At 37.2% G+C, this 57671-nt stretch carries 53 protein-coding genes (1 of these 53 running past the window's edge); 16 read left to right on the top strand and 37 right to left on the bottom strand.

Annotation, left to right across the window (positions count from 1 at the left end):
- From ADIARSV_RS13280 to ADIARSV_RS13260, 4 genes are all read right to left on the bottom strand, one after another.
- Nucleotides 1–532: the start of a Wzz/FepE/Etk N-terminal domain-containing protein gene (locus ADIARSV_RS13280; RefSeq protein WP_016196073.1), read on the bottom strand. Its footprint begins 536 nt before the window's first position; the window shows 532 of its 1068 coding nt (coding positions 1–532); the start codon lies at nt 530–532; the stop codon falls past the left edge of the window.
- 50 nt (nt 533–582) lie between these two features.
- Complete coding sequence (locus ADIARSV_RS13275) at nt 583–3087, bottom strand: SLBB domain-containing protein (RefSeq protein WP_016196072.1); 2505 nt, start codon at nt 3085–3087, stop codon at nt 583–585.
- Nucleotides 3088–3312: 225 nt separating this feature from the next.
- On the bottom strand, nt 3313–3633 hold the full coding sequence (locus ADIARSV_RS21550; protein ID WP_152439882.1) for a MerR family transcriptional regulator: 321 nt from the start codon (nt 3631–3633) through the stop codon (nt 3313–3315).
- Between the two features lie 215 nt (nt 3634–3848).
- Nucleotides 3849–5102, bottom strand: coding sequence for an aminotransferase-like domain-containing protein (locus tag ADIARSV_RS13260; protein WP_016196069.1), 1254 nt, complete (start codon nt 5100–5102; stop codon nt 3849–3851).
- Between the two features lie 270 nt (nt 5103–5372).
- Between ADIARSV_RS13260 and ADIARSV_RS13255 the strand changes: the two genes are divergently transcribed.
- Nucleotides 5373–5591 carry a hypothetical protein gene (locus ADIARSV_RS13255; protein ID WP_152439881.1) on the top strand — a complete coding sequence of 73 codons (219 nt, stop codon included), beginning with the start codon at nt 5373–5375 and terminating at the stop codon, nt 5589–5591.
- Nucleotides 5592–5610: 19 nt separating this feature from the next.
- Here the strand turns inward: ADIARSV_RS13255 and ADIARSV_RS13250 are convergent, their stop codons facing one another.
- The 11 genes from ADIARSV_RS13250 to ADIARSV_RS13205 form a co-directional block, all read right to left on the bottom strand.
- Nucleotides 5611–7359: an ABC transporter ATP-binding protein gene (locus ADIARSV_RS13250; RefSeq protein ID WP_040300061.1), complete on the bottom strand. Its 1749-nt coding sequence runs from the start codon at nt 7357–7359 to the stop codon at nt 5611–5613.
- A 95-nt stretch (nt 7360–7454) separates the two neighbouring features.
- Nucleotides 7455–8018, bottom strand: a complete 564-nt coding sequence (frr, locus tag ADIARSV_RS13245) for a ribosome recycling factor (RefSeq protein ID WP_016196066.1) — start codon at nt 8016–8018, stop codon at nt 7455–7457.
- A gap of 31 nt (nt 8019–8049) precedes the next feature.
- The gene (pyrH, locus tag ADIARSV_RS13240) at nt 8050–8757 is read right to left on the bottom strand and encodes a UMP kinase (RefSeq protein ID WP_016196065.1); all 708 of its coding nucleotides are present in this window, start codon (nt 8755–8757) and stop codon (nt 8050–8052) included.
- Between the two features lie 137 nt (nt 8758–8894).
- On the bottom strand, nt 8895–9734 hold the full coding sequence (gene tsf, locus ADIARSV_RS13235; RefSeq protein WP_016196064.1) for a translation elongation factor Ts: 840 nt from the start codon (nt 9732–9734) through the stop codon (nt 8895–8897).
- Between the two features lie 103 nt (nt 9735–9837).
- A complete protein-coding gene (gene rpsB / locus ADIARSV_RS13230) occupies nt 9838–10641 on the bottom strand; it encodes a 30S ribosomal protein S2 (protein ID WP_016196063.1) in 804 nt (267 codons plus the stop codon).
- 18 nt (nt 10642–10659) lie between these two features.
- On the bottom strand, nt 10660–11046 hold the full coding sequence (rpsI, locus tag ADIARSV_RS13225) for a 30S ribosomal protein S9 (RefSeq protein ID WP_016196062.1): 387 nt from the start codon (nt 11044–11046) through the stop codon (nt 10660–10662).
- Nucleotides 11047–11062: 16 nt separating this feature from the next.
- Nucleotides 11063–11506, bottom strand: a complete 444-nt coding sequence (gene rplM, locus ADIARSV_RS13220; protein ID WP_016196061.1) for a 50S ribosomal protein L13 — start codon at nt 11504–11506, stop codon at nt 11063–11065.
- A gap of 104 nt (nt 11507–11610) precedes the next feature.
- Nucleotides 11611–13719: an ATP-dependent DNA helicase RecG gene (gene recG / locus ADIARSV_RS13215; protein WP_016196060.1), complete on the bottom strand. Its 2109-nt coding sequence runs from the start codon at nt 13717–13719 to the stop codon at nt 11611–11613.
- 62 nt (nt 13720–13781) lie between these two features.
- Nucleotides 13782–14159, bottom strand: a complete 378-nt coding sequence (locus ADIARSV_RS13210; protein ID WP_016196059.1) for a RidA family protein — start codon at nt 14157–14159, stop codon at nt 13782–13784.
- Between the two features lie 2 nt (nt 14160–14161).
- A complete protein-coding gene (locus ADIARSV_RS23065; protein WP_016196058.1) occupies nt 14162–14299 on the bottom strand; it encodes a DUF6728 family protein in 138 nt (45 codons plus the stop codon).
- Between the two features lie 364 nt (nt 14300–14663).
- Nucleotides 14664–15947 (bottom strand): OmpA family protein, encoded by a 1284-nt coding sequence (locus ADIARSV_RS13205; RefSeq protein ID WP_016196056.1) that lies wholly within the window; start codon nt 15945–15947, stop codon nt 14664–14666.
- A gap of 672 nt (nt 15948–16619) precedes the next feature.
- On the opposite strand from ADIARSV_RS13205, the gene ADIARSV_RS13200 reads away from it, so the two are divergent.
- The 3 genes from ADIARSV_RS13200 to ADIARSV_RS13190 are packed head-to-tail and all read left to right on the top strand — an operon-like array spanning nt 16620 to nt 18931.
- Nucleotides 16620–17408: a glycosyltransferase family 2 protein gene (locus ADIARSV_RS13200; protein WP_040300057.1), complete on the top strand. Its 789-nt coding sequence runs from the start codon at nt 16620–16622 to the stop codon at nt 17406–17408.
- A 4-nt stretch (nt 17409–17412) separates the two neighbouring features.
- Complete coding sequence (locus tag ADIARSV_RS13195) at nt 17413–18246, top strand: glycosyltransferase family 2 protein (protein ID WP_016196054.1); 834 nt, start codon at nt 17413–17415, stop codon at nt 18244–18246.
- A 1-nt stretch (nt 18247) separates the two neighbouring features.
- Nucleotides 18248–18931, top strand: a complete 684-nt coding sequence (locus tag ADIARSV_RS13190; protein ID WP_040300053.1) for a glycosyltransferase family 2 protein — start codon at nt 18248–18250, stop codon at nt 18929–18931.
- Between the two features lie 8 nt (nt 18932–18939).
- Here the strand turns inward: ADIARSV_RS13190 and ADIARSV_RS13185 are convergent, their stop codons facing one another.
- Nucleotides 18940–19815, bottom strand: coding sequence for a glycosyltransferase family 2 protein (locus ADIARSV_RS13185; RefSeq protein WP_016196052.1), 876 nt, complete (start codon nt 19813–19815; stop codon nt 18940–18942).
- Nucleotides 19816–19935: 120 nt separating this feature from the next.
- On the opposite strand from ADIARSV_RS13185, the gene ADIARSV_RS13180 reads away from it, so the two are divergent.
- Both ADIARSV_RS13180 and ADIARSV_RS13175 read left to right on the top strand, forming a co-directional pair.
- Nucleotides 19936–21756 (top strand): ABC transporter ATP-binding protein, encoded by a 1821-nt coding sequence (locus ADIARSV_RS13180; protein ID WP_040300051.1) that lies wholly within the window; start codon nt 19936–19938, stop codon nt 21754–21756.
- Between the two features lie 15 nt (nt 21757–21771).
- Nucleotides 21772–22656, top strand: coding sequence for a glycosyltransferase (locus ADIARSV_RS13175; protein ID WP_016196050.1), 885 nt, complete (start codon nt 21772–21774; stop codon nt 22654–22656).
- On the opposite strand, the gene ADIARSV_RS13170 is transcribed toward ADIARSV_RS13175, so the two are convergent.
- Nucleotides 22653–23438: a DUF5672 family protein gene (locus ADIARSV_RS13170; protein ID WP_052017020.1), complete on the bottom strand. Its 786-nt coding sequence runs from the start codon at nt 23436–23438 to the stop codon at nt 22653–22655. The genes ADIARSV_RS13175 and ADIARSV_RS13170 overlap by 4 nt on opposite strands.
- Before the next feature lie 55 nt (nt 23439–23493).
- Entirely contained in the window at nt 23494–24282 is a 789-nt protein-coding gene (locus ADIARSV_RS13165) for a glycosyltransferase family 2 protein (RefSeq protein ID WP_083936587.1), read from the bottom strand.
- Nucleotides 24283–24491: 209 nt separating this feature from the next.
- Between ADIARSV_RS13165 and ADIARSV_RS23215 the strand changes: the two genes are divergently transcribed.
- Nucleotides 24492–24815, top strand: coding sequence for a glycosyltransferase family 2 protein (locus ADIARSV_RS23215; protein WP_083936586.1), 324 nt, complete (start codon nt 24492–24494; stop codon nt 24813–24815).
- Here the strand turns inward: ADIARSV_RS23215 and ADIARSV_RS13160 are convergent.
- A complete protein-coding gene (locus ADIARSV_RS13160) occupies nt 24711–25547 on the bottom strand; it encodes an FkbM family methyltransferase (protein WP_016196047.1) in 837 nt (278 codons plus the stop codon). The two genes, ADIARSV_RS23215 and ADIARSV_RS13160, sit on opposite strands and share 105 nt — an antisense overlap.
- A 44-nt stretch (nt 25548–25591) precedes the next feature.
- Nucleotides 25592–26584: a glycosyltransferase family 61 protein gene (locus ADIARSV_RS13155; protein ID WP_160166668.1), complete on the bottom strand. Its 993-nt coding sequence runs from the start codon at nt 26582–26584 to the stop codon at nt 25592–25594.
- Nucleotides 26585–26705: 121 nt separating this feature from the next.
- Here ADIARSV_RS13155 and ADIARSV_RS13150 point away from each other — a divergent pair, with 121 nt between their 5' ends.
- Together ADIARSV_RS13150 and ADIARSV_RS13145 are read left to right on the top strand one after the other, a co-directional pair.
- Nucleotides 26706–27440 (top strand): glycosyltransferase family 2 protein, encoded by a 735-nt coding sequence (locus tag ADIARSV_RS13150; RefSeq protein ID WP_016196045.1) that lies wholly within the window; start codon nt 26706–26708, stop codon nt 27438–27440.
- Nucleotides 27440–28381 (top strand): hypothetical protein, encoded by a 942-nt coding sequence (locus ADIARSV_RS13145; protein WP_016196044.1) that lies wholly within the window; start codon nt 27440–27442, stop codon nt 28379–28381. Before ADIARSV_RS13150 ends, ADIARSV_RS13145 begins: the two co-directional genes overlap by 1 nt.
- An 11-nt stretch (nt 28382–28392) precedes the next feature.
- On the opposite strand, the gene ADIARSV_RS13140 is transcribed toward ADIARSV_RS13145, so the two are convergent.
- The 5 genes from ADIARSV_RS13140 to ADIARSV_RS13120 form a co-directional block, all read right to left on the bottom strand.
- A complete protein-coding gene (locus ADIARSV_RS13140; RefSeq protein WP_016196043.1) occupies nt 28393–29196 on the bottom strand; it encodes a TIGR04325 family methyltransferase in 804 nt (267 codons plus the stop codon).
- Nucleotides 29197–29351: 155 nt separating this feature from the next.
- Nucleotides 29352–30437: a DegT/DnrJ/EryC1/StrS family aminotransferase gene (locus ADIARSV_RS13135; protein WP_040300049.1), complete on the bottom strand. Its 1086-nt coding sequence runs from the start codon at nt 30435–30437 to the stop codon at nt 29352–29354.
- On the bottom strand, nt 30430–30798 hold the full coding sequence (locus tag ADIARSV_RS13130) for a sugar 3,4-ketoisomerase (RefSeq protein WP_040300047.1): 369 nt from the start codon (nt 30796–30798) through the stop codon (nt 30430–30432). The genes ADIARSV_RS13135 and ADIARSV_RS13130 overlap by 8 nt, the downstream gene beginning before the upstream one ends.
- Nucleotides 30799–30837: 39 nt before the next feature.
- Complete coding sequence (locus ADIARSV_RS13125) at nt 30838–31830, bottom strand: hypothetical protein (RefSeq protein WP_040300046.1); 993 nt, start codon at nt 31828–31830, stop codon at nt 30838–30840.
- A 4-nt stretch (nt 31831–31834) separates the two neighbouring features.
- A complete protein-coding gene (locus ADIARSV_RS13120) occupies nt 31835–32686 on the bottom strand; it encodes a hypothetical protein (RefSeq protein ID WP_016196038.1) in 852 nt (283 codons plus the stop codon).
- Between the two features lie 121 nt (nt 32687–32807).
- On the opposite strand from ADIARSV_RS13120, the gene ADIARSV_RS13115 reads away from it, so the two are divergent.
- The gene (locus ADIARSV_RS13115) at nt 32808–33782 is read left to right on the top strand and encodes a glycosyl transferase family 90 (protein WP_016196037.1); all 975 of its coding nucleotides are present in this window, start codon (nt 32808–32810) and stop codon (nt 33780–33782) included.
- A gap of 47 nt (nt 33783–33829) precedes the next feature.
- Here the strand turns inward: ADIARSV_RS13115 and ADIARSV_RS13110 are convergent, their stop codons facing one another.
- From ADIARSV_RS13110 to ADIARSV_RS13085, 6 genes are all read right to left on the bottom strand, one after another.
- Nucleotides 33830–34651: a glycosyltransferase family 2 protein gene (locus ADIARSV_RS13110; RefSeq protein WP_083936584.1), complete on the bottom strand. Its 822-nt coding sequence runs from the start codon at nt 34649–34651 to the stop codon at nt 33830–33832.
- Nucleotides 34652–34724: 73 nt separating this feature from the next.
- Complete coding sequence (infB, locus tag ADIARSV_RS13105; protein ID WP_016196035.1) at nt 34725–37967, bottom strand: translation initiation factor IF-2; 3243 nt, start codon at nt 37965–37967, stop codon at nt 34725–34727.
- An 83-nt stretch (nt 37968–38050) separates the two neighbouring features.
- Nucleotides 38051–39286, bottom strand: a complete 1236-nt coding sequence (nusA, locus tag ADIARSV_RS13100; RefSeq protein WP_016196034.1) for a transcription termination factor NusA — start codon at nt 39284–39286, stop codon at nt 38051–38053.
- A 2-nt stretch (nt 39287–39288) separates the two neighbouring features.
- On the bottom strand, nt 39289–39759 hold the full coding sequence (locus ADIARSV_RS13095; protein WP_016196033.1) for a ribosome maturation factor RimP: 471 nt from the start codon (nt 39757–39759) through the stop codon (nt 39289–39291).
- 206 nt (nt 39760–39965) lie between these two features.
- Nucleotides 39966–41387 carry an IS4 family transposase gene (locus ADIARSV_RS13090; RefSeq protein WP_016196032.1) on the bottom strand — a complete coding sequence of 474 codons (1422 nt, stop codon included), beginning with the start codon at nt 41385–41387 and terminating at the stop codon, nt 39966–39968.
- Between the two features lie 238 nt (nt 41388–41625).
- Nucleotides 41626–41955 carry an RNA polymerase sigma factor gene (locus ADIARSV_RS13085; protein WP_016196031.1) on the bottom strand — a complete coding sequence of 110 codons (330 nt, stop codon included), beginning with the start codon at nt 41953–41955 and terminating at the stop codon, nt 41626–41628.
- A 72-nt stretch (nt 41956–42027) separates the two neighbouring features.
- Between ADIARSV_RS13085 and ADIARSV_RS13080 the strand changes: the two genes are divergently transcribed.
- The 5 genes from ADIARSV_RS13080 to ADIARSV_RS13060 all read left to right on the top strand — a co-directional run bounded on the left by ADIARSV_RS13080 (nt 42028) and on the right by ADIARSV_RS13060 (nt 47853).
- On the top strand, nt 42028–42603 hold the full coding sequence (locus ADIARSV_RS13080) for a hypothetical protein (RefSeq protein WP_016196030.1): 576 nt from the start codon (nt 42028–42030) through the stop codon (nt 42601–42603).
- Between the two features lie 152 nt (nt 42604–42755).
- Nucleotides 42756–45008 carry a DEAD/DEAH box helicase family protein gene (locus ADIARSV_RS13075; protein WP_016196029.1) on the top strand — a complete coding sequence of 751 codons (2253 nt, stop codon included), beginning with the start codon at nt 42756–42758 and terminating at the stop codon, nt 45006–45008.
- Nucleotides 45005–45250 carry a hypothetical protein gene (locus ADIARSV_RS13070; RefSeq protein WP_016196028.1) on the top strand — a complete coding sequence of 82 codons (246 nt, stop codon included), beginning with the start codon at nt 45005–45007 and terminating at the stop codon, nt 45248–45250. The genes ADIARSV_RS13075 and ADIARSV_RS13070 overlap by 4 nt, the downstream gene beginning before the upstream one ends.
- Nucleotides 45240–47366, top strand: a complete 2127-nt coding sequence (locus ADIARSV_RS13065) for an ATP-binding protein (RefSeq protein ID WP_016196027.1) — start codon at nt 45240–45242, stop codon at nt 47364–47366. The genes ADIARSV_RS13070 and ADIARSV_RS13065 overlap by 11 nt, the downstream gene beginning before the upstream one ends.
- 1 nt (nt 47367) lies before the next feature.
- Nucleotides 47368–47853: a hypothetical protein gene (locus ADIARSV_RS13060; RefSeq protein ID WP_016196026.1), complete on the top strand. Its 486-nt coding sequence runs from the start codon at nt 47368–47370 to the stop codon at nt 47851–47853.
- Nucleotides 47854–48079: 226 nt separating this feature from the next.
- Here the strand turns inward: ADIARSV_RS13060 and ADIARSV_RS13055 are convergent, their stop codons facing one another.
- The 5 genes from ADIARSV_RS13055 to ADIARSV_RS13035 are packed head-to-tail and all read right to left on the bottom strand — an operon-like array spanning nt 48080 to nt 55309.
- Nucleotides 48080–48991 (bottom strand): protein kinase domain-containing protein, encoded by a 912-nt coding sequence (locus tag ADIARSV_RS13055; protein ID WP_016196025.1) that lies wholly within the window; start codon nt 48989–48991, stop codon nt 48080–48082.
- A 5-nt stretch (nt 48992–48996) separates the two neighbouring features.
- Nucleotides 48997–50103: a DUF262 domain-containing protein gene (locus tag ADIARSV_RS13050; protein WP_016196024.1), complete on the bottom strand. Its 1107-nt coding sequence runs from the start codon at nt 50101–50103 to the stop codon at nt 48997–48999.
- 2 nt (nt 50104–50105) lie between these two features.
- Nucleotides 50106–51221, bottom strand: coding sequence for a phosphoadenosine phosphosulfate reductase family protein (locus ADIARSV_RS13045; RefSeq protein WP_016196023.1), 1116 nt, complete (start codon nt 51219–51221; stop codon nt 50106–50108).
- Nucleotides 51205–54441 carry a hypothetical protein gene (locus ADIARSV_RS13040; RefSeq protein WP_016196022.1) on the bottom strand — a complete coding sequence of 1079 codons (3237 nt, stop codon included), beginning with the start codon at nt 54439–54441 and terminating at the stop codon, nt 51205–51207. Before ADIARSV_RS13040 ends, ADIARSV_RS13045 begins: the two co-directional genes overlap by 17 nt.
- The gene (locus ADIARSV_RS13035; protein ID WP_016196021.1) at nt 54434–55309 is read right to left on the bottom strand and encodes a DUF4007 family protein; all 876 of its coding nucleotides are present in this window, start codon (nt 55307–55309) and stop codon (nt 54434–54436) included. Before ADIARSV_RS13035 ends, ADIARSV_RS13040 begins: the two co-directional genes overlap by 8 nt.
- Nucleotides 55310–56146: 837 nt before the next feature.
- Here ADIARSV_RS13035 and ADIARSV_RS13030 point away from each other — a divergent pair.
- Complete coding sequence (locus ADIARSV_RS13030) at nt 56147–57112, top strand: hypothetical protein (RefSeq protein ID WP_016196019.1); 966 nt, start codon at nt 56147–56149, stop codon at nt 57110–57112.
- 78 nt (nt 57113–57190) lie between these two features.
- Here the strand turns inward: ADIARSV_RS13030 and ruvX are convergent, their stop codons facing one another.
- On the bottom strand, nt 57191–57616 hold the full coding sequence (gene ruvX, locus ADIARSV_RS13025; RefSeq protein WP_016196018.1) for a Holliday junction resolvase RuvX: 426 nt from the start codon (nt 57614–57616) through the stop codon (nt 57191–57193).
- Between the last annotated feature and the right edge of the window lie 55 nt (nt 57617–57671).

The following is a 57671-nucleotide window of genomic DNA, read 5'->3' as shown; positions in this document are numbered from 1 at the left end:
CTTTCACAACGACACCTAACACACTATCTTGTAATCTGGTAAAATTCCCCCATTTATTAGAATTAAAATTTATATTTAATAATTCCTTCTTTTTCGTCCATTTGTCCTTCATTTTATTGAAGGATATGTAATGTTCAATCAATGATTCTTCCTTGCCTTGAAAAATTATTTTAGTCAAAAGTGTCTTTTGAATCATATTTCTTGATTTGTATAATTCAAGTATATTGTCGCCTTGAAATATACCACCTCCTCCTCCCAAATCTACGCCAGCAAGGGATGCCAAGCTAGAAAGAGAACCCATTCCTCCTGATTTTTCTTCTTCCAGAACAAAAGTAGTACTGGCTGTATATAATGGCTTTTTAAAATATGCATAAGTCAAACCTAGAATACCACCGACTATTCCAAAAGTCATTATTAATACCCATTTTGAAAACAAGTAATTAATCCATTTCCTTAATTTTAAAAATAGCTCTCCAAGGGAAATTTCATCCTTTTGTGCATTAGTACTATTTTCTAGACTATCCGTATTCATGTATTTAATAATTTGTCATAAATTATAAGAGGTTTATATAAATGAAATCCCTATTTATATAAACTTATAATTATCAATGCCAATGAAGACAAGGCTGTCCCAATACTTATCCATCCCTGAACTCCAACTTTTTCTCTGGGAGCCCGTTTAGGCACAAAGATCTCAGCACCAGGCTTAACATTTGGATAGAAATTAAAAAACAACACATGACCTACTGCATCAACAGAACCATTCGCATATTGAATATAAGCTCCTTTTTTATTAGCATTATAAGTATAACCCCCAGCTCCTTTGATATACCCTTTCATTCCCCTACCATGTCGATAAACAACATTTATGGGTCTGAGTACCTCTCCTGTAACCTTTACCGTTTGCAATTGCTTCGGCACCCTGATTATATCTCCACCCTCCAACAGTAAATCAAATCTAGATAGAGGTTTATTCAGAATTTTCTTCAAATCAATTCCTACTAAATCACTTTCTAATAATAGGATTTCCTGACTAGATGTATCCTTTACTCCTTCTCCTTTTAGCCTGGATAAATTAACCATCTTTTGTTTATCTTCTTCCTGAGTATCAATGGCATTACCACTTCTGCTATCTTTGGCCTCATCTGCCCCAGGTCGTTTTAATGAAGCTCCTTCAACAAATGAAAGAGCTGTTAAACCACCGGCCCTTTTAATCACATCAGAGATCCGCTCATCTTTATGACTAATGGTATAGATTCCAGGATATAATACCTCTCCCTCTACTTTAACCTGTTGCTGTATCTGGTAACCTTCTGAACTCCGGATCGAAACTACATCAAAGGGTTGTAATATGATTACGGAATCCCGTAATTTCAAATCAACCGGAATATTTACATTAATAATATCTGCAGTTTTTGCTGACAACGAAGTAGCATCACTGTTCTTAACTCTTCGTGCAATTTCAATCCGATTAGGTGTAGCACCCTCTTTGAAACCGCCAGCCATCTGAATCAATGCCTCAAGTGTCATTCCCTCGGCATACTCGAAAGTACCAGGTGCTCTGACTTCCCCTTTAATATCAACTTTAAACTCTTCTCTCAGATCAAAAATGGAAGAAATAGTTACTTTATCCTCTCTCCTTAAAAGAATATCTTCCTGAGTTCCCTTTAACACTTTATCTACATCAAAAGACAATAGCGCCAATGTATTGTCTGTATTTAACCTTGATATATAACCTCGGTTTAAAAAGGCATCTTCTTTTAAGCCATCTGCTTTTTCGATCAATTGTTTCAAAGTCAAACCACTTTCTAATGCATATTGTCCGGGTCGAAATACTGCTCCCTCAATTTCTACACGATTAGCAAAACGGTCTAATATCGTTTCTACAATATATTTATCACCATTCTTTGGTCTGTAACCGCCAAAATCATCTGCATTAACATCTGTAATTTGTCTTTCCTTATTGGTATTCTGCAAAACTTTGATCTTGGCCGAATAGGCTTTATTAGAGAATCCTCCGGCAAATTTAACCACGTCAGCCAGTGACTCAGTACTAAGCACCTCATATAAGGCTGGCCTTTTCACTTCACCCGACATCTCAACTCTTGCCTGATATACCGGAATATTAATCACATCCTGGTCCTGCAAACGAATATTACCAGTTTGCATCCCTTTTAAAAGGAAATTATAAACATCTATAGTGGAAACAATTCGATTATTACGGATTACCTGGATCTTTCTAAATGACCCGTTTTCATTAGGCCCACCTGAAGCATTTAAAGCGTTAAACACAGTAGATAAAGAAGAAAGGGTATAAGAACCTGGCTTCACTACTTCGCCTAATAGCGTAATTTTAATACTCCTAATATTACCCAGGTTAATGGCAACGTTGGTACGACCACTTCTTAAACTTGGATAAGTGCTGCCCATTGCAGAGCGAATCTTTGAAGTTGCTTGCTCTATAGATAACCCTCCTACTGATATTAAACCTACATATTGAAGACGGATCGTTCCATCAGGACTCACCTGTAATTTATAATTAGCCTCATTATCACCAGTCAAATCAATTAACAATTGATCATCAGGTCCAATGATATATCCTTTAGGAGTAGCCATTCTTAGGTTTGGCTCAAACTTAATATCGTTGTTTTTGAATAACTCAGCACCGAAGATCTTAGGAATCAGGTTACCAAAAGCATCCTTTACTTGTGCTGTATTTTGATTTGCTAAATTTTTACTATTAATGGAGGCATCTGGTTGATCATACGATCTAACGGCCCCATCATCATTCTGTTCTTTCTCTGAATTAGTAGTAACACTTGACGCAGGACTTGATTTTCGTATTTTTTCAACTCGTGTTCTTAACTTTGAAACCTCTTCCGCTTTCATTCCCTGAGCAGTCGCCATTTGCTCCAATTGAGCATCATTATACCCAACAGACTCGGCTTTCTGGATCAACTGCCGCACTTGTGCATCGGTTAATTCATCAACTTTTACATCGGAATAATTGGTTTGCGCAAAGATATATGGGGAAATTAGTATACTACATATAAAGAGTAATGTAGCGGCAATTCGTCTAAAATTCATGAATATGGAGAGGTATTATTATAGTTGTAATAGACAAAAGTACCACATTCTAAACAATATTAAGTGATCTTTATCACAGAATTGAAATCCTAGTGATCAATTGTTGCACATTTGTCAAAGCTGATACGCGTGCAATACGAATTACGCTACTTCACAACTGGGAAATAATTTCCCATCCTAAGCTAAAAAAGGGCCAGCCCCCCAACTGGCCCTAAAAAAACTAATTTACCCCCTCACACACTCACTAAACCTATAATACGGCTTGTTCCCAACCCGGTATTCATCCAATTTTCCACCCTTTGTCCAAATGTCAATGGTCCTCCGGCTTACCCGAAGCTTGCTTGCCATCTCATCCATACTCAACAGCGCCTCTCCCTCTGTCTGTCCTATTTGATCCAGCAGCAGCTGCCGTACCTCCCGCATCACGGTTATAATAACAAACGTTTGCTGAAATAGCTTATCCAGCAGGTCTATTGCCTTAAACAGGCTTCGACTGATTTCTAACATGTAATTCCTCATTTTCTTTCTTTTTGTTACGTGTATCACGTTTTATAGATTTAATAAATTCGGATGTTTCTTTCCTTGAAACAAAATGCCGCAAAATTTCCAGTAGCTTATCCCATACTGGTTCATTATAACGCGAGAACTCGATATGAAGGCCTGAGACGCCTTTAGGTAGATCGAGGTGTTCATTCCTGTTGAATGGGTAAATGCAGAGCTCTCGTAGCTTCTTAGTGAGTTCGGTTACATCCCGGTTTTCTTTAAAAAAAAATGTTAATGTAACGACCACAAACAGGACGGCGCACATACGCATAAAGCGACAATGCGTCAAAAGACTTCTTCTTGATCTGCACCAACTGCTTTTTAAACCCCTTGTGCTCTTTCCTGAGGTAGATTTCCATCTGTCCGCTCTCTAGCAAAAGCGCAGCAGCATGTTCGAACTCATAGGTATGATGTTCGGGAAGTACCGCAATATGCGTTTTAAGTACTTCTATGAATGGCGCTTCGGCCACTACGTAATTGATGTTCTCCCAAAGCCGGTTTAATTTGCTCAATACAGATATAAAAATTACCCGGGCATGATGTACCCGCACTGCCAACCTATCGGGCAATGTGAATTGCGCAAATTCCGACTCCACTTCATACTCCACAATCTGGAAGTTAAATTCATGAGCCAGCGCGATCAGTGAATCCCGATCCTGGTCACTGGTCACCCATTCATCCAGCCAGGAAGAATCCGCACGAATAAATACAACCCGCACGTCACGGGCAGCACAGATCTTTCGCAAAGCACGCATATCCATTCCACAGCCCTTCTTATGCCCGGTAAATTGCACCTCACAATGCAGGCGCAGGAAAGTCTGCAAGGCATGATGATCCCGCGGAGTTTCCATAACCACCAGGTCACCCGTCGTCAGCAATGCATCGGCCACAACCTCCAATCCCTTGCCCTGTGACACCGGCAACAAATGTCCCATCTTGACCCGCAGCTCCTCTAGCAGCAGCTTCCTCACGATTGCCGCCTTGATGACCTGCATACTCGCATCGGATGATAAAGGGTGATCCCGCATCAGCTTCCTCTGCATAGTAGCCAATTGACGACCTTCCACTGTGGAAATCGGACAGACATCCATTTCGAGCATCAGCATCTGCCGCTCAAATGCAGCTGCAGGCATTTTACTGGCAAGCGTGTGATACGACCGCTGTCCCGTGTCCGCAAAATCAAAGGGATAAACGATCAGTCTCTCCTCCAATGGTTTTGCAGTAAAATAGGTTCCGCTCGTACCCCTTGATGTCAGGATTCCGTCCTCCCTCAGCTTTTTGTAAGCCTTTTGCACCTCGCAAGTACAGATATCGTACTCTGCAACCATTTCCCGCTGTGTGGGTACTTTGATCTGGAACTTTCCATGATTGCTTTTATTGTAAAAAGCAGTAAACTGATTGATAACGTTTTGCGCTTTCCATTTGCGGCCATCATTCATTGGCGCATAACTGCGAAGAAAATAAAGGTTCATAAAAGGTTTAAGGTTTATAATTGTTAACTAAAAACCCAAATCAACCGATTATAAATCACATTGGATTTACATTAATTTTTAACATTTAACGTTTGCAAGGCGTTGCGCTTAAATGAGGTATTATGTTGGTTCTTGTGGGTATTACATAGCACGCATTCTTTTAGAAAATACGAGACATGTCTCGTATTTTCTACAGGCACAACATTTTATAAGAAACTGGGTTATAAGTTTTTGGAATTACCTAAATTTACTAAAACAAAGGAGGAGTTTATGTCATACAGAACAAGTTTAGAGCAAAAGTGGGATTACGAAAACGTAATGAATTATGCTGTTCAAGAGGAGGGCAAAAAGAAGTATGGTGAAGGAGAGAAAAAAGGAAAAAAAGAAAATAAAATAGATACCGCTCGTAAAATGAAAGCCAAAGGTTACTCATTTGCTGAAATTGCTGAAATAACAGACCTATCCATAGAGGAAATTGAAAACTTATAAAGCAAATTTAATCAGATCCCTATACCATTACCCGCTCACCAATCTGCTGTCTCCACATCGCATAATAAAGCCCCTTTTCTTCTAAAAGCTCGGCGTGTTTACCCGACTCAATGATATGCCCTTTCTCCAAAACAAAGATCTTGTCGGCATGCATAATAGTGGAAAGGCGATGTGCAATCAATATGGTGATTCTTTTATCCATATTGGAAACATCCCGTATGGTCTTGGTGATTTCTTCTTCTGTAATGGAATCCAAAGCTGAGGTCGCTTCATCAAATACAAGGATATCGGGTCTGCGAAGCAAGGAACGGGCAATAGACAATCGTTGTTTCTCTCCACCGGATACTTTAACGCCACCTTCTCCAATAACGGAATCCAGCCCCTTATCTGCACGAGCGAGTAAACTCTGACATGCTGCTTTGCGCATCACATCCAGACACTCTTCATCTGTTGCATCTGGCCGCACAAACAATAAATTCTCCCTGATCGTTCCCGAAAACAACTGCGTATCCTGTGTCACAAAACCAATCCGCTCTCTAAGCTGATCGAGGTCTATTTCGGCTGTAGGAATATTATTATACATGATACCTCCCTCTTTGGGGCTATACAGACCAACCAAAAGCTTCACTAAGGTCGTTTTCCCTGAGCCTGAAGGCCCTACAAAGGCAATGGTTTGTCCGGTAAGTGAGGTAAAGCTAATGTGATTCAGTGCGTTGGTACTGGCGGTCTGATGTTTGAAACTAACATTTTTGAAACTCAACTCCCTGATGTGATCCAGCTTAACCGGATTAAGCGGTTTCTCCTCGATTGGAGAGCTCATGATCGCTTTAAAGTTGGCCAGCGATACTTCCGTTTCCCGATAGGTATTGATGATATTTCCTAGTTCCTGGAGCGGACCGAAAATAAAGAAGGAGTATAGGAACAGGGAGAAAAACTCACCAACGGAAATCTGATTATCGTAGATCAGGTACATCATCAGGAACAGGATCCCATTTCGCAAGAGGTTAACCAGGGTGCCTTGTATAAAACTCAGACTGCGGACGTACTTTACTTTTTTAAGCTCCAGCACCAGGATCCGATCCGTAGTGCTATTCAAACGCTTTATTTCTTGTGCGGCCAGACCTAAACTCTTAACCAGCTCAATGTTTCTTAACGATTCTGTAGTGGATCCGGCAAGAGCTGTCGTCTCGGATACAATACTCTTTTGCACCACCTTGATGCGTTTACTCAGAATAGAACTTATCGTTCCCAATACAGGGATCACCGCAATATAGAATACCGCAATCAGCCAATGGATATTGATCGCATAGAAAAACACAAAGGTAATCCCGATGACACTGGTGAAAACAATATTAATGGTGGCAATGATGAGCTTCTCAGTATCCAGTCGCACCTTCTGAAGGATGCCTAAGGTTTCCCCACTCCGCTGATCTTCAAACACCTGGTAAGGAAGCTCCAGCGAATGCGCCAATCCATCGGAATAAAGCTTTGCCCCCAGACGCTGGGTGATCACGTTCACATAGTAATCCTGGAAATTCTTGGCTATCCGCGATACCATGGCCACTCCCATTGCTGCCAGAACCAAGAGTCCCGCACCTTGAAAAAACTCCTGCGTGGTGTAATCGTGGTAATGCGTCACATACTTATCAATGATCTTCCTGAAAATCCAGGGATCAAGAAAAGAAAAGATCTGATTAATTGCAGCAAGGAGTAAGGCTAATGCAATTAGACTTTTGTATTTCTTTAAATAATCAATCAGAATCTTCATTAAAAAATGGGTTTTGTAGCGGTACAAAAATAATAAAGGGAACAGTGATCGACACCATTCCCTTCTTAACTTTACTTAAATAAGATATACCGTGTTTAAACAGTCATTATATCCTTCTCTTTTATCTCAGCTAAACGGTCTATTTGTACAATGAAACCATCTGTTACTTTTTGTACATCAATCTCACCTGTTTTGATTTCATCTTCTGAAACACCATCAGCCTTCAATTTCTGAATTTTATTATTCACATCCTTACGGATATTACGAATAGCGATCCGTCCACGTTCTGCTTCTTCCTTCACTTTTTTTACCAGGTCGCGGCGACGCTCTTCGGTAAGTGGAGGTACATTCATCCGGATCACCATGCCATCATTCTGTGGATTTAAGCCCACATTGGAATCAATGATCGCTTTTTCAATCTTAACCAACAGGGGTTTTTCCCATGGTTGTACTACAATGGTACGTGCATCGGGCGTATTGATACTCGATACCTGGCTAATTGGAGTAAGCGTACCGTAGTATTCCACCATCACCGAATCAAGCATCGAAGGCATTGCTTTACCGGCACGTATTTTTAACATCTCTGACTCGGCATGATCAATGGCTTTTTCCATCGAAGTCTTTGCGTCAGTCAGTTGCTTTTTTATAAGGTCGTTCATAAACCAGAATTATTATATCAATTATTAATTTTTATCCTCTAACCAATGTCCCGATTGCTTCTCCCTGCGAAATACGCATAAAGTTACCCGGTTTGTTCATATCAAAAACAATAATGGGAAGATTATTTTCCTGGCATAACGTAAATGCGGTTTTATCCATCACGTTCAGCCCTTTCTCATAAACTTCCTGGAATGTAATTTCATCAAATTTAGTTGCAGTAGGGTCCTTTTCGGGATCTGCGGTATAAATGCCATCCACACGAGTACCTTTCAGTACCACATCGGCATTCACTTCAATTGCACGTAACGAGGCACAGGTATCTGTTGTAAAATATGGATTCCCTGTTCCGGCACCAAAAATAACGATCCGCCTTTTTTCAAGGTGACGTACTGCTCTTCTACGGATAAATGGTTCGCAAATCTGCTCCATTTTGATCGCAGTCATCAGCCTGGTCTTAATGTCCAGTTTTTCAAGAGCATCCTGTAAAGCCATACTGTTAATTACGGTAGCAAGCATCCCCATATAATCTGCTTGTACACGATCCATTCCAGCTTTTTCTGCACTCAACCCACGGAAAATGTTTCCACCGCCAATTACGACCGCTATTTCAATACCAGTATCAAAAACCGCTTTGATGTCTTTTGCATATTGAAGCACCCGATCGCTGTCAATTCCGTATTGTTTATCGCCCATTAAGGCCTCACCGCTTAGTTTCAGAAGGATACGCTTATATTTCATTTTGAGAAGATGTTTTTATGATAATAGCCTGTTGAAGCCGGCCAAAGGTAAGTATTTATGTAGTAAATAAAAAAGGGGTTCTTTCACTTGCGCAAAAGAACCCCTTTAATAAGTTCATGATATTTCCTGAATACAGGTTATGCTCCTAATTGAACACGTTTGAATGCAGTAACGGTTAATCCTTTTGATACTGAATCTAAGAATTGAGCGACAGTTTTTGAAGAATCCTTTACAAACTCCTGGTTTAATAAAGTAGAATCTTTGTAAAACTTGTTTAACTTACCCTGAGCAATCTTTTCGATCATCGCTTCTGGTTTTCCTTCAGCACGGATCTGTTCCACAGCAATAGCCATTTCACGTTCGATAGTATGGGTATCCACACCATCTTTATCAATTGCAACTGGATTCATTGCAGCGATTTGCATCGATACATCTTTTCCGGCAGCTTCAATACCTTCCACATTAGCACTTAAAGCAACTAATACACCTAAACGGTAGTTCCCGTGGATGTAGGCAATTACTCTTTCTCCTGTTAAGATTTCGAATTTGTTTACTCCAATCTTTTCACCAATCTTTCCAGTCTGATCAATAACCTGATCAGCAATAGAAGTTCCATTCAGGTCCAAAGCAGTAAGTTCTGCTAAAGTAGATGGGTTCTTAGCGATAGCTAAATCAGCGATACTGTTCGCAAATGCAACGAAATCGGCATTTTTAGCTACGAAGTCTGTTTCGCAATTTACTTCAACAATAATTCCGTGTTTACCATCGGCAGTTGTTTTAGCAATTACTACACCTTCATTAGATTCACGGTCCTGACGACTTGCAGCAACTTTAGCCCCTTTTTTACGAAGGTAGTCGATAGCAGCTTCAAAATCACCATTTGATTCTGTTAATGCTTTCTTGCAATCCATCATCCCTGCACCTGTTTGCTGGCGCAGTTTGTTTACGTCTGAAGCGGATATTTGTACGGTTGACATTTTTTAAAGTTTATTTTAGAAATAGGTTATAAATAAAGAAGGCCGGCTTCTTAACCGAATTCCGACCTTCAAATATGTTATGCTCTTTTAATAGAGCGAAGAATTACTCTCCTTTAGCTGCAGCAGCTTCATTGGCAGCAGCAACTTCAGCAACATGACCGCTATCGATCTTTGCTTTGGCAGCAGCAGCTTCTTTTTCTGCTTCATCTTCTTTTTCACGTTTACGTTCATCTAATCCTTCATGAATCGCCTTGATAATGATATCAGTGATCAAAAGGATAGACTTAGTAGCATCATCATTCGATGGAATAGCAAAATCGATGTTTGAAGGATCTGAGTTTGTATCCACCATTGCGAAAGTAGGGATATTCAACTTTAATGCTTCAGTTACAGCAATGTGCTCTTTCTTTACGTCGATTAAGAATAATGCTGCAGGTAAACGGTTCAAATCAGCAATACCTCCAAGAAGTACTTCTAATTTAATACGCTCACGCTGGATCATCAATTTCTCTTTCTTAGATAATACATCATAAGTACCGTCTTTAGTCATCTTATCGATGTTAGACATCTTTTTGATTGACTTGCGCACAGTAGAGAAGTTGGTTAACATACCACCCAACCAACGTTCGGTAATAAAAGGCATATTAACTGATTTTGCTTGTTCAGCAACGATGTCCTTCGCTTGTTTTTTAGTCGCTACAAATAAAACCTTACGGCCTGATTTTACAATCTGTTTGATTGCTGCTGCAGCTTCTTCAACTTTTATTAAAGTCTTATTTAAATCTATAATGTGGATGCCATTACGCTCCATGAAAATGTACTGTGACATTTTCGGATCCCATTTACGGGTAAGGTGGCCAAAGTGTACACCTGCATCCAGTAAATCCTGATATGTTGTTCTTGCCATTGTGTGATCTCCCTGAAATTAACGTTTACTAAATTGGAATTTTTTACGAGCTTTCTTACGTCCTGGTTTTTTACGTTCAACCATTCTGTCATCGCGTGTTACGAGACCTTTTGCTCTTAAACCTGGTTTAGCTTCCGGATCTAACTCAACAATAGCTTTTGCAATTGCCAAACGAACTGCTTCCGCTTGTCCTTTTACTCCGCCACCAGCAACGTTTACAGTGATATCGAATTTTCCGGCATTGCCTGAAACTTCTAATGACTGATTCACAATGTACTGTAACGGTAAGGTTGGGAAGTATTCTTTGTACTCCTTTTTATTAACAATGATGTTGCCAGTTCCATCGTTTAAATAAATTCGGGCAACTGCAGTTTTTCTTCTTCCTGAAGTGTTTGTAGTCGACATTTCTTTTCTCCTTTAATTAAAGTTTGATTTCTTTTGGACTTTGTGCGGCATGAGGATGCTCACCACCTGCATATACATGCAGATTTCCGAATAATGCTCGGCCCAAACGATTTTTAGGTAACATTCCGCGAACAGCCTTTTCAATGATGCGTTCTGGATGCTTAGCCATTAACTCCTTAGGAGAAATGAAGCGCTGACCTCCTGGATATCCGGTGTAACGAACATAAGTTTTATCACTTAGTTTGTTTCCGGTCAGTTTTACCTTGTCTGCATTGATAACAATGACGTTATCACCGCAGTCTACGTTCGGGGTGAAAGTAGGCTTGTGCTTACCACGGATCATCACTGCGATCTTAGTAGACAAGCGCCCCAAAATCTCGCCTTGTGCGTCAACAACTACCCATTCTTTATTAACGGTTTTTTTGTTGGCTGAGACAGTTTTGTAACTTAACGTATTCACTTGCTTGATATTAAATTAATTAAACAATTTACTTACCCTTAAAAAGGGTTTGCAAAGATAGGCTAAATTGTTTAATTACCAAACTGTTATTCAGTTTATTATATCTAGGAGATTTTATTGTAATGAATGCCGGGATTGGCGTCTTGAAAGAATTCTTTCAGGATCTTGTTTTGCTCTGCTGCTAGTTCGGGATCCCGATCGAACAGGTCTATTACTTCATTGCGGACGGTTTGCAACAGCTCCTGGTCATGCACTAAATCGGCCAGCTTCAAGTCCAGCACCCCACTTTGTTGTGTGCCCTCCAGGTTACCCGGTCCCCGTAACTTCAGGTCTGTTTCCGAAATTTCAAAGCCGTCATTGGTGCGCACCATGGTATTGAGACGAATTCGTCCGTCGGCACTCAATTTATTGGTACTCATCAGGATACAATAGGATTGCTCGGCACCTCTGCCTACCCTGCCCCTCAACTGGTGTAGCTGGGAAAGTCCGAAACGCTCTGCATTTTCAATCACCATCACACTGGCGTTGGGCACATTAACGCCTACCTCAATCACGGTTGTGGCCACCATGATCTGCGTTTCGCCTTTAACAAAACGTTGCATTTCGAATTCCTTATCTGCTGCGTTTAATTTACCGTGCACTATACTGATCCGATAATCGGGCAAGGGGAATGCGGTTGAAATATCTTCAATGCCCGCTTCGAGGTAAAGCAGATCTAATTTCTCGCTTTCCTTTATTAAGGGATAAACGAGGTACACCTGTCTGCCTTTTGCTATTTCCTGCCGCATGAAACCCAGCATCCGTAGTCGCTGATTTTCGTACAGGTGGATGGTTTTGATGGGTTTCCTGCCTGCCGGCAACTCATCGATGACGGAAATATCGAGGTCGCCGTACAGGGTCATGGCTAAAGTTCGTGGAATTGGGGTAGCCGTCATGACTAACATGTGTGGAGGTATTTTATTCTTTCTCCACAATTTGGCTCTTTGTTCCACACCAAAGCGGTGCTGCTCGTCAATAACCGCCAGGCCCAGGTTATGAAACTGAACAGGATCTTCAATCAGCGCATGGGTGCCAATTAAAATATTCAGACTTCCATCAAGCAGTGCTTCATGTAATTTACGCCGCTCTTTTTTAGGTGTCGCTCCTGTTAATAAAGCGATCCTGATGAAATCATCGCCAATCAGGTGCTGAATAGATTTCAAATGCTGGTTAGCCAGGATGCTTGTAGGCGCCATGATGCAGGCCTGGTAACCATTATCGACCGCCAAAAGCATGGTCATGAGTGCCACAACGGTCTTGCCACTGCCCACATCACCCTGCAGCAAACGGTTCATTTGCACGCCACGCTGTGTATCCATCCTGATTTCCTTGAGCACACGCTTTTGCGCATTCGTGAGGTCGAAAGGTAACTTAGTGGCATAAAATTCATTGAATTTATCGCCTACTGTGGCAAATACGGCGCCTTTAAACTTATCAGTCCTGAGCCGTTTATTATGCAAGAGGCGGAGCTGAATGAGGAAAAGCTCCTCAAACTTCAATCGTTTAATGGCCTGATCCAGCGACTGCATCGTAGCCGGAAAGTGGATTTCCCTGATGGCCTGAACTTTACCAACGAGTGCATACTTTTGGCGGATATAATCGGGAATGGTTTCGCTGAGTTGTGCGGCCACGGTGTCGACCAGGATTTCCTGCAGCTTCTGGATGCCTTTACTATCGAGGTGACTCTGTTTTAGTTTCTCCGTAGAATTGTAAACAGGCTGCAGGGTTGGGTTGCCGGACTTTTTCAGGGTCGGATTATAAATCTCCAGTTCCGGATGCGAAATGGAGATCTTGCCATTAAACTCGTTGGGTTTACCAAAGACGATGACCACAAGTCCGGCGTGCACAATGCGGTCGATCCAGGAAAGCGACCTGAACCAGACCAGTTCCATCACACCGGTTTCATCCTTCAATTGCACCACCAATCGCCGGGCTTGCTTCTCTCCTATAATTTCCTTCGCTATCACACGACCAATCACCTGGATAATAGGCAAATCGCCATTGAGCTCCTGGATCTTGTAGAAACGCGTTCTGTCGATATAACGGAAAGGGTAAAACAGTAAAAGATCCTCGAAATTATGAATGCCCAATTCCTTTTTAAGCAGATCGGCTTTATGCAGACCTACGCCTTTTAGGTACTCTATAGGAGTTTGTAAGTTGAGTTCGGCCCCCATATCTTATAAAAGGCGATTAAACGGTTTCAGGTACGGAATGATCTGATTATTTGGGAATGTGATTATTTAGTGGCAAGAACAGAAATTTCTACACGAACCCCTTTTGGCAATCCAGCTACCCCAACGGTTTCACGTGCTGGAAAGTCGGTTGTAAAATAGGCGCCATAAATGGTATTCACCACTGAGAATAGACTCATATCGGTTAAAAAGATAGTCGTTTTTACCACATCGGAAAAGCTATATCCTGCTTCATTCAGAATCGCATCTAAATTGGACATCACCTGTTGCGTTTCCAGTTCCACTGAAGAGGTAACGAGTTCGTTGGTGTCGGGGTTTATGGCAATCTGACCGGATACATATAATACCCCATTGGCTAAAATAGCCTGGTTGTAGGGACCGATAGGAGCTGGTGCGCGTTCTGTTTTAATTATTTGCTTCATGATTATAGAAAATACCAATCAATTATTTTGTAAATGATCCCGAAAAGGAACATAAGAATAGCTATTGTATTGATGATATGCATCACCTTCAGGTTAATGCTTTGCGGGCGGTCTGAATCTTTTTTTCTAAAGAAATACATAAAACAAACTTACTAAAATTTAACAAAGGTTGGTATGAAAAGCGCTTACAGATCCAATTTACGAAATGGTTTACAAACAACAAAAATAAGTTAGAATCAGGCAGGAAGAAAGTTCTGGAAAGAAGGTAACTGAAAGGGATTTAATTTTGACCTGAGACGCAGCTTACTCGCTTGGCGAGCGGACAAGGTGCGGAGAAGGTGCGGAGGAGGTGGGCAGAAGCTGCGGAAAAATTAAGAGCAAAATCAGGAGTAGCTCGTCCTGATATAGCTAGTATCTCGTCCTAAAATAGCTAGTTTTTAGACAAAAAAAAGGGCCCTTTTGGGGCCCTTTTCAGATAATATGCTTATATACTATATTATCAAATTACTTGATCTCAACACGACGGTTTTGCATACGACCTTCTTCTGTAGTATTAGAAGCGATAGGTTTGCTTTCTCCGAATGCTTCAACAGTTACACGGTTAGCGTCAACTCCTGAGTTTACTAAGTAAGTTTTAACTGAGTTAGCCCTATCTCTAGAAAGACTCATGTTGTACTCTTCAGTTCCTTCAGCAGATGCATGACCTTGTAAGTCTAATACAGTAGTTGAATTAGCTCTTAAGTCTGAAGACACCTTATCCAATGTAGGGTAAGAAGAAGTCTTTAATACTGAGCTATCGAATTCGAATTGGATTGTTCCGTATTGACCAGCAGCAGAAGAATCAGCAGCAGGGAATACAATTGGACAACCTGAACCATCAACTACAGTACCTGCAGGAGTTCCTGGGCATTTGTCAAAACGATCAGATACACCATCACCATCAGCATCAGCAGCAAGTTGATTAACAGTATTCTCTAAAGTGCTTACGCGAGTCTTTAAAGCTTCAACTTCCTGACGTAATGTAGGATCTTTTAATTCATCATACATTAAAGCTACTGGGTTAGACCATTGTAGACTTGGTTTTGATTTGCTACCTAAAGTAAATTCAAGACCAGCATATCCGTAAGACCATTTGTCTTTGTTGGATGCACCGTTAGCCCAAGTTCTGTCTAAGTTATCAGCATCTAAGAAGTTAGCATCGTAACCTAAGTTGAAAGCTACAACTTCACCTAATCTGAAGTTCATACCAACACCAACCGGAATAAATAATTCAGTTCTGTCGCCATCATCATCAGGAGTGTAACCAGTTAAACCAGCACCAGCCTGTACGAAAAAGTCAACATTTTTTTGTCTGCTTAAGAAAGAAACAGTTCCAACATTAACAACACCTTTTAAAGATACTGCATAGTTGATATCAGTTTCGAAGTCTTGACGTAAACCAGTAGCTGTTCCTGATCTTCCATCATTAGCATCAAATGCTCCTGATACTTTACCTGCATGTCCGTCTAATTTCAAAGCGAAAGAAGGAGCAAGTTGTTTCTTAATGAATAGACCGTAACCGAAGTTAGCGTCCCAATCATTGTAATCATTGGTTCCAAAAGGGATCACTGGAGATAAAACACCGCCATTGATACCGATTGACCAGGTTCTGTACTGAGATCTTCCGCCAAACACTGTAGCAGAAGTTGTTGAAGTTGTTGTAGAAGTTGAGTCCTGTGCTGATGCAGCTAATGCAGCCATCGAGAACAAAGATCCAGCAACAACCTTCTTAATTGTAGAATAATTCATTTCTAGTTTGTTTTAAGGTTAAACAAATTTTTAATTGTAATAATTTTGACAAAAGTAAATATAAGTTTGACATTCACAAATAATCAAACATTATACCAATTTTCAAAAATAAACATCAAGTGTAGTAAAAGGTTTTATTAATATTTGAAAATAACGGTCCGATTTAAATCGAAACACCCATATTTAACAAATCGGCTGTATTTGATGTTTAATAGAGCCTTGATAATTAAATACATACAAAAGAAATAATTTTTCTTTTATTAAAACTCATTTTTTTTAGTTTGTGCCATTAAAAAGACAATTCATTAATCGTAGCGATTTAATTTAAACTTTACATGCCATTTCGCTACACACTGTAGTATATTATTTTATACAAATTGTATAACAAATTAGCAATTACCCGAATGATTGCCGATTAAAAGGGAATAACGACCTAAAAACAGGTCAAAAGATAAATAAGGAATATGAACTTTATGGAAAGATTCATAAGTAAAAAATTAATTGTTCAGCACAAGTATCCTTTTCTATTATCTCTACGTAATACAAAAAGACAGCAAGTGAAATTGCTTTATCATAACATCGAACATATAATTTTTAAACTATTAATATAATATATATGTAGCGTTATATCATTTGAATGCGTAAGTTAGGTAACATTTTCAATACGAATGCATGCAAAAATCTTCAGTATCCTTAATAATATCGACATATAACTGGCCTAAAGCACTAGAGATATGCTTATTAAGTATATTGAATCAAAAACAACTACCTGATGAGGTACTGATTGCAGATGACGGATCGGGGGAGGAAACGAAAAAGGTGATCGACTATTTTAAGTCCATTTTTCCGGTTCCATTGATCCATGTCTGGCAACAGGATGAAGGCTTTAGAAAGGCCGAAATATTAAACAAAACGATCAGGGAAAGTTCGTTTACTTATGTAGTACAAATTGATGGGGATGTAATTCTTCATCCTGATTTTATAAAAGATCATCTATTGGTGAGAGAGGAAGGCGCCTTTGTAAGGGGTACAAGAGCAATGCTGACACACACAAAAACAATCGAAGTGCTGAAAACAGGAGATATCAGACTACATTTTTTTTCAAAAGGAGTACAACACCGGATAAATGCATTTCATATTCCCATGCTCAGGCAATTGGGGATTCGAAAAGTCTGGTCATCACGAAGTGTTAGAGGCAGTAATTTAGCGTTCTGGAAATCGGATTTCATCCGGGTAAACGGATACGACAACCAGTTAAAGGGTTGGGGACATGAAGACGAAGAGCTAGCTGCCCGGTTTATCAATAATCACATTATTAAAAAGATAGTAAAGCTGTGTGCCGTTCAATTTCATTTATATCACGCAGTAGCATCCCGAAAAAACGAACCTGCACATGCAGATTTGGTAAAAAACACAGTAAATAATAAGTTAAAAACTTGTGTTCAAGGGTATAACAATTGATTATATGGCTAATAACATAAAAACATCTTTAATTATTTCAACATACAATTGGCCTGAGGCGCTGAGCTTATGCTTATTGAGTGTGAGCAAACAATCTATTATGCCCGATGAGGTAATCATTGCGGACGATGGATCGACATGGGAAACTCTTGCATTAGTTGAAAAATATATCAAGGATTTTCCTGTACCGCTTCGGTATGTGTGGCAGGAAGATGAAGGGTTCCAATTGGCAAAAATTAGGAATAAAGCCATTGCTCAGGCTCAACATGAGTATATTATCCAGATTGACGGAGACCTTACCTTGCACAAGCACTTTATTAAAGATCATATAGAACTAAGTCAAAAGGGAGCATTTATTACGGGGAGTCGTGTTTTGATGGACAAGTCGCGCACGGAAGTAGTGATGAAAAATAATCAAACTCAGACAGGCCTTCTTTTGCCGGGGTTAAAGAACCATACGAACCGAATGCGGATTAAATTTTTGAGGGACTATTTTGCGGACCGTTATAAACAAGGTGATAACCTATATCTGCGGGGATGCAACATGGCTTTTTGGAAAAGCGACCTGATAAAAGTGAACGGATATAATGAAGATTTTTGTGGTTGGGGTAAGGAAGACAATGAAATTGCGGTGCGATTGATCAATTCGGGGATTAAAAAACGGGCGATTAAGTTTGGAGGCGTTGTTTTCCACATGTATCATGGGAACCATTGTTTAGTGCGCAATCATGAAAATGAACACCGGCTGGCACATGCGATCAAGGATAAGATTACGTATTGCAGTCGTGGAATCAGTCAATATTATCAATTCGCACCTCAGCCTCAGATGAGCATTTAACATGATTTCTATTGTTATTGTCACTTTAAATGTAGCAACAATATTGCAGAAATGCCTAGACAGCATCTATAACCAGCACTATTCCGATTTGGAAATTATCGTTATTGATGGAGGAAGTACCGACGGTACGGTAGATATATTGAAAGCTAATCACCCTTCAATAGCCTACTGGAAGAGTGAAAAAGATTATGGTGTTTATGATGCTATGAATAAAGCACTCGATCATGTTTCAGGTGAATGGGTTTATTTTCTGGGTGCTGACGATGAATTACTGCAAGGCTTTTCTGATTTAGCTGAAGAATTGAAAAGCCAGTCTACTATCTACTATGGAAGTGTTTTAAAAGATAGCATGAAATATCTCGGACGTTTATCCGATTATCTTCACGCTAAGACAGGGATATGCCATCAGGCAATGATCTACCCTTCTTCTGTGTTTAAAAAATATACTTTTCCGGATGATTATTCTATTTCCGCTGATCAGGTTCTCAATATGTGGTGTTGGAAGGACAAGTTATTTGATTTTGAATTCAAAGACCATATGGTAGCCATATTCAACCATACTGGCATCTCATCAGTGAAGAAAGATGCCCTATTTGAAAAAAGGAAATCATCCTTGATTTTAGAGAACTATGGGATAATGATTTGGCTACGGTTCCTTTTCAAGAGACTTAAAGAATCTTTTTAAAAAACATATTATCTTTTACTTAGAATAAATCCTTTTTCCAAAGAAAATACAATTTTCCGAGGCAATTGTAATACTTTGTAAGCAAGCCGCTCATTGAATTTTCCAAAAGGAACAATGCGCAACATTATAATCATCAGCTGACGCATAAATGAATTCAGGGCATCTTTATTTATGTCCTTTTCTCTTCCAACAATCTGCTCAACCTGCTCCATATATTCACCTCTTTGCTGGTTACTCTTTTGATTTTCGCGTCTGAAACGGAAGCCAGCCAACATAAAAGCGCAACTATATAAGCGTTCATGTCTAAAAAAACGCATCCAAAGATCAAGGTCTGCCGCTAAGGTATATTGAACATTAATTTTTGCACCTGCTTTTTCCCATAAAGTTCTCTTCCAAAACACTGATTCCTGCTGAATAAACTTTCCTTTCAGCGCGTACATTCGCCATTTTGACCAGCGTTGCTGATAAGGTTCATTATCGTACGTAAATACTTGTCCTTCTTCGTTAAAGAACGTATTGTACCCGGTTAACCATTTCAGCTCTGGAAAGGAGTTAAATATTGCCGAAACGGTAAATAAACATTTCCGATGGTACATATCATCCGAATTAATCCAGGCCATGATATCTCCCGTTGAACGTTCAAAACCCTTTTGTAAGGCATTATACAAACCTTCATCCGGCTCAGTTACCCAGTATGAAAGGTGCTTTTCATATTTCTTTATAATCTCTATTGAGTTATCAGTACTTCCTCCATCAATAATTATATACTCCAGATTGGGGTAATGCTGACAAATTACAGAAAGAATAGTTTCTTCCAAGTACTTTCCCTGGTTGAAAGAGGGAGTAATAATTGATATTTTGGGATAGCTTTTTAAGGGCAGCATATACTATAAAGTCTGAGCTCCGCAAATATATAGTTTTACGATCGAGGTAATATTCCTTATTACATGATAATTAGAGCTCAATCCAGTCCTTTTTAATACTTTTGCAGATTGATTTAATAAATGAAGACATATTTCCGATTACTATTATTTGCAAAACCTATTGAAAAATTTGCAATTCCGTATATTGTAACCACACTGCTAGCGGTCGTATTTAATACATTGAATATGGCTTTGATTGTTCCATTACTTACATTCCTGTTTAATACTTCTGCAAAGGGCACTGTTTACGTAAAACCAGAAAGTGCTTTTAACATGATGGGTAATTTTAATTATTACTCACAGGAATTCAATAAAGCCTTTGGAACTTATGGCGCTTTACAGTATATCTGCGGCATTATATTGATTTCTGTTTTATTGAGCAACCTCTTTAAGTATACCTCTCAGCGCATCATGGAGAATTTAAGGATCCATACCCTTCTTAACATCCGGAGAACTGTTTTTGAGAGTGTAATGAACATGCATCTTGGCTTTTTCAATAATGAACGCAAAGGAGATATCATATCGAAGATTACCAATGATGTGCAGGTGGTTCAGTTTACCGTTACCGGCACACTGCAGGTGGTATTTCGCGAGCCCTTTCAGCTTATTGCCTACCTGGTCGCACTTTTTGCTATATCGCCTAAACTATCATTCATATCCATCCTATTTATTCCTATTTCGGCCATATTTATAGCTAAACTGGTAAAGAGTTTAAAGAATGTGGCTTCCAATTCGCAGTCGTCCTTTGGGGTGATGGTCAGTAACCTGGAAGAAGCGCTAACGGGAGTAAAAATCATAAAAGCATTTAATGCCACGCCTTTTATCACCAAAAGGTTCAATGATGAAAATGAGAATTTTTCGGAGTTGGGAAGACAGATGGCCATTAAGCAACAGTTGGCATCACCTATATCGGAATTTCTGGGTGTACTGATGATCGTGGTCATCGTATTATATGGAGGAAGTATGGTGCTTGGCGGCGATCCTAATTTCACTGCTCCCATGTTTATCGGGTATATCGGGATCTTTTCCCAGTTAACCCGTCCGGCTAAAGCACTCTCCGATTCATTTACAGGGGTCAACCTGGGTTTAGCGGCAGGTGAGCGTATATTAGAACTCATTGATATGAGACCCAGTATTCAGGATGCACCCAAAGCAGTTGAAGTAACCGAATTTAAAGAATCCATATCGCTGCAAAACATCGATTTCAGCTATGGAGATAAAGTGATATTAAGTAATGTATCCCTGACTATCCCAATTGGAAAAACCATTGCGCTGGTAGGGCCATCAGGTGGAGGTAAATCTACCTTAATGGACCTGATTCCCCGCTTTATAGAACCTCAGGGTGGTAGTGTTCACTTTGACGGCTTAGACATTAAAAACATCACCATGGATTCCCTGCGCAAGCAGATCGGCTTTGTGAACCAGGAGTCTATTCTTTTTAATGATACGATTTTTAACAATATCGCCTTTGGTAAACCCGATTCTACTAAGGAAGCGGTTGAGGCTGCTGCCCGTATTGCTAACGCGCATGAGTTTATTTTGAATACCGATAATGGGTATCAAACGAACATTGGCGACCGTGGAATTAAATTATCAGGCGGACAAAAGCAACGTATTAATATTGCCCGGGCTGTTTTGAAGAATCCACCGATCATGCTGCTGGATGAAGCGACTTCTGCATTGGATACTGAGTCTGAAAAGTCAGTTCAGGATGCATTGAATAAGTTAATGAAGAACCGTACGACGCTGGTGATTGCGCACAGGCTTAGCACGATAAAGGATGCGGATATGATTGCGGTGCTGGATTCGGGTAAGATAGTTGAAACGGGTACACATTCGCAATTGATGGCACATGACGGCGTATATAGACGGTTGGTGGAAATGCAGACGTTTAGTGAATAAGAATAAAAGTTAAGCATGATCTCTATTATTATATCATCAGTTAATCCAGAGCAACTTAAGGCTGTTGGAAAGAACATTGAAGAAACAATTGGAGTTCCTTATGAAATCATTGCCATGGATAATCAATCGGGCGAGAAAGGAATATGTGAGGTTTATAATGAGGGAGCAAAACAAGCGACCTTTGAGTTTTTATGTTTTATGCATGAGGACATAAACATTAAAACAGCTGGTTGGGGTAAAAACGTTATAAATCATTTTGATCTTGATCAGAACCTGGGCTTAATAGGCATTGCGGGAAGTAGTTATAAATCAAGCGTTTTTTCTGGTTGTTTCCCCCACATATGTTCATATGGCGTAAATTTTGTCAATATCATTCAAACTTATAAGTACAAAAAAGAGACTAGTCATCTTTATTTAAGTAATCCAGGGAATGAGCTAATAAAAGAAGTAGCTGTTTTAGATGGCGTATGGCTTTGCACAAAAAGGCATATCTGGAAGGAGTTTCCTTTTGATGAACAGACCTTCAAAGGATTTCATTGTTATGATATTGACATTTCGCTAGCTATAGGACAGAAATATAAGGTTGCAGTGATATTTGACATCTTATTAGAACATTATTCAGAGGGTAAATTTGAAAAAGAATGGATGAACGAAACATTCAAGCTACATAAAAAATGGAGAGATTACTTACCTGTTAATAAGGCTGGATATAGCGATAAAGATATTCATTACACAGAAAAAAGATCTTACCGGTATATTGTTTTGGAACTGATGAAGAGGCATTACGATTTAAAAGCTATTTTAAATGTATTACGTTATTCCAGTGTGTTAAAACTAGATCCCTTTTTATATGTAAAGCTTTATTATTATGCTTTAAAAAGCTATGTATTTAAGGGTTAAGGCAAGGAATATCCGTAAGCTTCAATAAACTTTTTCCAGAATAATAAGTTGCCTTCGTAATCCGAATCATCGCGATACCATCCATGGCAGCCGAAAGGAAGTTCATGATCATTAAGTTCAAGAAATTCGGCTGGATTGACGTCAAATGCAAATCGTCGGGCTATTTTGATTTTGGGTATTTTGAAGAAAGGATTCATTGCATTTACATAATGACTAAAGAACATATCTTCATTAAATTTCCATCTTTTCATAAAGGGCTTAAAAAACCGAAGATTGTTGATGAACGAGCTTGTTTTTCGTAATGAAAGTCCACCGTTTCCTACTGAAGAAACCTTTTTTCTACCAAATATTTTATGATACCGGATTACTTCTCTTGGGTATCCGGCATCTAACCAGCCGGTAACATCAAAGGGCCATGGTGCTCCAATGTAATCGTAATTGCGGTCGCACCAATACTGGAGATCATCTTTAAACACGAATGCATCGGTTTGATAAATAAGCAAATAGGTGCTATTTTTAAAGCGCTCGTATAAATCGAGACTCATCATTAACTTGTTATATCCATCAATGCCATCAAAGAATTCGGCATTGAATCGTTCTACCGCCAATTCTTTGCTGCAATCCTTAGCGACAGTTAAATAATCGTCTATGTTAAGATGGGGAGGGCAAATTAATGTAACCGGATGATTAAACAACACACTGAAACACTGTCTTAACGAAACCGTTTCGTAATAACTTAATCCTTTATAGACAGGAATAATCACTCTAACTAATTCTACCATTTATGATTTGCAATATGGGCATTTTTATACGTATTAATATTAAACTGATCTTGGCTTATCTTCGCTTTATAAATGGTTTTTTTACAAACTCGACAATATTATAAGGAAAAGAATTTAGTTTTTTATTAAGGGTGCCTATTTCTATGTTTAGCCTATCTATTTCCTGTATATAAAAATTGGGCAGTTGTTTTTTAAAAACCTCATCATCATCACGTGAAATCCCCTTGTAATCATTATAAACCGCAATAATTCTATTCACATACTCAGTCTTTATGGCAGAAAATTTAAAACATTTAATATTGAAATCCCAATCTGCCCAAATAGGGTACTTTAAATTGTACAATCCTACTAACGAAAAAATGCTGTAGTGGTAAAATATCGCCTGATGACATATATTACCCTCTATAAGGAGCCTTTCTATCGAAGATTCTTCGCCGTATATATAACCACTATTTTTAAAATAGGCATTTCCATATATAAAATTGGAGTCAGACAATTTTATATAATTATTTATGTCATATAATACATCATTATCTTTTAAAATATCATCACTACCTAAAAAGTATAACCATTCTCCTTTCGAAAGTTGAATACCTGTATTCATAGCATCATATACACCTTTATCCTTTTGACTTACAATATTGATCTTATTATCATTAAAATCACTTGCAATACGGATTGTCTCATCACTTGAAACGTTATCAATTATTAGGATCTCATAATTATCTACGCTCTGATTAAGGACACTTAACAGGCATTCTTTAATACTCGTTTCCGAATTGTAGGTAGGTATTATGATGGATATTAAACTTTTTATCGGCTTGTCAATCATTAAGTCTCGCATTAGTATTTGTAGAAGTAAAGTTAAAGTTCTAATTTAAATCGGGAAAATTAATATCAGTTTCATGTTTTATTTGGCTTCCTAACACTCCTCAATACTTTTTAAATAGATACATTTTGTATCTGTTTAGAAATACTAATCCTATGTTTTTCTTCAATAAAAAAAGCAACTACCTTTCACTTTGCTGCATTATGAAAGATGAGAATTAATATCTGGCTGAATGGATTGACTATCATAGAAAAATAGAAGTGAAGAAGTTTTACATTTATGATAATGACAGCACTATTCCTGCAAAGGAAACACTGGCATCTTTAATCAGGGAAAAAGTTGTTGTAGTAGAAAAAATGGCAGGAAGAATCAAACAGCTGGAGACCTATGTGCATTGTTTAAAGCATTATGGCAAAAAGACGCAATGGATGATTTTTAAAAAACTAAAGCTTCTTCCTGATCTCTTTATAGCAGAAAACATTAATTGCCATATCAAAAGCTTCACAGATCAATATTTTATCAGTAAATGGACTATTCAGAACAGCTGACTCTTTGATATAATAGTGAAATCCTTCATCCTGCATAAGCAGAAGTAACTCATGCAGGGTCTGTTTTGAACCTATATGATTATGATATTCGAAAAAAATATGATTAGCTTGTTTTAGAAGGCCCTTACATGATCGTAGAACAAGATCTTCAGCCCCTTCAATATCTATTTTAAGTAAGTCGACATCATCTGTTAGAAAGTCTTTTAAAGGCACTGCTTCAATAGATTTAGGCTGCTGATTGGCGTAAGCATTTAGCACTCTGCCGCCCATTCCTCCGTCTGTATAGAAGCTCAGATTGCCAACTTTATCCCATACCGCTTTCTTGAAAAGCTTAACATTTTCCAATTTAAACGTTTCTACATTTTCTTGTAAGATATTGAAAATATGTTCTTCGGGCTCAAAGGCAATTATCTGGTGCTCTTTATAATTTAATGCAAAATATAAGACACTCAGACCCATATTAGCACCACAATCTAAAATTGTTCTGGCTGTTTCTGATGGATTAAATTTATAGATTCCGGTTTCAAAAAGTTCTTTGTAGGTAGCTACAAAGCTTAATCCGTCATGAAACTTAAATGGTTTATGAAATATAACATGCGTATAGCCTACCTCGAAACGTGGTAACAGCGATAAACGTTCCAGCTCATCACGTATGATATCTTCTTTGCTGAGGACCTCAACTACAGGTATACGATTAACCTCCCCTTGATCACTTGGTTTATTACTATACATGTTCCTATATTATATATTTATGCTTAAATATTCAAAACTAAGACCTACTCCATTTGATTAAGAACTGCAACTAATTTACCAATATCAATTGTAAGATTGCAGCCCTCACTCTCAATTACAAGTAAATCATCATCAGGAGTGCCAAAAAGATAATGATAATTAAGATGAACAGCATCGGCTAAATGCCAATAACATTGATTATGATAGATCCGATCCCTCCTAAACTCCAGCACATTACTACCTGGCTGCATATATATCATGTTGGTTAAACCTGCCCCATGAATGGAAACCATACATCTGGCGGAGGCAGTAACACTTATTTGCTCCTCTAAACTCATATTTTCATAATTGATTATTTCATACCCAAAGTGTTTCATTACATCAAGCACCTGATCTTCATTCAAGACCTTTCTATACCTGACATTTCCTCGTATTATATAAAGTTTGCGTTTCGGTTTAAGGCTATTATTTCCAGAACGCCTCAATATATCTTCAGAGATTCTGCTTATAAGGTGATCATTTATATAACCAGGCAAGCAGCTTAAAGTAACTAATGATAAATGCTTCACCTGAAGTAATTCATTACTCTTGATAAATTCAATTCCTTTAGGATGCAAGCCCAATAACTCAAGGCTTTTCAATCCAATTTCTTTTATATAGGAAGAATGATCAGGCAGCAATAAATAATAATCCTTTAAAGATTCTTTAACACTATAAATGCGGGGAAGGGTATCACAAAACCAGTGATAATGAGCATGGCCCCATTCGTTAAATGCAAGCAGATATTTTTTATCGGGATCTGTCTCTTTTTTATTTCTAAATATAACCTTTTTTAAATAATGCTTGAGATTAAAGTATCCGGAATAATAATCAGGATTAAGCAACGATTTTTTGTGCACGTTGAAGTAACTGGTGTATATAAATCCCTGATCATTAACAAGACAATCATCGACTTCTATTAGCTCTACGTCAAAAGTTTGGTATGTAAATTCTCTTCTACAAAAATCCAATTCGCCTTCAACATAATTTTTAGGCATTTGACTGTTAATGGTGTACGCTTTTAAAAGTAGTTTTTCAGACATCATTCAAACCTACTAATTTTTCTGAATTTCGTGGTCACACTATTAAATTGCTTAATTTTGCTTAATTCAAATTCGAATGAAGCCTTCAAATAAAGCAATCTTACATAAGCCACTTATAAGCATCATCACAGTAACGTTTAATGCTCATCAGCATATTCAAAAATGTATAGATAGCATCCAGACACAGTCCTATCCGAATATAGAACATATCATTATTGATGGTGGCAGTACGGATGGAACTATGGAAATCCTGGAGCATAATGACTCAAAAATAGCTTACTGGAAGAGCGAAGCAGACACTGGTATTTTTAATGCAATGAATAAGGGATTGAAACAGGCAAAAGGCGACTGGATTTACTTTCTTGGCGCGGATGATACGTTATACCCCGCATTTTCGACTATGGCAGCATTACTAAAGGACCGGGACACGATTTACTATGGGCAGTGTTCCTGGGGCGACATGACGCTTGGAGGAGTATTTAGTCCCTATCGTTTGACCTACGACTGCATTTGCCATCATAGTGTGCTATATCCAAAACGTGTTTTTGATAAATACAGATACTGTGAAAAATACCCTACAGGGGGCGATCATCTGCTTAATATTCAATGTTGGAACGACTCGTCAATTAAAAAGGCATATCATCCTTTAATTATAGCTAATTTTGCACAGGGAGGAATTTCCCAATCTGTTCCTGATCCATTGTTTGATCAGGATTTCCCCGGAATTGTAATGAAGTACTGCAGCTTGACTGTTTATTTTAAGTATCGGTGGAGACAATTTAAAAACAAAAGAAAAAAGTATAATCACTGATGCCTGCATATCAAACTACATCTCCCGTTCTCTTTCTTATATTTAACCGTCCGGATACCACTCAGAAGGTCTTTGAACAAATCTGTGAAGCTAAGCCTGCCAGGTTATATATTGCTGCTGATGGACCTCGTCGGGATCGTGAAGGTGAAGATTTGCTGTGCAGAGAGGCCCGAAAGATTATTGAAAACATTAACTGGCCTTGTGAAATAAAGACTTTATTCAGGGAACAAAACATGGGAGCAAAAGATGCGGTATCGGATGCTATTAGGTGGTTTTTCGATTCTGAAGAAGAAGGCATTATTCTTGAAGATGACTGCCTACCAAATAACAGCTTCTTTTATTTTTGTGATACCCTATTGGAAAAATACAGATATGATGCAAGAATAGGGTCCATTGGTGGTTGTAATCTTCAACATGGACGTGTCTGGGGGGATGCTTCTTATTATTTCTCTAAACAGGTGCATATATGGGGATGGGCTTCATGGAGGCGCGTTTGGAAGGACTATGATAAAGAACTAGTAAATTATAATGACAAACAAGCAATAGAAAGAATTCCATCTGTCTTTAACGATCCCTTTATAACAAAAGAACTCCTTTATATTTTTCATGAAATAAAAGAAGGTAAGGGTAACTATTGGGATTATCAGTTTGCTTTTACCTCTTACTTTAATAGTTTCCTTTGTATCGTTCCAAATATAAATCTAATTACCAATATAGGATTTGGAGAAGGCGCAACGCATACTTTTGATATTAGTAGTACAGATGCTAATATTCCTTCCTTTAATATCACTGAAATCACCCATCCAGAATACATAATGCCTGAAAATGAAGCTGACTATATTATGGTAGGAAGTGGTTTTAATATTGATGATAAAAAAAGAAAATATAAGAAACTCACAAGGAGGCTTAAAAGATGGTTGAAAATATCAAAGTCTATTTAGTTAGCTACAAATCAATCTTTATTTATAACCAGATAAAATCCCTTATCTCTGCCAATGGGTTCATGATCGATTTCGATGATCGATTCGCCTTCTACATAGGTTGTGAACTGCGCTTCAAGGGTATATTTTTGTTTGAAATGGTGTAAAAATCCTTTTTGATTGAAGAACCAGGAGGGATAGGAGGCTTCGTAAACAGAGGGCCATACCTTTTGGATGGTCAGCCTATCGGAGGGTTCGTCTACAAAAGCGGTTCGGTCTATAATGATGTACTTAAATCCGAATGATACCAGCTTTTCCAGAAAGACATGAGGCTCTGGCAGATATTGCACCACACTCGATAAAAGCACCAAGTCAATAGGATGAACGGCAAGAACTTCTTCGATGGAATCTGCGAAATGCAGGGTATTGTCTTCGAAATATTGCTTACCGCAACTTACATAGTGAGGCTGTTCTACGACATCCCAACTGGCGCAGATTTGTGGGGTTAAAAACTCCTTGACTTGAAAATAAGTGCTTCCTAATGATCCTCCGAAATCAAGTACATGCAGGGCTGTTCCTTTTTGATTAGCACTATGCAGCAAAAAAGTAATTAAAGGAAAGGGATATTCCTTCTGATCAAAAATAACTGAATCGCGCTCATAGATGGCTTCTCCTGACTTTATCTTTAATAAAGAAGCCTTTGTCTTGGCTAAGATATTTTCTTTGTCGTATCCATCCGTATGCGCAACGGCCTCTTCCCAGGAGGGATAGTTGCCAAACCAGCCATATTCTTCTTTAGGCTTTTTCCTAAACTTATTTTTGAAGTACTTTATCATCTGCTAAAATTGGTGGTTCAATGCATGCAATGACCAATCAATTTTAATACTAAATATTTTAAATATGGAATTTAATTTAATGATAATGGCGTTTTTGCTGTTTGAAGGGGGTATTATGGGGGTTAAGGGGGGTTTTGTTGATATTATTGGGCGTTTTAAAACTGGTTTAATACTTCTATTATGCGGCCTATATCTTGTTCGGTGTGGCAGAATGAAATGGGTAAACTTAGTGTTGTTTGATGTATTTCTTCTGATATCGGGTAATGGAATCCTTCAAACTTACCTTCAAGAGCTTTCTGCTGATGCGGTGGAATGGGATAATGGATTTCGGTTTTTATGTGATGCTCCAGCAAGTAGGCTCTTAGCTGATCTCTTTCGGGATGCCTGATCGTATAGATATGAAATACGTCGAAGTAATCGTCATGTACGACGGGTTTTATGAAATCTACACTCAGCCATTCCTGGTATAATGAGGCCAAACGGCGTTTATGGCTGTTGATCTCATTGAGCCGCTTTAACTTTACGGAAAGAAAACCTGCCTGTATTTCATCGAGCCTGGAATTTGTACCTATATATTTATTTATGTATTTGACTTTTGATCCGTAATTACGAAGTGCCTTTATCTTCTCATAGAGTTCTTTATCGTCGGTAGTAATGGCTCCTGCATCGCCCAGTGCGCCCAGGTTTTTAGTGGGATAAAAGCTAAATGCACCGAAATCGCCAAAGGTTCCTGTTTTTTTCCCTTTGTACTCAGCTCCATGTGACTGTGCGCAATCTTCTACCACTTTTAGGTTATACTGACCTGCGATTGACATAATAGGATCCATATCACAGGCCTTTCCATACAAATGAACTACGAGAATGGCCTTTGTCTTCGCGGTTATACTTGCCTCAATTTTTGATGGATCAATGTTATATGTAAGCGGATCGGGCTCTACGAGGACTGGTACCAGGTTATTGTGATACACGGCAAGAATGGTAGCAATATAGGTATTTGAGGGAACGATGACTTCGCTGCCTGCAGGAAAATCGAAACAGCGTAAGGCCAGGATAAGGGCATCGAGTCCGGAAGCTAATCCTGCACAGTAGTTTGACCCATTGTAGACAGCAAATTCCTGTTCAAATGTCGAAACATTATTTCCCAGGATAAACCAACCACTCTCCAATGTATCTGCAAAGCTCTTTTTATAGCTTTCCATAAAGGGGGTATTCAGGAGCTTAAGACTTTCGTATTCAATCATGATAAGGGTCATATATATAATCTGCTGCGTCAAAAAACTCTGATGCCAGCACCATTAGGATTGCATCTTCACTAAAACTGTGCATTTGATGCCAATCTTCCGGCTGAATTAACAGACATTTATCGGGTGTATCTAACAGAAATTCTTCCTTTAACACGTGATTGTGGTTAAAAATTGTACAGCTTCCTTTAATACAGATCGCGGCCTGAATAGTTTGGTGATGTCTGTGACCGCCTCTTACAGAGTCATCTACACCGTAAATATAAAAAATACGCTTAATATCAAAAGGGATTACCTTTTCTATAACAGTCAGGTTTCCACGTTTATCGGTAAATGTTTTCAGATTTAATAGTTCGGCCACTTTAGTTTTTTATGGTGATATGAGATGCTGGTTCTTTCTTTAGATCAATTTTCTTTTTTTGTAATAGTTCCTGTAATATCCTTTAAATATAAAAGTTACCCTTCTGCCTGTTACGCGTTTAATCCAATCAAAATTAAGCAAAGGTTCGTGAAAGGTTATTTCTTTATTTATTGTCCTTATTTTGTTTTCGGCAGCTACCAATGCCTTGATATAAGGCTTGTAAATGTCTTTTATAACAGCTTTTGATAGGTAATACTGCTCTGCTGTTAGGCGAAACGATTTCTTGATGCAATACCTGAAATCATGAAAATGGTAAAAAATAAGTTCATCCTCTTTTAGGAAAGTGGTATCCAGAACTTGTATTTTATTTGCTTTATGGAGAAGATCGTATTGCTGCACATTCCAAGGTGCAACTCCTGCTCCAATATTTGCCAATTCATGCACACCTTTGAATCGGGTGGTCCAGTCATCTAAATATTTCTGATCACCAAACTTTCCATCTTCAAATCGTTTATAACACCATTCCAAACAGGCATTGCGCCACCAGTTTAATGCGGTCAACCCTTCTGCTGTGTTTTTAAAGGTGATGTATTGTACACAATAATAGCCACTCAGTGCGGACTGATCATGCTCCGCAGTATAGCGGTGCGCCGTTATGAGTATTGACTTTTCGTTCATTTCGTCCATTATTCCCTTTGGGTTACTAAAGAAAAGCAGGTCGGCATCTATATAGGTACAATGGTCCAGTGCATACGTTTTTAAGCAATACCAGATTGTTGAGGAGGTACAGGTCCAGCAATATTCACCTGAAGTACGTCCGGGTTTTACAGCTAACAGCTCATCGTCCTCAAATTCCTTTAAAGAAATGATAGTGGCGTGTTTCAGTTTTAAGTTTAATAAAACAGTCAGGCAGTCGTTATCAAAAGCGAAAATATAAAGATGAAAATCGTTGCAATGGTCTTCAAGTGAATAATACATCGCAAGCCCCCTGGATAGGTAAGCGGAATTAAACAACGTACAGTAGTGTAGCATGAACTTATTGAAAAATGATTTGTTTAATAAAAGAAATAATACCGGGACGTTCCAATCTTTGATTTAGTGCATATCTGGAAACCTGTGATTTTGCAGCACCCTGAAAATGGAGCGCATATAATTGCACATAAGACTCTCCACCAGTAGTTTTTGCATAAGGCAGATTGTTTTTCCAATACACCTTTTTCAATCCTGCTTTCATCTCGAAGCCATCACTTTCATTGATGTTACTATCAAAATAATACGCACCTGAGGGTTCTGAGATCTCCTTTACATGATCCGAAACATCTTGCTGGTATAAAGAAAAAGCAAACATATCACAAATTCCTCCCAGTCTGTTAGCATCTTTAAATTCCTGATAACTTAATTTGAACCTTGCTATATACTCAGGTTTGCTATATAATTCGGTAATGTAATTGCAAAATCTATCTAATGAAGCGCTATTGAAGAGCGTAATATGTGGAGAATGTGCCTGACTTATGGTAAAATCATATGGCAAAAAATGATTAAATACTTCTTTCACGTTACAGAATAGCATCACATCAGAATCTAAATATAAAAAATGTTCTATTCCTTTCTGCTTAACAAATTCATTGATAATAAACCAGCGTTGAAAGCATCCGAGCTCAAATTGATAGGGATTACTGGACATGTGTTCATAAATCTTGGCAAATTTATCAGCTGTAGCGGAATACTGCTCCATCATTTCATGTTTCACAAAGGGTATTTTGCCGTTTTGTTCATCCCCAAGAAGATAGATGTCCGCGACTTTATTAAAAGCGTAATTATGTGCTAATACGGGTTTCAGGTACGATGAATTACCCTTATGAACAAAAATTAAAGGAATATCTTTCATAAATTGATGAACTATGCTAATAACACCATTTCTCTGTTTAAAAGTGGCAAAGTTAACGAATTAACCCTCTTGAACACTTATAATGAGAGGATATTTGTAGTATTAACCCTAAGTTTGCAGTATGTTTTTACAAGAAGTATATCTTAAAATTAGAAAAAATAAGTTCCTTTATTATGCAAAAAACTTCTTAAGACAGGTTACTCCAACTATATTTTATGAAAACTCATTGTCTGAAAAGCTTTCATCTATACATAAATTTGATATTGTCTATCTTACTGACCGGGTAAACTATTATAATAAACTCAAAGATTTTACTCCGCTTGGAATTCATTCCACGCCACTAAAGCAATTACTGGCAATTAAGAGTCCTAAAGCATATCGTTTTGATACTTATGAGTACACACGTTATTTTAAAAAAAGCTTCCTGGCAAACTTTCTCTTCGGTGATATCATTACGATTCCAAAGGTGCCAACGATACAAAAAAGCAGACCTATTGCAGGCGACAATGCCAAGGCAATTGTGTTGAACTTAGACAAAAAGAGGCATTTTTTTTTTATTCATGACCATAAGAAGCTAGAAGAAAAAACAAACACCCTCATTGGTAGGGCAGTTATTACTCAACCGCACCGGATAAGCTTTATGAAAATGTATTTTAACCATCCGATGTGTGATATAGGACAAGTAAATAAAAAGGGTGGTAATCCTGAATGGCTTAAGCCAAAGATGTCAATAATTGCTCATTTAAATTACAAGTTTATACTCAGTTTAGAAGGTAATGATGTAGCGACAAATCTAAAATGGATTATGTCATCCAATTCAATAGCTGTAATGCGCAAACCTGTTTATGAAACTTGGTTTATGGAAGGGAGACTTATACCTGATTTTCACTATATTTTAATAAAGGATGACTATTCAGATCTTGAAGAAAGATTAAATTTTTACATTAACCATCCCGAAGAAGCTCAAATCATTGTAAACAATGCTCATCAATATATAAAGCAGTTTCTAAATTCAAAACAGGAAGATTTGATCTCTTTACTTGTATTGGAAAAATACTTTTATTATACTTCCCAAATAAAAGAGCTTTCTCTTTAATTGGCTAATAAAGAATGATAGTATTACTAATCATCATGAAGAGGTTATTATAGCGAATAACCAATATCTTTCAATAACAAAGTTCCCCTTTGCCCCCATTTCTCTTTCAAGGTAATCAGTTTACTTGCATCTGCAAAAGGCTCATGCTTGGACCTTAAGGTGAGCCTTGAATAATGGTGAAAAAATATACCGATTGCTATTTGAAGAGGCTCAATATCCCCAACTTCCAAGTTTCTCGCTTTCACTCGCATATAAATATCAAAGTCAGCATCATGAATCCTATTATCCCAAATACCCACTTTGTCTAAAACAGAGCGTCGCATAAAAATGGAAGAACCACTAAAACCCTCTATAGTTGTATAGCCAAACTTTTCAAAGCGTTTTTTACAAAAGTCATCCCAATCACCATACATAAGAAATGCCATGATTTTCAATGCATTATACCCTCTTCCAAATAGAGCTATAAAAGGATATTTAATTCTCTTCCACTGTCGTTGTTTCTGTTTCTTAAGTTTGTCTTGCTCCCAAAAATCACTAGCAAATGAAATAATATCAAATGGCTTTTGCCTCATCAATTCCAGTGAATGTGCGTCCCAACTTTTAGAAAGTAACATGTCATTATTAAAAAATGCGAGGTAATCATATTTAGCTACTTGAATACCTTGATTCTGACAGTAAGAATAGGAATAGTTTTTATCATTCAAAATCAGCTTATCAGCATGTTCTTTGAAGAATTCCCTTGAACCATCTGTTGAATTATTATCTATTACAATCAATTCAATTTCTCCGTCTGTGTTTTTTCTCAAAAGCTCTACAAAAAGCTTATTCATTCCTAACTGATTATGAACACATGTGATAATACTAATCATTTTTATAATTTATAATCAAAAAAAGGCAACCTGGAAAAAGGTTGCCTTATATATACTGCTGTAAGAATATGACTTACAATTTTCTCTTCACTTCAACACTTTCGTAGCCTTCAACAATGTCTCCTACTTCAATGTCATTAAAGTTTTGAATATTTAAACCACATTCATAACCCTTAGTAACCTCTTTCACATCATCCTTGAAACGTTTCAATGAAGCCAGCTCGCCTGTATAAACCACAACACCATCACGTATAATACGGATCTTACTGTTACGATTCAGCTTACCGTCGAGTACCATACAACCTGCGATAGTACCAACCTTGCTGATCTTGAATGTTTCACGTATTTCTACGTTAGCAATGATCTTCTCTTCGAATTCAGGAGCAAGCATACCTTCCATCGCAGCCTTCACTTCGTTAATCGCATCGTAGATGATAGAATATAAACGAATGTCGATTGATTCCTGTTCAGCTAGCTTACGCGCACTTGCGGAAGGTCGTACCTGGAAACCGATAATGATTGCATCGGATGCAGAAGCCAATAATACGTCTGATTCGGAAATCTGACCTACTGACTTGTGTATGATGTTCACCTGGATCTGTTCTGTAGACATCTTCAACAAGGAATCGGATAACGCCTCAATTGAACCATCCACGTCACCCTTAACAATGATGTTAAGTTCCCTGAAGTTTCCGATAGCTAAACGGCGACCAATTTCATCAAGCGTGATATGTTTCTGAGTACGAAGTCCCTGCTCACGTTGTAACTGCAGACGTTTATTTGCAATTTCACGGGCTTCAACCTCACTATCCATCGAGTTGAACTTATCACCGGCAGTTGGTGCGCCAGACATACCTAACACCTGTACCGGTGTAGATGGTCCTGCAAACTCAACTTTCTGTCCGCGTTCATTAGTCAGTGCCTTGACACGACCACTATAACTTCCCGCAAGAATAGGATCACCCACTCTTAATGTACCGGCTAATATTAACACAGTGGTAACAATTCCACGGCCTTTATCTAATGCCGCTTCAATAACGGTACCAGTTGCTCTCTTATTTGGATTAGCTTTTAGTTCCAATAATTCTGCTTCCAGTAATACCTTTTCTAAAAGCAAGTCGACGTTCATACCTGTTTTACCGGATATTTCCTGACTCTGATATTTACCTCCCCAGTCTTCCACCAGGATATTCATCTGCGAAAGTTGTTCACGAATCCGGTCTGTATTTGCTCCCGGTTTATCTACTTTACTAAAGGCAAATACAATAGGAACATTTGCAGCTTGAGCGTGATTGATTGCTTCACGTGTTTGAGGCATCACACTATCATCCGCAGCAATTACAATAATGGCGATATCGGTAACCTTCGCACCACGAGCACGCATAGCCGTAAAGGCTTCGTGACCCGGTGTATCCAGGAATGTAATTTTACGTCCATCTTCCAGTTGAACTGCGTATGCTCCAATATGCTGGGTAATTCCCCCGGCTTCTCCACCTAACACATTCGTTTTACGAACAAAGTCAAGTAATGATGTTTTACCATGGTCAACGTGACCCATTACAGTAACAATAGGAGCACGTGGAATTAATGTATCCGGTTCATCTTCAATCTCCAGACTGGCTTCCTCATCATCCGGTTTAACGAACTCTAAATTATAACCAAACTCATCAGCAACAATACTTAGTGTTTCGGCATCCAGACGTTGATTGATAGACACGAACATCCCTAAACTCATACACGTAGAGATAATTTGTGTTACCGGAACATCCATCATGCTAGCCAGTTCATTTGCTGTAACAAATTCTGTAACCTTCAGTACTTTAGACTGAAGTTCTTTTTCCATTGCAGCATCTTCAGCAGACTGAGCAACATCATCACGTTTCTGACGACGGAATTTAGCACGTTGTGCGAACTTTCCAGATTTACCTGCTCCACTTAAGCGGGCAAGGGTTGCTCTGATCTGATCCTGTATTTCTTTTTCTGTTGGTTCCTCTTTAGGACCTCCTCCAGTTGAAGCACCACCATGGTTCCTTGTACCACCTCTAAAATCAGGTCTTGCGCCACCATGATTTAAGGCACCGCCACGAAAATCGGGTCTTGGACCAGTATGAGGGGCCGGAACCGGTGCAGCTGGACGTGGAGCTCCACCTTGCGTTGCAGGTGTACTTCCTTGTGCCTGGCCAGCACCCTGACCTTGTCCTCCCTGATAACCGGGAGCATCTTTACGTTTACGCTTACGTTTGTTATGATCACTGTTTGCTGCTGAGGAAGAAGCTACAGGCTGATCTTTACGACGCTGTGGCTGCTGTGCAGACAAATCAATTTTACCAATTACGTTTGGTCCGGTCAGACGTTGTGCTCTTGCACGGATAACGTCATCTTCAGGCGCTTGTTCTACTTTTACAGGTTGCTCCACGACAGGGGCATCAGGAGTTTCCATAATTTTATTTTCAGGAGCAGCCTGAGGGGCTACTTCTTTCTTCTCTTCTTTAACAATAGCAAGGGGGGCAGGTGCAGCAGCTGGAACAGGTGCAACAACAGGCTCTGGTTGTTTTTCAACAACGGGCTCTGCTTTTACTTCTGCTATGGGTTCAGTAGGTTTAACTTCTACCTCAACTGGTACATCTGGTTTTGGAATTTCAGCAACCGGGACAGGTTTAGGTGTTTCCTTCACTTCAACCGGAGGTGTTGCTTCCACTTTCGCTTCAACAACAGGTACGGGAGCAACAGGTACTTCTACAACTGGGACGGGTTGAGATGCAACAGGTTCTGCTACAACTGCCTTTTCAGGTTCCTTTTCCTTAACCACTGCTACTACGGGGGGCTTTACCTCATGCTTGGGTCTGCGGTTAAATGATTCGAGATCAATTTTGCCAACAACTTTTACACCTGCAATATGATTTTCTCCCTTAGCAGGTTCTGCTACAGGTTCTTCTGCGATAACGGGAGCTACCACAGGTACTACTACTTTCGGTTTTTCTGCAGCTGGACTGTGTCCAAATGAACCAGTATTCTTAATCAGGATCTCTTCCTGTTCGAATTCCTTTTCTCTGCGGGGTTCATGTCTTTCAGGAGCCGGAGTTGGTACATCATCACGACGTATTTTTCCTATAACGATTTGTCTGGCTTCTTCACGGACAATTTTATCACCTTGGTACTCCTGCAATAAAGCACCATACATTTCTTCTGAAAGCTTTGTATTAGGCTTTGCATCAACCTTAAATCCCTTTTTACTCAAAGATTCCACGGCTGTTGACAACCCAATATTAAGCTCTTTTGCAGCTTTTAGTAAATTTATACTTTTACCTTCTGACATTTAAAAAAATTACCTCAAAATTATTTTAACAAAAATAGGACTTTTATCCCATATTTAATAGAAGGAAACCGAAACAGTATTACTTATTCAAATTCCGCTCTTAATATACTTAACACTTCTTTCACTGTACCATCTTCCAAATCTGTACGCTTAACTAACTCATCAATAGTTAGCTCTAATACTGATTTAGCTGTATCCAAACCAACACGTTTAAATTCATCAATAATCCAGCCATCAATTTCATCTGAGAATTCTTCCAGATCAACATCCTCATCATCTACTTCAGCCTCACGGTATACATCAATTTCATAACCGGTTAACTTGCCGGCTAATTTAATATTATGTCCACCACGACCGATTGCTAAAGATACTTGATCAGGCTTTAAATACACTGCGGCACGTTTATCCACATCATCCAGCTTGATTGTTGTAATTTTTGCCGGACTTAAAGCACGTTGTATATATAACGAAGAATTTTGGGTGAAGTTAATCACATCAATATTCTCATTTTTCAATTCTCTAACGATACCATGAATACGGGAACCTTTCATACCTACGCAGGCACCTACAGGATCGATACGATCATCGTAAGATTCTACCGCTACCTTAGCGCGCTCTCCTGGTTCACGAACAATCTTTTTGATCACAATCAGACCATCAAATATTTCGGGTACTTCTAATTCGAATAAACGTTGAAGGAATTCAGGTGCAGTACGAGAGATAATAATCTTTGGATTTGTGTTCAACATATCCACTTTCAAGATCACCGCTCTAACGGTATCGCCTTTTTTGTAGTAATCTGCAGGGATTTGTTCGGTTTTAGGAAGAAGTAATTCATTTCCTTCATCATCCAGCACCAAGGTTTCCTTTTTCCAAACCTGGTAAACTTCACCGGTTACAATCTCGCCTACGCGATCCTTGTATTTACGGAAAATCTCATCTTTCTCCAGTTCCAGAACCTTAGAAACCAATGTTTGTCTGGCGGCAAGGATAGCACGACGTCCGAATGTCTCCAACGTTACCTGCTCGATAAAATCATCGCCCACTTCCAATTCGGGATCGATCTTATGCACTTCTGCCAATTCAATTTCCAAATCATCATCTTCAGAAAAACCGTCTTCCATTACAGTTCGTGTTCTCCAGATTTCCAGGTCACCATTGTCTGGATTTACAATCACGTCGCAGTTTTCATCTGTTCCGTATTTTTTACGGATCATACTTCTGAACACTTCTTCCAATACACTGATGACGGTAGGACGGTCAATGTTCTTAAATTCTTTAAATTCCTGAAAAGAATCAATTAAATTAATATTGCTCATTTCTACTTAAATGAAATTAAAACCTTTGTTTCTGTAATGTGGTCAAAGGCTATAAAGCTTTCCTGAACGATTGCTTTTTTACCCTTTTCCTTTATATTTTCTTCCAATAAAATACCTTCTTCCTGTACGTCAAGAAGTTTTCCTTCTCTCTTCTTATTCACCTCATCAACCATCTGAACCGAAATAGTACGTCCTATATTCTTTTCATACTGCCTTTTCATACCCAAGGGATAATCGATACCCGGTGATGACACTTCAAGATTATACGCCTGCTCAATTACATTTTCTTCTTCGAGAAAGAAACCAACTGTACGGCTTACCATGGCACAATCCTCAATTGCAATGCCATTATCACTGTCAATCAGAATCATCAGCGTACCATTTAAATGCATCTTTATATCAACGATAAAGAGGTCTTCGCGGTCGGCTATTTTTTCTTCAACAAGTTGTCTTACCCTTTGCTCTACATTCATAAATTAGCAAAAAAGAAAAGAGGGGACATGCTGCCCCCTCTTTCGATTTATGCAAATATAGATAAAATAATGATTTTTCCAAACGGGAATCTTGCAATTGTTTAATTAGTAGCGCGTTTGATAACAAAATAAACTTTCAATTCCTGAAATAAAATATTGATCCATTATTATTCACTAAAGCTTCGCACATGAATTTGTGATTAATCTTAAACTGAAAAATGAAGTTTCAAGAGTTTTTTAACTTTATTTTCTTGAATTAAATTAGTCATAAACTGATCCAGATCATCTAATGGAAGTCCTAATATTTCAACAATAAGTTTGACCATTTCTAACAATAATCCCCATAAGCGTTGATCCAGGGTCAGGTCTTTTAATTTCTCTTCTGCATCTCTGAATACGGCACCTTTGGTTTCATATTCTCCGAACCGTTTTCTTAGTGTCAGCAGGATATACTGGATCATACTGATGGTGATATCGGCGAACTGTGCACCGATATCTGCAGCCTGGCTTTTACCGATCTTCAGATACTGTTTACTTTCTTTAAAGAAGACTTCTATGGACCAGCGAACCTGATAACGTTCCACTGTTTTCAGATAGCCGGCGTTCAGGTCCGTAGACAAAAGCAGCTGCCAGTTACCGTTCCTTCCAAACTTAGAAAAGAACAGTTTTACCGGATACCCCTTATAAAATAAAGGCACTTCGATATACATTGCGGCCAGCTTCCTGCACCTTTTCTGTTCTTTTTTTAACAGTACAATCAATTCTTTGGCCGTATACTCTTTCCCTCTGAAGAGGTACCGGGCGTTACCCATTTTCATCATTCCAATGAGCTTTACCTTTACTGAATGGGCGCAGGCCAGCATTTTCTCACAGGTAAACCAGCTGTCCATAAGCAGATAATCGACTTGCAGGCTACCGCAGGCCTGTTTGATCATACGGATAGCTGTGGTAATCTTGTCCTTGTCCATTTCTGCAGTACGTTTGCCCGCAGGGCTCTCCCTATTTCTTTCTTTATGGTACTGGCCCTGGTATTCCATTCTTTTCAATCCATAGGGACTTGCCTCCCTTTTGCCCTTCTCCCGATGAAGCGAGAAACTTACAGGAAGAAAGCTTTTGCCGTCAAAATAACCCAGTACCAGCATCCGGTATCCCAGCACATAACGCATGGATACATGGTCCCATAAACGGCTGATATTTTCCATCATGGTACCCGACTTAGGCAATAGGCTGTCATCAATGATCAGCATCCGGTGCCCTGGAGCAGTACCTGTTCCTTTGGCTAAACAGATTTTTACAAATCGTCCTGCGAATGCAAACAGCAGCTTCTCCCAGTTAATGTCATGCATCTTTTTCATCCGGTAAAAACTGTCCTTACGGGCTATGCCAGGTGCACTGCTGCTTTGTAAAAGAGAATACATATTCGTTTTTCCGGTAAAGGGTACAACTAAAAGCATACCGAGTAAATCGGAAACCTTAAACCCTTTTTTCTTAAGCGGATTCAGTGTTTTATATACAGATTTAAATTCAAAGAACGATAACCAGTTTAAAAAACGCAATGTGATATTTTCCTTAGAATCAAATTGCGTTTTTATTTCAGAAATTCTATTGGTATCTTTGGACTGCAGCATGTTTTTTTGTTTTGTTTTGCGACTTTAATATACTCATTTTGAGTGTATTATTCAAAAAAACTGCTGCTTTTTTATGCCTTAAATATCCCTAAAAGTCTCCTGCGAAGCTTTAGTTATTCATTGAAAGTCTCCATAAACACATAAATCCCAACTTTATAAATCCGATAAAAAATTTACAAACTAAAGGCAATATAGTTCTTCCCCGGTTTGCCACCATTGCTCTCCTCCTCCCCTGATTTCAAACCGTTGTTGAAATTATCCTCCCATCCTTTTTCTTTAACCGCTCCCTGCTTAGTTTCAATAAGCAATTTAAAGTATGGTTTTTAGACATGACAACTAAATAAGCTTTAAAATTATCTACACCAGCCAATGCTTCACGACTCATCCATATTTCAAGAAATACATCCTGAATAATATCTTCAGCCAAATCAACCGAATCAGTAATACGATAAACATAAACGCCTAATTGCTGATGATACCTCGAAAATAGTTGGCGGAATGCATGTTCATTACCTAATGCCCCTTTTAACAGCAGATCTTGATCAGAGTATAGGAACAAATCAGACATAAGTAAATAATTGGTTAGGTTAAATAAGGAAAAATTCAAACAAAACAAATTGTTAAAATCATAAGGATCTGAATGTGTGCAATTTTCTCACAAGGAAAAGGATGGAAGTGTAATAAGAGGATTGCGAAACCAGAGGACAATGTCGCAATTTGCGATTTGCAAATTGCAAATTATATGTTTATTAGTTTTATGAAAGCACATAATGGAATGCGCCCTTATGACCTTGCAATATTATATCAAATAGTATTAGCTAACCATCAAGCCATGAATATAGAGCTTTCAAGGGATTTAAGAATAAGCCTATCTGAAGTAGGGAATTCAATTAACAGATCGAAAATTGCAGGATTAATTATGTCGCATAAAGTACAAATTAATACATTGCTTGAATTTATCCAATACGGATTACCATATGTATTTCCGGCAATACAAGGCAGAATTAGCCGAGGCATAATAACTGCTCAACCTCTACATGGCAATACAAAAGGAGTTTCTATTGACCCTCTTTATCCAAAAGTAACAGAAGCAATTCAAGAAAACGATAAATTATATGAATTGCTTTCTTTAACGGACATTATAAGAGTCGGAAAGGTTAGAGAAAAAGAACTTGCTATAAAATTGATCATACTTGAACAGTACACTAAAATCTAGTTGTAATAATTGCACCTACAGCATCATATAAAATGAGTTTCAATGAATTATCTGCCTAATTTGGCAAAGTATTATATAGTATGTATCTTACCCCCCTCAAACTATCAATAATAATTTGATAGTTAACTTGATGCAAAAAACTTTACTTATTCATGCTTAAAGATGTAAGCTGGCCTGAGGATCGGTCCTACCGATCAGGAAGTGAATTCAAACCCTATGAATTTTATCAAGATGCGTTAATGAACAGTACAATCTTAGATTTACTGTTAGGATATTTCAGCACATCTGCAATCCATCTTCTTTCACTAGGATTTGCAACGTTTATAAGTAAAGGTGGTAAATTACGGATGCTAATTAACGACGTGCTGTCTGAAAAAGATAAAGAAGCAGTATTACTTGGGAAAAGTAGTTTCGTATCTTCTACATTGGTAGATTTATCGGATTTTAAATCAATTAAAGATTCATTGGATGAATATGGTAATCATTTTTTCGAATGTATTGCATGGTTAATTAATCAGGACCGTATTCAACTTAAGGTCATACGTCCGAAAGAAGGGAAAGGGATTTCTCATTACAAATCTGGAGTATTTGGAGATGGAATTAACAAAGTAGGCTTTAAAGCCTCTTGTAATTTCACATCATATGGTCTTCTATCTAACCTTGAAGAAATAGAAATTTACATATTAGGAGATGATTTACGATCTGATAAATTTATTTTAAAACAGGATAAATATTTCGAAGAAATATATTCCGAAAGAGCAGATTTTGTGGAGTATGTTCCAGTGGAGGAAATACAAGCCATTATCATAAATACTTTTGCTAATAAAGATATTGATGAATTACTGGTTCAGGAAAAGGAATTACTTAATTTAAAAAAGAGATATCTAAAATTGGATAAGCATAAGGAGCTTAAACCTGTCTTTATAGCTGAAGGTGATTCAGATTATCTCTTACCGAAATTTCCTTATAAGGAAGGTCCAAGAGATTACCAGATAAAAGCTTATGACAATTGGATTGCAAATGGTTACAAGGGACTATTTGCAATGGCTACTGGAACTGGTAAGACCATTACAGCTTTAAATTGTGTTCTTCAAGAGTTTCGCATTCAGAATCAATATAATTTTGTAGTATTAGTTCCAACTATTGCATTAGCAGATCAATGGTATGAAGAGGCAACCCAAAAGTTTAATTATACAGATATCGTCATTTGTTCGAGTAAGCATCTAGGGTGGGAGGCTAGAGTGAATCAATTCGGCAGAAATTTTATTATCGGCAGCAACAATAACTTCGGGTTAATTGTTACTTATGCTACTTTCCGGGGGTTAAAGTTTCAAACTACGTGGGAAAGAAATTTTAAAGGGTTCTTCAGCTTATTGACTTTAATTGCAGATGAAGCACATACTCTTGGATCAGCAAAACTACTCAAAATATTACCAGTTAAAATCAATAAACGTATCGGCTTATCAGCAACTCCTGAACGAGTATATGACGCTACTGGACAAGAACTCTTATGCAATTTTTTCAATGCCTTTCCTCCACATTATACGTTTGTCTATAATATGCAACAGGCTATAAATGATAAGATTCTATGTAAATATTACTACTATCCAGTAATGGTATCATTAGAACCGGATGAACTGGATGCTTATCGTTCAATAACTAAAAAACTAGCAAAATATATTGATTCCGTAACTGGTCGCTACAGAGAAAGCCCCGCTGTTAGTAGGCTTTTAATTGAAAGAAAAAATGTTATTCACAAAGCAAGACAAAAAGAATCGACTCTTCTTGAAATAGTAGACAGAATTGGCCCTGATAAATTTAAGTATGTCTTTATTTATGTACCTGAAGGGAATAGTGCAAACTATGATGAACAGGATACAACTATCAGCGATGAGGATGATATGCGTATAGTAAATCGGTATACATCTTTGTTATATCAGCAGCATCATTTCAAAATGCGGAAATTCCTTGGTGACACTCAAGACCGAGAGGCCATACTCAGTCAATTTCGTAATGGGGAAATAGATGCTGTTTTAGCAATGAAATGCCTGGACGAAGGAGTGGATGTACCACGTACACAATATGCGGTATTCTGCTCAAGTACAGGTAATCCTCGTCAATATGTACAAAGACGTGGGCGTGTTCTTAGATTCCATAAAAACAAGCCTTACGCATATATCTACGATATGGTTGTGAAACCTCCCGTTGATATTACTCAAGGGCAATCACAAGAACACAAAGTTGAAAAAAACATATTAATGGGTGAGCTTAAAAGATTGATCAATTTTGCAGCCCTAGCTGAAAACAAAATGCAAGTCATGAAAAGCCTGGAAGACTTAGCAAGTATTTATGAAATTGATATTTATGAAATGATGAATTCAGAACTTGATTTATACGAAATATGAAAAAGACATTAAATGATAGTCTTAGAGAAGAATTTGGTACAATATTGAAACAAACGCAATTTGCTAACCTTATTATAGCAAAAAAAATTGATCCAACAATTATATCAGGAGCCTTTGAAAAGTTGCTTTCCGCAGACCGCTTTCTAGAGGCTGAGTTAGAAGATATTGATAAAGCACGTGGTGAATTTGAAAACTATATAATTAATACAATAAAAACAAAAAGGCATAGTAATGGTAATTAACGAAGTTCAAATCAATAATTTCTTTTGTTATCTGGGTAAAAATACTTTCTCATTCACAAGGGGATTAAATATTATCTCTGGAAGGAATGGCAGTGGCAAATCACAATTTTTTAACGCATTTTACTGGACATTCTTTGATAAAATATATTCTGGTGAAGGAAGTGGAAACAAGAAAAAAACATGGGATGACGATAAAAATTTGACTATCTATCCGGATTCCATATCAAACTCACTTGACATTGATGAACAATTTCAAACATCAGTTGAGGTAACCATCGAAGCAAATGATTACCAGGCTGCTGATTTCACTACCGATGATACTGTCATTTATAATTTTAAACGAGTAGTTACTTTTAAAAAAACAGATAGGGGAATAATAACATTGTTACCTTCTGAATTAAAAATCGAATATGTTCAAAGCGGGGAAACTTTTATTGTCCAACGCTTTGATTTTGAAATAGTGCTAAATAAAATCTTTCCCAAAAGCATTAGGAAATTCATGTGGTATCAAGGGGAAACCATGGATGATTTGTATGATTTTAGCAGTAAAGCCACATTAAGAAATGCAATACATGAAATCTCCTATTTTCCTAAATATGACTTCATGTATAAAGTAGTTATGTCATCCGATGCAAGCATAAATAAGAAAATTGCCAAAGAACTGGCACAGCAAAACCGCTTATCTAAAGAACAAAATGCTATATATTTTGATATTACAATATTAGAAAATAAAATCTCTATAAATGAACAAGAAAAGATTGATCTTGTAAATCAAACCCAAAGCTTGGAAGAAGAATTGACTAAAATTGAGCAGAAACTCGAAGGAATAGATCATTTTATGCAATATAAGATAGATTTAACCAGATTAGAAGCTGACCAAAAAATTACTAAAAGTCAAATAGATGCAATAGAGATAAACACTAAAGAAAGATTGATCAATGTTTGGATGCTTAATGGTTGCGCAGAGCTCATAAAAGCCGCTGAGTCTAATTTGAATATATTGAATACTGAAATTCAGATAAAGCAAGCTCATAGTAATCCGATTCCAATGAATTTGCCTGGTCCAGAATATGTTGAGCAAATGTTAGTGGATAAAATATGCTATATCTGCGAGCGATCAATTGTAGATGATCAGGCGGCATACGAAGCACTTCAAAGGAGATTGAATGACTTTCAAAAAAATGCACATGTTAAATCACTTCAGGATAATTATGCGGATCTCAATCGTTTCCGTAAAAGACTTTTGAACGACCTTCCTAATATTAATACTGAGATAGTTGAGAATGAGAATAAGAAAAATGCATTAATTAGAAAAAGGAATTCACTTGGAAAGCAGATATCAAATGTGTTTAACGATCTAGGGTTTGAAGAACGTGCGGATCTTGAAACAAATGCTTCAATAGCACAGCAAAACATCAATAAACATAAAACTTACCGAACAGATAAAAGTATTAAACTAAAGAGAATTTCCGTATTAGAGCAGGAACTATTATCATCCAAATTAGAATTATCAAATAAAAAGGCTTTAAGGGATAATTTTACGAAAAGTCAGGATATTAACTTAGCGGAAAGTGTTGCTTCCGATTATATAAGCTTGTTTATAAAAAGTATTTCTGTTTTAAAAGATTCCGCTTACAATACGCTCATCAAAGAGTTGGAGATAGAAAGCAATCGTTTATATTCCCTTTATTTAGACGGAAAGGAACAAGGTGTAATAAAAATAGATGACTCTGCACATGTCGTGGATATGAAAACTGGAATGCAACTTAATGACCTGAATCAAGGTGAACTAGTAGCGCAAAAGCTTGCTTTAGCTAATGCCTTCTTATCTTTAAGTGCAAAAAAAATGAATAGATCTTATCCTCTAATAGCCGATGCTCCTTCATCAGATTTAGATGCAGGTAATACCTATAATTTAACAGTTAATATTGGGGCATCATTTGAACAAATTATCATTATGTCAAAGGATTATACACAATTTGATAATGAGCAACTCGCGAAACTAATTATAGAAGCCGACATAAAAAACTTTTATCAAATCACAAGTGAATTTATAAATCCTACAGCAGGCAAATCAAGGACAAACAGACGTTCAATTACCACGAAAATCAAATGATATGAAAGATAAATTAATTGTTGAGGTGAATAAAAAGAAGGTTTGGTATGGGAATGAACTACTTAAAGTGCGGGATCTTTTTAGCCGCAAAGAGGAACGAGGAGTAAACATTACAAGGGCAGATGATAAGTTTTTTTCCAACTATTGGCAAGTATATGCATGGGCTTCTATAATAGGCTTTTTACATAATAAACGCGAAAAGGGTGATCTTCTGCAGAACAGAACCTCATTTGAATACCAAGTTATCTCTAACGCATCTGAAAGTATTGCCTATTCGCTTGTTTTAATGGCAATTGGGAAAATGGAAGTTTCTACATCCGATGAATTATTAAACTCAAGGGAAATTCTTACGATAATTAGCGAATATGCAGAGGGCGGTGCTAAACATATATTAGAATTGAGAGGCACATCAGGGCAGGAATCAAAATTTAACTATGCAGATGACTATTTTAGAGAGATATTTGAGCGGATTAATGGCCTAAAATAAATTTTAATTTAAATAGCAAGTTAAATGGTCTTCCTATTCCAAGGATGGAGTGTTTTGACCAGTTATATAGTTATTCGAAAGTAAATTGATTACCAGAGCACAAAACAGACTATGAAAGAATAAATGATCCCACCAATAATAGAAAATTAAGAAATTAAAATATGCATTATGTTTTCAGTGTTATTAAATTATATGCGGTAGAATGGGAGAAGAGTTTAAATTTTTTTTAATTACTAGATAAAAAACTACCGATTTGATAAGATACCTTTTCTGTATCCGACCTCTTGTTTTTAGAATAAACGAGCATATTGTAAAGTATCTCGTAAATTATTTCATTGTTAGGAAGGAAATCTTCTACCTGTATCTGACCAATCGGTAAGTTTCCTTGAAATATATACCAGAAAAGCTTACCCAACTGGAAAACTTCTGATTTTTCGTCAATAGTACAATCAAACTTATTTTTGTTTGGTGTTTTTTCAACAAGATATTTATTCAAAGCTTCAGGAGAAAACCATCCGGTTGGTCCTATTAATTCCCCATTTTCATTTATTATATAATCAGTATCTTGAAAATCTACTAAACCTAAATCACCTATCAATGGTTCTCCATCTAAAAAGTATATATTATCATGTTTTATATCACGATGATATATTTTATATTCATGCAATTGCTGAACACCCTCTAAAATTTTATGGCATAACATAGTTTTTTGAATTACATTCAAATCATCCCCCTCATCCTGCAGATATTGATTTAAAGTAAAATCACATTTCTCCATTATATAATATGGGAAAGTTTCTCCACTAATAATAAAATCTCCATGCGTCTCAATCTGAACTATACCTAAAAGACTATTTGTTTTGGCTACATAGAGGGCCTCTACTTCTCTGTCAAAACGTTTTAATCTCTTTTTTAATTTCCAATCATTATTTGCATATTCAACAGAAAATCTCAAAAACTTAATAACATAATCAATACCCTTTTGCTCATCACTAAGTTTGAAAATAATGCCATTTCCACCATGTACGTATTTATTTGTCTCATGTAAGAAATCGATCTGGTAATATTCCCCTTCCAACTCGAGTAGATTCTCTGTCGGATTAGTTGAAAGCTTTATATTTCTACCGTCTAAATACATAATTATTAAAAATTTTGCTGTTCCTTTTCCAGAACGGCCCGATTTAGTGTCATATCATTAAATGTGTAATACTTACCAATTTGCTTAAAATATTCACCTTCAGCAGGGTAATAGCTTCTGATTTCTTCTTGAGAAGTATTCGGTAATTTACTGTCATTAAGAAATAAGTTATTAAAGATTTCTATTCTTTTCAATCTAGCATTAGCAGAATTTGATTGGCTAACACAATTAAAAGCATATTCAGCCAATTCTCTAGCTGCACTTCTACTATTGGGACGAATACCTTTTTCTAAAATTATCAATAATTTATAAAAATAATCTAAAGCGTCATTTCCAATATTGACATTATCTTTTATAAATCCAAACAGTGTATAAAAATCATTCCTTTGCCGAAACCTAGTTGTTTTAATTAAACGAATTTCATCAAATCTAGATAAATGGTCTAAGATTTCTTTGAATTTTGATCTACATATAGCTTCGTCCTCATCATTTATGTCATTAATATATAACTTGTCTACTTGAGCTTTCTTATCAGTTATTCCATAAATTACGAGTGCACATAATTCTTCAACCAAATCCCTGTCTAACATTCTTTTTTGAGAGTTAGCTGGAATAATATTTAATTTATTAAATGACTCTGAAATAGTTATATCTTGGACTAATTTTAAAAACTTTGAATCAAAATATTGCGCTTTCAAAGTTTCTGGACGATTTAGTTTAACCCCACTTGAATTGACCATGTAGTAAAACTCTTCAATAGATTCCCCTATCTCCACTTTCGTAATAATAGTAACTGGTATTTCATAACTCAAAAAATGATCCTTTTTGAAATCTGAGTCGTCTGATGATAGGTCAATTTCCCCTGTCGAGTTATAAAGATGGATCGCTCTTGTGCGTTGTTGTCCATCAACCATCTCGTAATTTTCGACTTCTTTTTCATATAGAAAGATACTGGGCACGGGAATACCAGATTTTATTGAATTAATTAAAAATCTTTGAGTCTTTTTGGGCCAAATGGCATTTCTTTGATATGGCGGATTTAAATCGAGTTTCTTTTCCTCTAAAATTTTTAGCAATTGTCTTAATTGCCATTTTTCTATTTTATATTCCATTACTATATAAAACAAGCTAAACAACCTTCTTCTTCCGCATCTAAAATATCAATTAACTTATTTGATCGATAATTTTGAGCAGCGTTTTGCTGTTTGGTTAAAAATTCTAATTTAATTTGATTAATTCGCTCAGGATTAATTAGTTCTTCTAAGCGTTCATCTTGCATCCAGGTGTAGCCATCTTTTTCATACTCAACAGCCAAAAAGAATTTGACAGGATTTTGTTCATACAGCCAAACCCATTCAATTTTCCGTTGAAAGAAACAAAAGAAACACCCAGATCGGCTACGATTATACTTACCTATCTGCCCATTAACTTCGTAAGGAATTTCTTCATAATAAGCAGGTACACCTACTCCGCTTTCGCGTAATATTCTAAATATATCATCGCGAATTAAGACTGATTCGTTGTTTAGCAAGGGAAAATCGTTAACTAGAGCAATAGGAAGATTAGAATCTTTCAAAGATTGGAAAGCCACATGATTAAATTCCTTAATTCCTAGATCCATCAACGCCTTCAACTTTTGATTTTGATTATACGAGAATGATAAGGGTGTTTTAAGAATATCTACAGCCCTTTGGTATAAGTTCTGACTTAAAAACTCTTTATATAAAGCAAGGAGCTTTTGTTGATTTTCATTCTTTAATACTTTACCAATTACCTCTTCACTCCAAATATTTTCCCTGAAAGGGAAAATAGATTGTACGTGTGATTTGGTAGAGATGTAACCCTCTCGGTCTTCATCTCCGCGAATACCCACATATGAAATTACAGGTGTAGTACCAATGTAATTTTCAAAAGGTTCAATCTTTAGTTTTTGTGTACACCAGCGAGCGTTTGAAGATGGAAGATAGCCACCATAAAGGTTATGGTAAAAATCAAAAGGGTTTCCTTTGTCCCCTTCTTTAGCATAAAGTTTATTAATGCTAACGCCTAGTTTAGATTCTAGATTACGGATGAGCTGATAAGTCTCGTCAAGTTCTTTGCCAGTATCACATGTATAAAATTCTATATCCATTTGTGGATATAACTCTTTCATATAAATAGCTAATGCTGCACTGTCTTTCCCTCCTGAAATACCTAAGACATGCCTTACACTATTATTTTCTATCGTCATCTAATACTTGTTTTAGCAGTTTTGCCAATATAGCAATTTTTGTGGTTTTATTCTCTTTTTGTATTAAACCAGACAATTCGCTTTCCAAATTTTGGAATTGGGCACTTTGTATTTTAGGTATGCGAACTATTTTTTGACTAATGTTATTTCCTGGTGTAGTAAGCTCCAATTTAAAGACATCTTCCTGTTCAAGGTTGACTTTTTGCAATGCCATATCATTCAGATTATCTAATTCGTGGACAAGGGTTAAAAAACGCTCTTGCAATTGCTCAACTTCCTTATCTGTAATTTGGTCTAATGTTTTCCCAACAGTTGCCTGTGCCACTGATGAGAGCCATGCTCCTCTATCCTCAAGTGGCGAACACAGTCGATCAAAAAAAGTTTTTTGATAAGATAACAACAGGTATTTTTTCACTGATCCTGAATATCTGTTTCTTAATTGTTCCTTGTATTCAAGGAAAGTGTATGGTATATTCCACAAAGAATTAATAATGATTTCAAAATGATTTAATAATTCATCATAAGCACTACGCAATTCTCTAATCGAATTTTGTAACTCAGTGCTAAATTCAATCAATAACTCCGGGGTTTTATTTAACTGAATTAAATCATAATTAAGTGCGCTTGGTAAATCTTCGAAAAATAATTTCTCCGGATCTGTAGCCTCTGTAAGTGCTTTTCTTACATTTTGAACCTTCTTACTCAATCTTTTAGTTTGTTTTACATAGGGCTTTAAGTCTCTATAAAATTTAAAAAAAGGAACGATCGTTTTAATGAATCCCTCAGTTGAAGTTTGTTTTTCTTCGCTTAGTGATAACAAATCGCGGTAACGGTTGAACAAGCTTACTTTAATACCTTCTGTATCAAAAGCTTTGATCTCGTAATGTTTAGGATTTTTAACTAAAAGCTCAAGTATATCTGCATTGATTTCTGGTATAAAACCATTTTGCCCATACATAGCAAAATCATCCGATTTCATTAAAAGGTATATAGGTATCCAAAAATCAAGAAAACCTCTCTTTAGTTTGAATGGAGGTTCTTCCAAAAGAGCATATAACTCACTTATGCTCCTTTTGGCTCCCTTTGTACCATTTATAAAAGCATTACAAGTTTTAAATAAAGGCAAAAAGTTGTTGGTATCCAGAGCGGAATCATTTAGCGGCTGCAACGACCATCCGTTATCAGTTTTCCTATGTATACCTGTCTGTAACAACAAAGAGAGATAAATACTTTTTTGAGGTGGAAATCCTTCAATACTTAAGCCTTCTTCTTCCCCACAGTTGATCAATGCTTCTAGCAAAGATTTTCTAGCCGCTGATATGGGAGTAGAAAGTTTATTTCTGTTAGCAAGTTCGCTTATAAATACAGGTGTTGAAGGATATACAAGATCGGATATGTCAGACAAAAGAGCATTGAAGTGTCTGCTATTTTGCAAGGTAACTTTTTTGCCGTTATAATACCAATTTACAGAATCCCAATCATAAAAACCTTCATATAACAGATAGTTGAGCAAATTTTTTTGTATGTCTACTATTGCGTTTAACTCCCTTTGAATAATCTTATCATTGAGGTATTTAGCTTTCGCAATTTCTGCCTTTTCAATTTCTTCAATAGCATGCTGTATCGCATCAGCCCTTAGAAAATGTGCATAAATAATTGCTTGATCAGTGTTTGAAGATGCTTTTATAATGTCGGCTTCTTTTATTTTTTCGTTAAAGATCAGATTGATAAATCCATCTATCTGACCTGTAGGTTTTGAGGCTGAGTATGGAGAGTCACTGATTTTATATTCAAAAATACGTGGTGTTCCTTTTTCGTAATAAGTTCTTTTTGCAGAAACGGGTGCTAAAGGGAAATAACCATTTAAAAAGCTTACAATATTATTCGCTCTACTAATTTCCAGACCTGCCTCATGTATGGCATCATCAATATTAACAGCAGTCGTATCCGAATAAAAATAGCGTTGAGAATACCGATTATATGATAACAAATTTAACCGTTGAAGATTTTTAATAGCTGCTTCCACATCATTGAGCTTACCGGTTAGCTCAATGTAATTTGTCAAAAAGTTTAAATCTAATTTAGCCCCTGCATGGCTAAAAATATTTAGTAAGCCAATAGTTTTAATTAATGTTTGATACAGTTTATGATCTTTTTCTTCTACTTCTCCTTCTACTCTTTCCAACGCATTTTTAATTTCCGCCCATTTACTATAATGCATATTGGCTTTTGAATTCAGAAATGAATAAAGGTTATAGTTTAAATAGTCATACACATTTGATATGGCATAAAAATTTTGGCTTCCTTTATTTAAATCGTCTAAACCATAAAAGCTATGAGCATTTAAAAAAGTAAAGAGTGACCGTTCGTTCTGTCCATATTGCTGAAGGGCTAAAGCAAGGATACTCCCAGACAATAGATCCAAGGGATATATACTATTGGCTGTTCTCTGATCAAAGTAATCCTTTAGCGGAAAAGCTTTAGCATCACTAATAATCCCTATTAAATATCTTATTTTTTCTAGGTTATCTTGGTTCGGTTGGGCGGCTATTGTCTTACTTGCGAGAAGTAGAAGTTGCTCTACTGGCTCATTAAAAGTGAGTTCTTTAAATCGGCCTTTTACCTTTATCCACTCGTTACGTTGGGTGTTATTTAACTCAACAGCATAGGCTGAAAAATCTTGATGAAGAGTTGTTATAAAAGCAGCTTCATATTCTATATTATTGAAAACCTCTGCAATTTGTTGTAAGAAGTATAGCTCCTTTTCTGCACCATTTACTGAGGCATATTCCAAGAACTTACCAAACTCATCTATCATCAAGATAAGACCTCTTTTTTCCCTATTAGAATTTTTGATAAGACCTTCTAATTCTTTAACCACTTCTGATGGTTTATTGCTGGATGAGCCAATAAGGTTTTTAACATTGTCTATGATAGAGTCATAACTTCCAACCAACTTTAAAATATCGAAATTACTATAACTTGTCCATTCCCTACCTTGCACAAAAATCTTTTCCTCATTCAGGTGATAGGATAAAGCATTAAAGAATGTGGATTTACCAGTGCCATAAGCTCCAATTAAATTAATTGATCTTACTCCTGATTCATAATTGTTTATAATAGCATCAAATACCTCCTGTGTATTCGGTGTTATTATAAATTCGCTAACATTAAAATTATTGATCAGTATATTCTGAGAAGGCGAAAAATGCTTAACCATAATATCTATTTAAAAACTCCCATTTATCTAATTCTCTTTTAATCTGAAATACCCGATTACCAGCTGTTTCGTTATAATTAAAATCTAATGGCCATACATGTGCTAGTTCAACAAGTTTTTCTTCAAGGCCTTTTTCAGTTAAGCAAAAAATATTACCTGGAGAATTAACACTCTCAAGTAAATCTTTAAAAGACAATGATTGAACCTCATTACCAAAAGTATTGATAATGGCGTAAGCTAGTATTTCACGAGGCAGATTTTCTCTACTTTCCCTTATTACCTTAAACCATTGAATGGAAGTTTTACCATCCAGCGATAGCCTCGTAAATGGTCGAATCAGATTCAATTCGACCAATAAATTAGCGGTCTCTTCTTCTATGTCAGCTTTCCCGTCATTTGCTCTATTATAAGTACGCAAAAATACATTTGCGTCTGAACCATATGTTTTGTCACTGAAATGCTTTATTCCGCTTTCTTCCGTTTTACGCTTTAAAAATGAAATTAGCTGAGGCTTAGTGAATTCATTTTTCTCTTTTAAAAACTGATTGAAAAAGCTGTTGAAGATAAAAACCCTTTCATTATTGATTACCATATAGTGCAACAACCAAAGTGAAGCTGAGTCTTCCAAGTATGGGTCTTTTCCTGAAAAAACATAATCACCAAATGTGGTTATCTTGTCATGATCATCTGCGATATTAAATCCTCTTAGCCAGAACTTAATTGCTGTGGTCATATTCTTACCTACTCCTAAATGCACTACAGCATCATCATCAACAAAAGATCTATGTGCAAGTAAATGCTCATAACCCTTTTTTAACCAAAACTGCCGGCAAACAAAAGTTTCGTGGCCGCTAAAACTAATACGCATATTGTTAGCCTAATATTTACTACAAATATCAAACAATTTAAACAGATAAATTAGTCTTTACCGATCATGCTGTCCACAGATGGTATGATAATATCAGTTAAAAACTTGTGCTTATTATCAAAAACAGTGTTCTAATAACCTATTCGGCACTTTGTTTATTTGAATTATCACTAAAAAATATGAAGATTCCTGATATATGCGAACTTGTCATGGCTGATATATTTTTTAGTAAGCACTTACTGAATCCATTTAAAGTTAGGGCATATTGTGCCATTAAAACGTGAGCAGGTACTTAAGCTGATAAATGAGCTTGTTATTTTTTGATATTAATATACTGCAAGCAATAACTGCGGTAAGTATGACAAAGGTCTTCATAGCTAAACCCTTCAAAAATTTAATATAATTATTTTTGAGCATGAAATAGTCACATATCTAAGCGAATAAGGTCTCAATACTTTTCCTGCATTCCTTGAGTTCAGGCTCAAATGGCAGTTTATCCTTTCAATTATTAAACAAAGAAGTCTTTAACTTGATTTTTACCGTTTTAAATAAATCAAATTGGCTGGTTTTGCATTTGCTAACCCTGATACTAAAATACTCTAATAAAACTGCAATAAGGAACCAGAATGAGTCCAATGTAGACTATTATAAGTCGGACTTATTCTAGATTTTTAATGCTTTGTTTATACTGTGAATTATAATTATTATAGCAGTTATCCTGATTTATGTGCTCTTTTTGGTTGTTTTATGACGTAGGAGAGAAGATTCGAGAAAATTTAGCTAGACTTTTGTTATTAGAAATCTTTAGCGATTACTTTGCTGTAAATCATTAAGATTATGGCTAGTATAGATAATAAAGGAATGGTACATGGAACTGCAGGTTCTGTGATCTACCGGGAGTACCGGGGAAAAAACATTATCCAGGGCAAGGCAAAGGTATTTAAGCAAACCGACAAAACGAAGAGGAGCGCTACCGAGTTTGGACTTTCGAGTTCTGCGGCTGCTGTGATTAGGACTGCATTTGAACCGGCTTATTTTTTTAAGGATGGAACGGCAGCTTACAGGAGTACGCAAATGGTATACCGGTCGATATTGAATAATGTAAGCGGAGAGAACGGAAAAAGGGATTTGCATGATGGGGACCTTTCTTTTTTACAGGGATTGGACTTTAATGCAAATAGTAAACTCAATGAAGTGCTTCAGATGAGCCACTCGGTTAGTAAAAGTACGGAAGGTTTGGTGAGTGTTACATTAGGTTCCTTGAAAACGCAAACAGATATTAAAAGGCCTAAAGGGGTAAGCGGAGCCTATATTAAACACCGCATAAGAATCATGCTGGTCGCTTTTAACTTCAGGGAAGAGTATTACGAAAACCTGGGGTATCAGGACATAGACATAGAAGGATATCAAACCTTAGAAGAACAAGTCATTACTTTTACAGAAGCGGTTCCTGAAGATTGCCTGGTACTAGTCAGTATGTCCCTGATATTGTACTCCACTATCGCCCAAACCAATGAAAGCATCTTATTGAACAGTAAGGGGTTCAGTCCATGCGCTATTATCGGTACTTTTCAATCCGAAAATCCCTCAGATTTTCCTTTAAAAGAGGTTGATATGCTAATTTCCAACTATCCAGGCAGAGAAGAAAAGATAATAGAGATGTTCTATAAAGGCAATCTCCTAATGCTGGGACTGGATTCCTTACTTGGTAAACAGGCTACTTCGGGCGCCAAAACAGTAAAATCAAAACAGGTGATTCCAGATGTAGTACCAGGGAAGCGGGTTTCGTTCAAAAAAATTTAATTTCCGGCGTTTATTATTACCTGCTAATTTAGTTTTTCAATTTCCTGAGAAGTAAAGTACGACGGTTGATTAGCTAATTCACAAAGCCCCGTAACTTCTTTTCTCCATCCAGGATTGCAGGATAATGGTCGCCGATATGGTATCGATCAACTCCTTACTCTGCCTATCCGCTTTTTTTAGTCCGCTTTGCGTAATCGCAGCCGATGCCATTTTTGATGTAAAACGTTCATCCATTTTTTCAATAGGAATAGCCGGGAATGCTTTTTTTAAGATAGTCATAAATCCCTTCACATGAGGCATAGACTGGGAGGCTGTGCCATCCATTTGTTTGGGCTCGCCGACAACGAAAAGCTCTACTTGTTCGGTCTCCAGGTATTTTTTAAGAAAATCTACAATATCTTTAGGATGTATGGTAGTTAAACCGGTTGCTATAATTTGCAACGGGTCAGTAACGGCAATGCCAATCCGTTTGGTTCCATAATCAAAAGCTAGTATTCGGGCCATGGTGCAATAATAATTGATTTTAATACAAGAATAGTATGATTAAGAATATTTAGAA

Source organism: Arcticibacter svalbardensis MN12-7, assembly GCF_000403135.1.
GTDB lineage: Bacteria > Bacteroidota > Bacteroidia > Sphingobacteriales > Sphingobacteriaceae > Arcticibacter > Arcticibacter svalbardensis.
The sequence above is the reverse complement of the archived record's forward strand: the minus strand, read 5'-3'. Positions and strand labels throughout refer to the sequence as shown.

What these genes read in the sequence shown, in the direction of transcription:
- ADIARSV_RS13275 (WP_016196072.1), bottom strand. Translation starts at nt 3,087, where the DNA reads ATGAATTTTAGACGAATTGCCGCTACATTACTCTTTATATGTAGTATA.
- ADIARSV_RS13260 (WP_016196069.1), bottom strand. Translation starts at nt 5,102, where the DNA reads ATGAACCTTTATTTTCTTCGCAGTTATGCGCCAATGAATGATGGCCGC.
- ADIARSV_RS13255 (WP_152439881.1), top strand. Translation starts at nt 5,373, where the DNA reads ATGTCATACAGAACAAGTTTAGAGCAAAAGTGGGATTACGAAAACGTA.
- ADIARSV_RS13250 (WP_040300061.1), bottom strand. Translation starts at nt 7,359, where the DNA reads ATGAAGATTCTGATTGATTATTTAAAGAAATACAAAAGTCTAATTGCA.
- frr (WP_016196066.1), bottom strand. Translation starts at nt 8,018, where the DNA reads ATGAACGACCTTATAAAAAAGCAACTGACTGACGCAAAGACTTCGATG.
- pyrH (WP_016196065.1), bottom strand. Translation starts at nt 8,757, where the DNA reads ATGAAATATAAGCGTATCCTTCTGAAACTAAGCGGTGAGGCCTTAATG.
- tsf (WP_016196064.1), bottom strand. Translation starts at nt 9,734, where the DNA reads ATGTCAACCGTACAAATATCCGCTTCAGACGTAAACAAACTGCGCCAG.
- rpsB (WP_016196063.1), bottom strand. Translation starts at nt 10,641, where the DNA reads ATGGCAAGAACAACATATCAGGATTTACTGGATGCAGGTGTACACTTT.
- rpsI (WP_016196062.1), bottom strand. Translation starts at nt 11,046, where the DNA reads ATGTCGACTACAAACACTTCAGGAAGAAGAAAAACTGCAGTTGCCCGA.
- recG (WP_016196060.1), bottom strand. Translation starts at nt 13,719, where the DNA reads ATGGGGGCCGAACTCAACTTACAAACTCCTATAGAGTACCTAAAAGGC.
- ADIARSV_RS13210 (WP_016196059.1), bottom strand. Translation starts at nt 14,159, where the DNA reads ATGAAGCAAATAATTAAAACAGAACGCGCACCAGCTCCTATCGGTCCC.
- ADIARSV_RS23065 (WP_016196058.1), bottom strand. Translation starts at nt 14,299, where the DNA reads ATGTATTTCTTTAGAAAAAAAGATTCAGACCGCCCGCAAAGCATTAAC.
- ADIARSV_RS13205 (WP_016196056.1), bottom strand. Translation starts at nt 15,947, where the DNA reads ATGAATTATTCTACAATTAAGAAGGTTGTTGCTGGATCTTTGTTCTCG.
- ADIARSV_RS13200 (WP_040300057.1), top strand. Translation starts at nt 16,620, where the DNA reads ATGCAAAAATCTTCAGTATCCTTAATAATATCGACATATAACTGGCCT.
- ADIARSV_RS13195 (WP_016196054.1), top strand. Translation starts at nt 17,413, where the DNA reads ATGGCTAATAACATAAAAACATCTTTAATTATTTCAACATACAATTGG.
- ADIARSV_RS13190 (WP_040300053.1), top strand. Translation starts at nt 18,248, where the DNA reads ATGATTTCTATTGTTATTGTCACTTTAAATGTAGCAACAATATTGCAG.
- ADIARSV_RS13185 (WP_016196052.1), bottom strand. Translation starts at nt 19,815, where the DNA reads ATGCTGCCCTTAAAAAGCTATCCCAAAATATCAATTATTACTCCCTCT.
- ADIARSV_RS13180 (WP_040300051.1), top strand. Translation starts at nt 19,936, where the DNA reads ATGAAGACATATTTCCGATTACTATTATTTGCAAAACCTATTGAAAAA.
- ADIARSV_RS13175 (WP_016196050.1), top strand. Translation starts at nt 21,772, where the DNA reads ATGATCTCTATTATTATATCATCAGTTAATCCAGAGCAACTTAAGGCT.
- ADIARSV_RS13170 (WP_052017020.1), bottom strand. Translation starts at nt 23,438, where the DNA reads ATGGTAGAATTAGTTAGAGTGATTATTCCTGTCTATAAAGGATTAAGT.
- ADIARSV_RS13165 (WP_083936587.1), bottom strand. Translation starts at nt 24,282, where the DNA reads ATGCGAGACTTAATGATTGACAAGCCGATAAAAAGTTTAATATCCATC.
- ADIARSV_RS13160 (WP_016196047.1), bottom strand. Translation starts at nt 25,547, where the DNA reads ATGTATAGTAATAAACCAAGTGATCAAGGGGAGGTTAATCGTATACCT.
- ADIARSV_RS13155 (WP_160166668.1), bottom strand. Translation starts at nt 26,584, where the DNA reads ATGCCTAAAAATTATGTTGAAGGCGAATTGGATTTTTGTAGAAGAGAA.
- ADIARSV_RS13150 (WP_016196045.1), top strand. Translation starts at nt 26,706, where the DNA reads ATGAAGCCTTCAAATAAAGCAATCTTACATAAGCCACTTATAAGCATC.
- ADIARSV_RS13145 (WP_016196044.1), top strand. Translation starts at nt 27,440, where the DNA reads ATGCCTGCATATCAAACTACATCTCCCGTTCTCTTTCTTATATTTAAC.
- ADIARSV_RS13140 (WP_016196043.1), bottom strand. Translation starts at nt 29,196, where the DNA reads ATGATAAAGTACTTCAAAAATAAGTTTAGGAAAAAGCCTAAAGAAGAA.
- ADIARSV_RS13135 (WP_040300049.1), bottom strand. Translation starts at nt 30,437, where the DNA reads ATGATTGAATACGAAAGTCTTAAGCTCCTGAATACCCCCTTTATGGAA.
- ADIARSV_RS13125 (WP_040300046.1), bottom strand. Translation starts at nt 31,830, where the DNA reads ATGCTACACTACTGTACGTTGTTTAATTCCGCTTACCTATCCAGGGGG.
- ADIARSV_RS13120 (WP_016196038.1), bottom strand. Translation starts at nt 32,686, where the DNA reads ATGAAAGATATTCCTTTAATTTTTGTTCATAAGGGTAATTCATCGTAC.
- ADIARSV_RS13115 (WP_016196037.1), top strand. Translation starts at nt 32,808, where the DNA reads ATGTTTTTACAAGAAGTATATCTTAAAATTAGAAAAAATAAGTTCCTT.
- ADIARSV_RS13110 (WP_083936584.1), bottom strand. Translation starts at nt 34,651, where the DNA reads ATGATTAGTATTATCACATGTGTTCATAATCAGTTAGGAATGAATAAG.
- infB (WP_016196035.1), bottom strand. Translation starts at nt 37,967, where the DNA reads ATGTCAGAAGGTAAAAGTATAAATTTACTAAAAGCTGCAAAAGAGCTT.
- nusA (WP_016196034.1), bottom strand. Translation starts at nt 39,286, where the DNA reads ATGAGCAATATTAATTTAATTGATTCTTTTCAGGAATTTAAAGAATTT.
- ADIARSV_RS13095 (WP_016196033.1), bottom strand. Translation starts at nt 39,759, where the DNA reads ATGAATGTAGAGCAAAGGGTAAGACAACTTGTTGAAGAAAAAATAGCC.
- ADIARSV_RS13090 (WP_016196032.1), bottom strand. Translation starts at nt 41,387, where the DNA reads ATGCTGCAGTCCAAAGATACCAATAGAATTTCTGAAATAAAAACGCAA.
- ADIARSV_RS13085 (WP_016196031.1), bottom strand. Translation starts at nt 41,955, where the DNA reads ATGTCTGATTTGTTCCTATACTCTGATCAAGATCTGCTGTTAAAAGGG.
- ADIARSV_RS13080 (WP_016196030.1), top strand. Translation starts at nt 42,028, where the DNA reads ATGTGTGCAATTTTCTCACAAGGAAAAGGATGGAAGTGTAATAAGAGG.
- ADIARSV_RS13075 (WP_016196029.1), top strand. Translation starts at nt 42,756, where the DNA reads ATGCTTAAAGATGTAAGCTGGCCTGAGGATCGGTCCTACCGATCAGGA.
- ADIARSV_RS13070 (WP_016196028.1), top strand. Translation starts at nt 45,005, where the DNA reads ATGAAAAAGACATTAAATGATAGTCTTAGAGAAGAATTTGGTACAATA.
- ADIARSV_RS13065 (WP_016196027.1), top strand. Translation starts at nt 45,240, where the DNA reads ATGGTAATTAACGAAGTTCAAATCAATAATTTCTTTTGTTATCTGGGT.
- ADIARSV_RS13060 (WP_016196026.1), top strand. Translation starts at nt 47,368, where the DNA reads ATGAAAGATAAATTAATTGTTGAGGTGAATAAAAAGAAGGTTTGGTAT.
- ADIARSV_RS13055 (WP_016196025.1), bottom strand. Translation starts at nt 48,991, where the DNA reads ATGTATTTAGACGGTAGAAATATAAAGCTTTCAACTAATCCGACAGAG.
- ADIARSV_RS13050 (WP_016196024.1), bottom strand. Translation starts at nt 50,103, where the DNA reads ATGGAATATAAAATAGAAAAATGGCAATTAAGACAATTGCTAAAAATT.
- ADIARSV_RS13045 (WP_016196023.1), bottom strand. Translation starts at nt 51,221, where the DNA reads ATGACGATAGAAAATAATAGTGTAAGGCATGTCTTAGGTATTTCAGGA.
- ADIARSV_RS13040 (WP_016196022.1), bottom strand. Translation starts at nt 54,441, where the DNA reads ATGGTTAAGCATTTTTCGCCTTCTCAGAATATACTGATCAATAATTTT.
- ADIARSV_RS13035 (WP_016196021.1), bottom strand. Translation starts at nt 55,309, where the DNA reads ATGCGTATTAGTTTTAGCGGCCACGAAACTTTTGTTTGCCGGCAGTTT.
- ADIARSV_RS13030 (WP_016196019.1), top strand. Translation starts at nt 56,147, where the DNA reads ATGGCTAGTATAGATAATAAAGGAATGGTACATGGAACTGCAGGTTCT.
- ruvX (WP_016196018.1), bottom strand. Translation starts at nt 57,616, where the DNA reads ATGGCCCGAATACTAGCTTTTGATTATGGAACCAAACGGATTGGCATT.